The 57,068-nt window shown below is 71.9% G+C and carries 52 protein-coding genes and 1 tRNA gene (2 of these 53 running past the window's edge); 30 read left to right on the top strand and 23 right to left on the bottom strand.

All coding sequences use genetic code 11. From position 1 onward, the window contains the following. On the bottom strand, positions 1–43 hold the 5' end (the start) of the coding sequence (locus ACFY2L_RS01435) for an acyl-CoA dehydrogenase family protein (RefSeq protein WP_390821228.1). It extends 1,097 nt beyond the left edge of the window; 43 of the gene's 1,140 nt are visible here — the first part of the coding sequence; the start codon lies at positions 41–43; its stop codon lies off the left edge, out of view. 61 nt (positions 44–104) lie between these two features. Between ACFY2L_RS01435 and ACFY2L_RS01430 the strand changes: the two genes are divergently transcribed. From ACFY2L_RS01430 to ACFY2L_RS01420, 3 genes are read left to right on the top strand one after another with little or no spacing between them, the layout of a single operon-like run. Beyond that, positions 105–893, top strand: a complete 789-nt coding sequence (locus tag ACFY2L_RS01430; protein WP_390655907.1) for an SDR family oxidoreductase — start codon at positions 105–107, stop codon at positions 891–893. A gap of 15 nt (positions 894–908) precedes the next feature. Then, positions 909–1,544: a TetR/AcrR family transcriptional regulator gene (locus ACFY2L_RS01425; RefSeq protein WP_390655908.1), complete on the top strand. Its 636-nt coding sequence runs from the start codon at positions 909–911 to the stop codon at positions 1,542–1,544. 22 nt (positions 1,545–1,566) lie between these two features. Beyond that, the gene (locus ACFY2L_RS01420; protein WP_390821227.1) at positions 1,567–2,724 is read left to right on the top strand and encodes an acetyl-CoA C-acetyltransferase; all 1,158 of its coding nucleotides are present in this window, start codon (positions 1,567–1,569) and stop codon (positions 2,722–2,724) included. A gap of 39 nt (positions 2,725–2,763) precedes the next feature. Here the strand turns inward: ACFY2L_RS01420 and ACFY2L_RS01415 are convergent, their stop codons facing one another. The 4 genes from ACFY2L_RS01415 to ACFY2L_RS01400 are packed head-to-tail and all read right to left on the bottom strand — an operon-like array spanning position 2,764 to position 6,118. Further along, positions 2,764–3,825: an NAD(P)H-dependent flavin oxidoreductase gene (locus ACFY2L_RS01415; protein ID WP_390655910.1), complete on the bottom strand. Its 1,062-nt coding sequence runs from the start codon at positions 3,823–3,825 to the stop codon at positions 2,764–2,766. Further along, positions 3,822–4,541, bottom strand: coding sequence for a CoA-transferase subunit beta (locus ACFY2L_RS01410; RefSeq protein ID WP_390821226.1), 720 nt, complete (start codon positions 4,539–4,541; stop codon positions 3,822–3,824). The genes ACFY2L_RS01415 and ACFY2L_RS01410 overlap by 4 nt, the downstream gene beginning before the upstream one ends. Continuing rightward, positions 4,538–5,374, bottom strand: a complete 837-nt coding sequence (locus tag ACFY2L_RS01405; RefSeq protein ID WP_390655912.1) for a CoA transferase subunit A — start codon at positions 5,372–5,374, stop codon at positions 4,538–4,540. Before ACFY2L_RS01405 ends, ACFY2L_RS01410 begins: the two co-directional genes overlap by 4 nt. Then, a complete protein-coding gene (locus ACFY2L_RS01400) occupies positions 5,375–6,118 on the bottom strand; it encodes an enoyl-CoA hydratase family protein (protein WP_390821225.1) in 744 nt (247 codons plus the stop codon). Between the two features lie 101 nt (positions 6,119–6,219). On the opposite strand from ACFY2L_RS01400, the gene ACFY2L_RS01395 reads away from it, so the two are divergent. Next, positions 6,220–6,966: an SDR family oxidoreductase gene (locus ACFY2L_RS01395; protein ID WP_390821224.1), complete on the top strand. Its 747-nt coding sequence runs from the start codon at positions 6,220–6,222 to the stop codon at positions 6,964–6,966. Between the two features lies 1 nt (position 6,967). Further along, positions 6,968–7,873, top strand: coding sequence for an SDR family oxidoreductase (locus ACFY2L_RS01390; RefSeq protein ID WP_390821223.1), 906 nt, complete (start codon positions 6,968–6,970; stop codon positions 7,871–7,873). 453 nt (positions 7,874–8,326) lie between these two features. On the opposite strand, the gene ACFY2L_RS01385 is transcribed toward ACFY2L_RS01390, so the two are convergent. Further along, positions 8,327–8,818 carry a MarR family winged helix-turn-helix transcriptional regulator gene (locus ACFY2L_RS01385; protein ID WP_390655916.1) on the bottom strand — a complete coding sequence of 164 codons (492 nt, stop codon included), beginning with the start codon at positions 8,816–8,818 and terminating at the stop codon, positions 8,327–8,329. 116 nt (positions 8,819–8,934) lie between these two features. Here ACFY2L_RS01385 and ACFY2L_RS01380 point away from each other — a divergent pair, with 116 nt between their 5' ends. Beyond that, positions 8,935–10,368, top strand: a complete 1,434-nt coding sequence (locus ACFY2L_RS01380; RefSeq protein WP_390821222.1) for an MFS transporter — start codon at positions 8,935–8,937, stop codon at positions 10,366–10,368. A gap of 79 nt (positions 10,369–10,447) precedes the next feature. Here the strand turns inward: ACFY2L_RS01380 and ACFY2L_RS01375 are convergent, their stop codons facing one another. After that, positions 10,448–11,341, bottom strand: a complete 894-nt coding sequence (locus tag ACFY2L_RS01375) for a hypothetical protein (protein ID WP_390655918.1) — start codon at positions 11,339–11,341, stop codon at positions 10,448–10,450. Positions 11,342–11,427: 86 nt separating this feature from the next. On the opposite strand from ACFY2L_RS01375, the gene ACFY2L_RS01370 reads away from it, so the two are divergent. From ACFY2L_RS01370 to ACFY2L_RS01355, 4 genes are all read left to right on the top strand, one after another. Continuing rightward, entirely contained in the window at positions 11,428–11,787 is a 360-nt protein-coding gene (locus ACFY2L_RS01370; protein WP_390655919.1) for a chorismate mutase, read from the top strand. 137 nt (positions 11,788–11,924) lie between these two features. Further along, positions 11,925–14,420, top strand: a complete 2,496-nt coding sequence (gene pepN, locus ACFY2L_RS01365; RefSeq protein WP_390821221.1) for an aminopeptidase N — start codon at positions 11,925–11,927, stop codon at positions 14,418–14,420. A 127-nt stretch (positions 14,421–14,547) separates the two neighbouring features. Continuing rightward, positions 14,548–15,915 (top strand): pyridoxal phosphate-dependent decarboxylase family protein, encoded by a 1,368-nt coding sequence (locus ACFY2L_RS01360; RefSeq protein WP_390655921.1) that lies wholly within the window; start codon positions 14,548–14,550, stop codon positions 15,913–15,915. Continuing rightward, the gene (locus ACFY2L_RS01355; protein ID WP_390655922.1) at positions 15,912–17,336 is read left to right on the top strand and encodes a lysine N(6)-hydroxylase/L-ornithine N(5)-oxygenase family protein; all 1,425 of its coding nucleotides are present in this window, start codon (positions 15,912–15,914) and stop codon (positions 17,334–17,336) included. The genes ACFY2L_RS01360 and ACFY2L_RS01355 overlap by 4 nt, the downstream gene beginning before the upstream one ends. A gap of 35 nt (positions 17,337–17,371) precedes the next feature. Here the strand turns inward: ACFY2L_RS01355 and ACFY2L_RS01350 are convergent, their stop codons facing one another. Beyond that, positions 17,372–19,177: a bifunctional metallophosphatase/5'-nucleotidase gene (locus ACFY2L_RS01350; RefSeq protein ID WP_390655923.1), complete on the bottom strand. Its 1,806-nt coding sequence runs from the start codon at positions 19,175–19,177 to the stop codon at positions 17,372–17,374. Positions 19,178–19,340: 163 nt separating this feature from the next. On the opposite strand from ACFY2L_RS01350, the gene ACFY2L_RS01345 reads away from it, so the two are divergent. Together ACFY2L_RS01345 and pyk are read left to right on the top strand one after the other, a co-directional pair. Continuing rightward, entirely contained in the window at positions 19,341–20,045 is a 705-nt protein-coding gene (locus ACFY2L_RS01345; RefSeq protein WP_390821220.1) for an SIMPL domain-containing protein, read from the top strand. 184 nt (positions 20,046–20,229) lie between these two features. Beyond that, the gene (gene pyk / locus ACFY2L_RS01340; RefSeq protein WP_390655925.1) at positions 20,230–21,666 is read left to right on the top strand and encodes a pyruvate kinase; all 1,437 of its coding nucleotides are present in this window, start codon (positions 20,230–20,232) and stop codon (positions 21,664–21,666) included. Between the two features lie 97 nt (positions 21,667–21,763). Here pyk and ACFY2L_RS01335 read toward each other — a convergent pair. Beyond that, positions 21,764–21,836: transfer RNA gene (locus ACFY2L_RS01335), tRNA-Leu, on the bottom strand. A 102-nt stretch (positions 21,837–21,938) separates the two neighbouring features. On the opposite strand from ACFY2L_RS01335, the gene ACFY2L_RS01330 reads away from it, so the two are divergent. Beyond that, complete coding sequence (locus tag ACFY2L_RS01330; RefSeq protein WP_390655926.1) at positions 21,939–22,595, top strand: ANTAR domain-containing response regulator; 657 nt, start codon at positions 21,939–21,941, stop codon at positions 22,593–22,595. Between the two features lie 75 nt (positions 22,596–22,670). Here the strand turns inward: ACFY2L_RS01330 and ACFY2L_RS01325 are convergent, their stop codons facing one another. The 9 genes from ACFY2L_RS01325 to ACFY2L_RS01285 all read right to left on the bottom strand — a co-directional run bounded on the left by ACFY2L_RS01325 (position 22,671) and on the right by ACFY2L_RS01285 (position 32,632). After that, positions 22,671–23,387, bottom strand: a complete 717-nt coding sequence (locus ACFY2L_RS01325) for an ABC transporter ATP-binding protein (RefSeq protein WP_390655927.1) — start codon at positions 23,385–23,387, stop codon at positions 22,671–22,673. Continuing rightward, the gene (locus ACFY2L_RS01320) at positions 23,384–24,298 is read right to left on the bottom strand and encodes an ABC transporter ATP-binding protein (protein ID WP_390655928.1); all 915 of its coding nucleotides are present in this window, start codon (positions 24,296–24,298) and stop codon (positions 23,384–23,386) included. The genes ACFY2L_RS01325 and ACFY2L_RS01320 overlap by 4 nt, the downstream gene beginning before the upstream one ends. 5 nt (positions 24,299–24,303) lie before the next feature. Further along, positions 24,304–26,127 carry a branched-chain amino acid ABC transporter permease gene (locus ACFY2L_RS01315; RefSeq protein ID WP_390655929.1) on the bottom strand — a complete coding sequence of 608 codons (1,824 nt, stop codon included), beginning with the start codon at positions 26,125–26,127 and terminating at the stop codon, positions 24,304–24,306. Between the two features lie 5 nt (positions 26,128–26,132). After that, the gene (locus tag ACFY2L_RS01310; protein ID WP_390655930.1) at positions 26,133–27,065 is read right to left on the bottom strand and encodes a branched-chain amino acid ABC transporter permease; all 933 of its coding nucleotides are present in this window, start codon (positions 27,063–27,065) and stop codon (positions 26,133–26,135) included. Positions 27,066–27,178: 113 nt separating this feature from the next. Beyond that, positions 27,179–28,405: a branched-chain amino acid ABC transporter substrate-binding protein gene (locus tag ACFY2L_RS01305; RefSeq protein WP_390655931.1), complete on the bottom strand. Its 1,227-nt coding sequence runs from the start codon at positions 28,403–28,405 to the stop codon at positions 27,179–27,181. 288 nt (positions 28,406–28,693) lie between these two features. Continuing rightward, complete coding sequence (locus tag ACFY2L_RS01300) at positions 28,694–29,362, bottom strand: Tat pathway signal sequence domain protein (protein WP_390821219.1); 669 nt, start codon at positions 29,360–29,362, stop codon at positions 28,694–28,696. Then, positions 29,359–29,760, bottom strand: coding sequence for a hypothetical protein (locus tag ACFY2L_RS01295; RefSeq protein WP_390821218.1), 402 nt, complete (start codon positions 29,758–29,760; stop codon positions 29,359–29,361). Before ACFY2L_RS01295 ends, ACFY2L_RS01300 begins: the two co-directional genes overlap by 4 nt. 76 nt (positions 29,761–29,836) lie before the next feature. After that, positions 29,837–30,301, bottom strand: a complete 465-nt coding sequence (locus tag ACFY2L_RS01290; RefSeq protein ID WP_390655934.1) for a hotdog fold thioesterase — start codon at positions 30,299–30,301, stop codon at positions 29,837–29,839. Between the two features lie 51 nt (positions 30,302–30,352). Continuing rightward, positions 30,353–32,632, bottom strand: a complete 2,280-nt coding sequence (locus ACFY2L_RS01285; protein ID WP_390821217.1) for an FdhF/YdeP family oxidoreductase — start codon at positions 32,630–32,632, stop codon at positions 30,353–30,355. Positions 32,633–32,833: 201 nt separating this feature from the next. On the opposite strand from ACFY2L_RS01285, the gene polA reads away from it, so the two are divergent. Both polA and ACFY2L_RS01275 read left to right on the top strand, forming a co-directional pair. Continuing rightward, complete coding sequence (gene polA, locus ACFY2L_RS01280; RefSeq protein ID WP_390655936.1) at positions 32,834–35,560, top strand: DNA polymerase I; 2,727 nt, start codon at positions 32,834–32,836, stop codon at positions 35,558–35,560. A 210-nt stretch (positions 35,561–35,770) separates the two neighbouring features. Then, positions 35,771–36,214 (top strand): hypothetical protein, encoded by a 444-nt coding sequence (locus tag ACFY2L_RS01275; protein ID WP_390821216.1) that lies wholly within the window; start codon positions 35,771–35,773, stop codon positions 36,212–36,214. Here ACFY2L_RS01275 and ACFY2L_RS01270 read toward each other — a convergent pair. Continuing rightward, positions 36,159–37,025, bottom strand: coding sequence for a DUF4184 family protein (locus ACFY2L_RS01270; RefSeq protein WP_390821215.1), 867 nt, complete (start codon positions 37,023–37,025; stop codon positions 36,159–36,161). The genes ACFY2L_RS01275 and ACFY2L_RS01270 overlap by 56 nt on opposite strands. A gap of 334 nt (positions 37,026–37,359) precedes the next feature. On the opposite strand from ACFY2L_RS01270, the gene ACFY2L_RS01265 reads away from it, so the two are divergent. From ACFY2L_RS01265 to ACFY2L_RS01255, 3 genes are all read left to right on the top strand, one after another. After that, positions 37,360–39,108 (top strand): lytic transglycosylase domain-containing protein, encoded by a 1,749-nt coding sequence (locus ACFY2L_RS01265; protein WP_390821214.1) that lies wholly within the window; start codon positions 37,360–37,362, stop codon positions 39,106–39,108. A gap of 164 nt (positions 39,109–39,272) precedes the next feature. After that, complete coding sequence (locus ACFY2L_RS01260; protein ID WP_390656200.1) at positions 39,273–39,407, top strand: SPW_0924 family protein; 135 nt, start codon at positions 39,273–39,275, stop codon at positions 39,405–39,407. A gap of 20 nt (positions 39,408–39,427) precedes the next feature. After that, entirely contained in the window at positions 39,428–40,420 is a 993-nt protein-coding gene (locus ACFY2L_RS01255; protein WP_390655940.1) for a DUF3068 domain-containing protein, read from the top strand. Here the strand turns inward: ACFY2L_RS01255 and hrpB are convergent. Together hrpB and ACFY2L_RS01245 are read right to left on the bottom strand one after the other, a co-directional pair. Continuing rightward, the gene (gene hrpB, locus ACFY2L_RS01250) at positions 40,410–42,980 is read right to left on the bottom strand and encodes an ATP-dependent helicase HrpB (protein ID WP_390821687.1); all 2,571 of its coding nucleotides are present in this window, start codon (positions 42,978–42,980) and stop codon (positions 40,410–40,412) included. The two genes, ACFY2L_RS01255 and hrpB, sit on opposite strands and share 11 nt — an antisense overlap. Before the next feature lie 93 nt (positions 42,981–43,073). Continuing rightward, positions 43,074–43,931, bottom strand: coding sequence for a class I SAM-dependent methyltransferase (locus ACFY2L_RS01245; protein WP_390656202.1), 858 nt, complete (start codon positions 43,929–43,931; stop codon positions 43,074–43,076). 376 nt (positions 43,932–44,307) lie between these two features. On the opposite strand from ACFY2L_RS01245, the gene rpsA reads away from it, so the two are divergent. From rpsA to ACFY2L_RS01225, 4 genes are all read left to right on the top strand, one after another. Continuing rightward, the gene (rpsA, locus tag ACFY2L_RS01240) at positions 44,308–45,801 is read left to right on the top strand and encodes a 30S ribosomal protein S1 (RefSeq protein ID WP_067015219.1); all 1,494 of its coding nucleotides are present in this window, start codon (positions 44,308–44,310) and stop codon (positions 45,799–45,801) included. A 183-nt stretch (positions 45,802–45,984) separates the two neighbouring features. Then, complete coding sequence (locus tag ACFY2L_RS01235) at positions 45,985–46,923, top strand: PAC2 family protein (RefSeq protein WP_390655941.1); 939 nt, start codon at positions 45,985–45,987, stop codon at positions 46,921–46,923. A gap of 61 nt (positions 46,924–46,984) precedes the next feature. After that, the gene (gene coaE / locus ACFY2L_RS01230; protein ID WP_390821213.1) at positions 46,985–47,602 is read left to right on the top strand and encodes a dephospho-CoA kinase; all 618 of its coding nucleotides are present in this window, start codon (positions 46,985–46,987) and stop codon (positions 47,600–47,602) included. A gap of 106 nt (positions 47,603–47,708) precedes the next feature. Further along, on the top strand, positions 47,709–48,089 hold the full coding sequence (locus tag ACFY2L_RS01225; protein WP_390655943.1) for a tetratricopeptide repeat protein: 381 nt from the start codon (positions 47,709–47,711) through the stop codon (positions 48,087–48,089). Positions 48,090–48,128: 39 nt separating this feature from the next. Here ACFY2L_RS01225 and ACFY2L_RS01220 read toward each other — a convergent pair whose 3' ends face one another. Further along, positions 48,129–48,401, bottom strand: coding sequence for a DUF6343 family protein (locus ACFY2L_RS01220; protein ID WP_390821212.1), 273 nt, complete (start codon positions 48,399–48,401; stop codon positions 48,129–48,131). Positions 48,402–48,468: 67 nt separating this feature from the next. Between ACFY2L_RS01220 and ACFY2L_RS01215 the strand changes: the two genes are divergently transcribed. From ACFY2L_RS01215 to ACFY2L_RS01180, 8 genes are all read left to right on the top strand, one after another. Then, complete coding sequence (locus ACFY2L_RS01215; RefSeq protein WP_390821686.1) at positions 48,469–49,365, top strand: acyltransferase domain-containing protein; 897 nt, start codon at positions 48,469–48,471, stop codon at positions 49,363–49,365. Between the two features lie 74 nt (positions 49,366–49,439). Further along, positions 49,440–50,126, top strand: a complete 687-nt coding sequence (locus ACFY2L_RS01210; protein ID WP_390655945.1) for a class I SAM-dependent methyltransferase — start codon at positions 49,440–49,442, stop codon at positions 50,124–50,126. 34 nt (positions 50,127–50,160) lie between these two features. Beyond that, the gene (locus ACFY2L_RS01205) at positions 50,161–51,000 is read left to right on the top strand and encodes a uracil-DNA glycosylase (protein ID WP_390821211.1); all 840 of its coding nucleotides are present in this window, start codon (positions 50,161–50,163) and stop codon (positions 50,998–51,000) included. Positions 51,001–51,041: 41 nt separating this feature from the next. Further along, complete coding sequence (gene pip, locus ACFY2L_RS01200) at positions 51,042–52,007, top strand: prolyl aminopeptidase (RefSeq protein ID WP_390821210.1); 966 nt, start codon at positions 51,042–51,044, stop codon at positions 52,005–52,007. Positions 52,008–52,255: 248 nt separating this feature from the next. After that, the gene (locus ACFY2L_RS01195) at positions 52,256–53,056 is read left to right on the top strand and encodes a nucleotidyltransferase domain-containing protein (RefSeq protein ID WP_390821209.1); all 801 of its coding nucleotides are present in this window, start codon (positions 52,256–52,258) and stop codon (positions 53,054–53,056) included. A gap of 41 nt (positions 53,057–53,097) precedes the next feature. Beyond that, entirely contained in the window at positions 53,098–53,829 is a 732-nt protein-coding gene (locus ACFY2L_RS01190; RefSeq protein WP_390821208.1) for a hypothetical protein, read from the top strand. 586 nt (positions 53,830–54,415) lie between these two features. Further along, on the top strand, positions 54,416–56,290 hold the full coding sequence (locus tag ACFY2L_RS01185; RefSeq protein WP_390821207.1) for an FUSC family protein: 1,875 nt from the start codon (positions 54,416–54,418) through the stop codon (positions 56,288–56,290). Between the two features lie 191 nt (positions 56,291–56,481). Further along, on the top strand, positions 56,482–56,658 hold the full coding sequence (locus tag ACFY2L_RS01180; RefSeq protein WP_390655951.1) for a hypothetical protein: 177 nt from the start codon (positions 56,482–56,484) through the stop codon (positions 56,656–56,658). A gap of 4 nt (positions 56,659–56,662) precedes the next feature. Here ACFY2L_RS01180 and ACFY2L_RS01175 read toward each other — a convergent pair whose 3' ends face one another. Continuing rightward, positions 56,663–57,068, bottom strand: partial view of an ABC transporter ATP-binding protein gene (locus ACFY2L_RS01175; RefSeq protein ID WP_390821685.1) — the final stretch only. It continues 1,484 nt past the right edge of the window; 406 of the gene's 1,890 nt are visible here — the last part of the coding sequence; the start codon falls outside the window, past its right edge; the stop codon is at positions 56,663–56,665.

Below are 57,068 nucleotides of genomic sequence, written 5' to 3'. Positions count from 1 at the left end.
CGGCGCGGAACGCCTCGTCGGCGGGGGAGTGGTCGAGGTCCACGGGCGCCCTCCTTCGGTGCGCGTGCTTCCCTAACAAGTGTTTGGTAGGTTAGCGTGCTGTCATGACGAACGTCGAGGGTCCGCCGTACGTTCCCGGGCACGCGCTCCTCGCCGGCCGCAGCGCCGTCATCACCGCCGCGGCCGGCACGGGCATCGGCGGGGCGACCGCGCGCCGCTTCCTGGAGGAGGGCGCGCGCGTGCTGATCAGCGACGCGCACGCGCGGCGCCTGAAGGCGTACGAGACCGAACTGGCCGAGGAGTTCGGCGCCCCGTCGGTGGCCGCGCTGCCCTGCGACGTCACCGACGAGACCCAGGTGCGCGCGCTGTTCGACACCGCCGTGCGCGAGCACGGACGGCTGGACGTCGTCGTCAACAACGCCGGACTCGGCGGCACCTCGGACCTGGTGGACATGACCGACGAGCAGTGGGGCCGCGTGCTGGACGTGACGCTGAACGGCACCTTCCGCTGCACCCGCGCGGCCCTGCGGCTGATGCGGGAGTCCGGCGGGGGCGTCGTCGTCAACAACGCCTCCGTCGTCGGCTGGCGCGCCCAGGCCGGCCAGGCCCACTACGCCGCCGCGAAGGCGGGGGTTATGGCGCTGACCCGGTGCGCGGCGATCGAGGCCGCCGCGTACGGCGTGCGGGTCAACGCCGTCTCGCCGAGCCTGGCCCTGCACCCGCACCTCGCCAAGGTCACCACCCCCGGCCTGCTGGAGGAACTGACCGCGCGTGAGGCCTTCGGACGGCACGCCGAGCCCTGGGAGGTGGCCAACGTGATCGTGTTCCTCGCCTCCGGCTACTCCTCGTACATGACCGGAGAGGTCGTCTCCGTCAGCAGCCAGCACGCCTAGGACGACAATGGGCCCGTGCCGACCAAGAAGAAGCCCCAGGTGACCGCCACCGAGCCCCCCGCGGCCACCACCGCCCGCGACCGCCGCGGCGAACTCCTCAGCACCGCCGCCGAGGTCTTCGCCGAGCAGGGCTACAACGCCACCACCGTCCGCAAGATCGCCGACCACGCGGGCATGCTCGCGGGCAGCCTCTACTACCACTTCGACTCCAAGGAGTCGATGCTGGAGGAGATCCTGCGCACCTTCCTCGACGAGCTGTGGGACGGGTACGACACCGTCCTCGCCGCCGGCCTCGGACCCCGCGAGACCCTGGAAGCCCTGGTCACCGAGTCGTTCCGGGAGATCGACCGGCACCGCGCCGCCGTCGCGATCTACCAGAAGGAGAGCCGGCAACTCGTCGCGCAGGAACGGTTCGCGTTCCTCGCCGAGTCACAGCGCCGGTTCGAGAAGGCATGGCTGTCCACGCTGGAGCGCGGGGTCGCCGACCGGGTCTTCCGCGCCGACCTCGACGTCCGCCTCACCTACCGGTTCGTCCGCGACACCGTCTGGGTCGCCGCGTCCTGGTACCGGCCCGGCGGACAGCACAGCCCGGAGGAGATCGCCCGGCAGTACCTGTCGATGGTGCTGGACGGGATCGCCGTACGTGAATAACCGCTGATTACTGGGAGTCGCCATGGCCGAGGCCTACATCGTCGAAGCGGTCCGCACGCCCGTGGGGCGGCGCGGGGGAGGGCTCGCCGGGGTCCATCCCGCGGACCTCGGGGCGCACGTGCTGAAGGAACTCGTCGCGCGCACGGGCATCGACCCGGCGGCCGTGGAGGACGTGGTCTTCGGCTGCCTGGACGCGGTCGGGCCGCAGGCCGGCGACATCGCGCGCACGTGCTGGCTGGCCGCCGGACTGCCAGAGGAGGTCCCGGGCGTGACCGTGGACCGCCAGTGCGGCTCCTCGCAGCAGGCCGTGCACTTCGCCGCGCAGGCCGTGCTGTCCGGCACCCAGGACCTGGTCGTCGCCGGCGGGGTGCAGAACATGTCGCAGATCCCCATCGCCTTCGCCACCCGGCAGGCCGCCGAACCGCTCGGCTTCACCCAGGGACCCTTCGCGGGCAGCGAGGGCTGGCGCGCCCGCTACGGCGACCGGCCCGTCAACCAGTTCGCCGGCGCCGAGATGATCGCCGCCAAGTGGGGCATCAGCCGCCGGGACCAGGAGGAGTTCGCGCTGCGCTCCCACCGGCGGGCGCTGCGCGCCATCGACGAGGGGCGCTTCGAGCGGGAGACCGTAGCCCACGGCGGGGTCACGGTGGACGAGGGGCCGCGCCGGGACACGTCCCCGGAGAAGATGGCCGCCCTCAAGCCCGTCATGCCCGGCGGGACCGTCACCGCCGCCTGCTCCTCACAGGTCTCCGACGGAGCGGCCGCCCTGCTGCTCGCCTCCGAGCGGGCCGTGCGGGAGCACGGGCTGACGCCCCGCGCCCGGGTGCACCACCTCTCCGTCCGCGGCGAGGACCCCGTCCGCATGCTGACGGCACCGATCCCCGCCACCGCCCACGCGCTGAAGAAGACCGGCCTGACCATCGACGACATGGACCTCGTCGAGATCAACGAGGCCTTCGCACCCGTCGTCCTCGCCTGGCTGAAGGAGACGGGCGCCGACCCGGAGAAGGTCAACGTCAACGGCGGCGCGATCGCCCTCGGCCACCCGCTCGGCGCGACGGGCGCCAAGCTGATGACGACGCTGCTGCACGAACTGGAGCGCACCCGCGGCCGCTTCGGACTCCAGACGATGTGCGAGGGCGGCGGCCAGGCGAACGTGACGATCATCGAGCGGCTGTGACGGAGAGCGGCGCGGCGGCGACGGGCCGACGGGCGGAGGTCAGGAGGCCGCTCTGAGCGCCCCCAGCGAGTCGAGCACCTCCTCGGCCTCCTTCATCATCCGCTCCAGCAGCTCCGCGCACGACGGCAGGTCGTCGATCACCCCGGCGACCTGCCCGGACGCCATCACCCCCAGATCCGTACGGCCGTCCACCATCGCCGACTTCAGCAGCATCGGCGTGTTGGCGGCCAGCAGGACCTGGCTCCAGGACAGCTGCTTGCCGTGCCTCAGGGCGAGCCCGTCGCGGACCAGCTGCCGCCAGGTCAGCCCGGACAGCCCGCGAAAGCCCGCCGCCCGGCGCACCGCGTGCGCCAGCGCCCTGACGCGACCGGAGCCCTCCAGCGCGGTCACCAGTTCCGAGCGCAGCATGCGGTGCGGCAGCCCGTCCACCGCCCGGGTCACGGTCACGTCCTGGACCGTCGCCGCCAGGTAGCGCGCCTTCACCGCGTCCGGCACCGTCGAGTCCGACGTCAGCAGGAACCGCGTGCCCATCGCGACGCCCGCCGCGCCGTACGCCAGCGCCGCGACCAGGCCCCGCCCGTCGAAGAAGCCCCCGGCCGCCACCACCGGGATGTCCACGGCGTCCACCACCTGCGGCAGCAGCACCGTCGACGCCACCTCACCGGTGTGCCCGCCGCCCTCCCCGCCCTGGACCACCACCGCGTCCGCACCCCAGGCCGCGACCTTCTCGGCGTGCCGGCGGGCGCCGACGGACGGGATCACCACGACCCCGGCCTCCTTCAGCTCGGCGATCAGCTCCCGGGACGGCGCGAGCGCGAAGGACGCCACCCGCACCCCTTCCTCGACGAGGATCCGCACCCGGTCACCGGCGTCCCCCGCGTCCGCCCGGAGATTGACCCCGAACGGCGCGTCCGTACGGGACTTGACCTCGCGTATCGCCTCGCGCAGCCCGTCGGCGGTCATCGTCGCCGAGCCCAGGACGCCCAGCGCCCCCGCGTTCGCCGCCGCCGACACCAGCCGCGGCCCCGCCACCCACCCCATCCCGGTCTGCACCACCGGATACCGGACCCCGGTCAGCCGGGTGAGCGCGGTCTCCCTCACCCCGCGACCTCCTTCGCACGGGCGTTCCCCGGATCGAGCACCTCGCGAATCAACCGCAGCTCCCGCGCGGACGGCTCACGCGTGTACGGCACCTCCTCCGGCACCTCCAGCGCGAAACCCGTCGCCTCCCGGACCTGCTCCACCGTCACCCCGGGATGCAGCGACGCCAGCCGCATGGACCGGTCGGGCGTGGCGAAGTCGAAGACGCCGAGGTCGGAGACGACCCTCGGGATGCGGTGATGGCGAGCCCCGGCCGCGCGGTCGTACCCCACGCCGCACACCATGTCGACCTTCTCCACGAAGACCCGCCGGGAGTGTCGCGGCACCCAGTAACTCGTCGGGTTGTTCAGGGTGTTGACCGGAGCGCCCCGCACCCCGAGCAGCTGCCGCCGGGGTCTGGCCCAGTCGCCGATGCACGAGATGTTCTGGTTGCCGAACCGGTCGATCTGGCTCGCGCCCATCATCACGTGCCGCCGCCCCCCGGTGACCAGCGTCAGGTGCCGGCGGTACGGCAGCCAGCCCTCCACCGCGCCGTCGGGCGAGACGACCATCGCCTCGCCGTCGGTCAGCAGCAGGTCCGGCGAGAAGGTGTGCCGGGCCAGACGGGCGCCGAGGGAGGGGATCAGGCCCATGGGGCTCGCCAGGATCTCACCCCCGCCACGCCACGCCTCGGCACAGGCCACGACGCAGTACTCGGCACGGCCGGCCCCGGTCATGACTCCTCCCCGACCGCTGACTGGTACGCCTGTTCGTCTCCGGTGAGATAGCGGGCCGCGAACTCCGGCCAGGGCATGGTCGCGTACCGCTTCTGGAACGCCTCGTCCCGGCCGTAGTCGGGGGCGCAGGACGTGAAGTGCGCGCCGTTCGGCGCCTCCACGACCCCCGTCACCGTGTGCCGTCCGATCAGCAGCGACTGCGGCGGGCCCGCCTTCGTCAACTCGGCCGTGTCGACGATCCGCTCACAGGAGACGTACGCGGCGTCCGCCGCCTCGCAGAAGAGGTCGTCGAAGTACGGATCCGGGCCCAGGTACTGTCCGTTGCCCAGCCGGTCGGCCCGGTTGACGTGCACCAGCGCCGCGTCCAGCCGCAGGGCGGGCATGGCCACGAACGTCTCCCCGTCCTCGTACGGAGAGGTCACGGTCCGCAGGCCGGGGTTGACCCGCATCACGTCCGAACCGATCCCCGCCCGCACGGGCAGGAAGGGCAGCCGGTTGGCGGCCGCGTGCAGGCCCCACATGAACATCGCCTCGTCGACCTCCGTCAGTTCGAACGCCCCGCGCTCGCGCGCCGCCCGGTAGTGCGGTTCGAGCGGGATCGAGTCGAGGGTGGCGAAGGCGGCGACCAGCCTGCGGACGCGGCCGGCCGCGGCGAGCATGCCGACGTCCGGTCCGCCGTACGAGACGACGGTCAGGTCGGTGACCTCCGACCGCAGCAGGGCCCGCACCAGCGCCATCGGCTTGCGCCGCGAGCCCCAGCCGCCGATGCCCACGGTCATGCCGCTCTCCAGCCGGGAGACGACCTCGTCGGCGCTCATCGTCTTGTCGCTCACCTACGCCCCCTCCTTCCCGAACCTGTCCCGGACCCGGTCGGCGACCCCGCTGAGGCTCGCCTCGAAGGTGAAGCCCTGCTCGAAGCGGTAGCTGCGGCGCACGTCGACCGGATCGATGCCGTTGAGCGCCGCCTTGGCCAGCCGCAGCAGCTCCCCGTCCTTGGCGGCGATCTCCCGCGCCAGCTCCACGGCCGCCGCCCGCAGGCCGTCCCGGGGCACCACCCGCCACACCGAGCCGTGCGTGCGCAGCTCGGCCGCGGTGACCGTGCGCGCGGTGAAGTACAGGGCGCGCATCAGGTGCGGGGGGACCAGCCGGGCCAGATGGGTGGCCGCGCCCAGGGCGCCGCGGTCCAGCTCGGGCAGCCCGAAGGTGGCGTCCTCGCTCGCCACGACCACGTCCGCGTTCCCCGCCAGGCCGACGCCGCCGCCCAGGCAGAAGCCGTGCACCGCCGCCACCACCGGGACCTCGCACTCGTACACCGCCGCGAAGGCCTGGAAACAGCCGCGGTTGGCGCCGACCAGCGCGCTGTGACCCCGCGTCTGTATCTCCTTGATGTCCACGCCCGCGTTGAACCCCCGCCCCTCGGCGGTGAGGACGACGCACCGGGTCTCCGGGTCGCGGCCCGCCGCGCGCACGGCGTCGGCCAGCGCGAACCAGCCCGCCACCGGCAGGGCGTTCACCGGTGGGAAGTCGACCGTGACGAGCGAAATCCCCTTTTCCGGGGACGAGGTGGAGACACCCATGGACGCATCAGCTACCTTCGCACTCAGCTGCCTTTCCACCAAACATTTGTTAGGTGTGAGGCTTCGAAGCTAGCAGCCGTCGAAGACGAGCGGGAGAGCCTGTGGACAACTCGCTGCGCGGCAGGACCGTCCTCGTCACCGGCGGCACCCGGGGCGTCGGTGCCGGTGTCGCACGGGCCTTCGCCGAGGCCGGCGCGGAGGTGCTGGTGTGTGCCCGCCGGCCGCCGGAAGTCCCTCTTCCCGAGGCCCGGTTCGTGCCGCTGGACGTGCGGGACGCCGACGCCGTACGGCGGTTCTTCGCCGGGCTGGACCGCCTCGACGTCCTCGTCAACAACGCGGGCGGCGCCCCCTACCGCCTGCTCGCGGACGCCGACGCCGAGCGCCACGCGCGGGTCGTCGAGCTCAACCTCCTCGCACCCCTGACCGTGTCCCTCGCCGCCCACGACCACCTCAGGCGCGCCAAGGGCTCGATCGTGATGATCGGCAGCGTCAGCGGCAGCCGCCCCTCGCCCGGCACGGCGGCCTACGGCGCGGCCAAGGCGGGCCTGGAGAACCTCGCCCGCTCGATGGCCGTGGAGTGGGCGCCGGAGGTGCGGGTGAACACCCTGGTTGCCGGCATGGTCCACACCGAACTCGCCCACCTCCACTACGGCGGCGCGGACGGCGTCCGGGCCGTGGCCCGCACGGTCCCGCTGGGCCGGCTGGCCCTCCCCGCCGACGTGGGCGCGGCCGCCGTCTTCCTCGCCTCCGACGCGGCCGCGTACATCAGCGGGGCGAGTCTGTCCGTGCACGGGGGAGGGGAGCGGCCCGCCTTCCTCGACGCCGCAACTGTCGACAAGGAGACGTGAGATGAGCGGAATCTGCGACGGGCGGGTCGTCGTCGTCACCGGCGCCGGCCGCGGGCTCGGACGGGCGCACGCGCTCGCCTTCGCGGCGGAGGGGGCACGGGTCGTGGTCAACGACCTCGGCGTGGGCCTGGACGGCAGGCCCGGTGCCGGCGGCCCGGCGCGGCTGGTCGCCGAAGAGATCCGGGCGGCGGGCGGCGAGGCGGTCGCCCACGACGGCGACATCGCCACGCCCGAGGGCGCCGGCTCCCTGATCGCCACCGCCCTGGAGACGTACGGCCGGCTCGACACCCTCGTCAACAACGCCGGGTTCCTGCGCGACCGGATGCTGGTCAACCTGGACGAGGACGACTGGGACGCTGTCGTACGCGTCCACCTCAAGGGCCACTTCCTGCCGCTCAGGCACGCCGCCGCGCACTGGCGGTCCGAGGCCAAGGCGGGCCGGACGCCGGCCGCCCGGATCGTCAACACCAGCAGCGGGGCGGGGCTGCTGGGCTCGGTGGGGCAGGGCAACTACAGCGCCGCGAAGGCCGGGATCGTCGCCCTGACGCTGGTGGCGGCCGCCGAACTCGCCCGCTACGGCGTCCAGGTCAACGCGGTCGCGCCCGCCGCCCGCACCCGGATGACGGAGCGGACGTTCGCCGAGACCATGGCGGTCCCCGCGTCCGGCTTCGACGCCATGGCCCCGGAGAACGTCTCCCCCCTCGTCGTCTGGCTGGGCTCCGCCGCCAGCACGGGCGTCACCGGCCGCGTCTTCGAGGCGGAGGCCGGCCGCATCACCGTCATGGAGGGCTGGCGCCCCGGCCCCACCGCCGACAAGGGCGCGCGCTGGAGCCCGGCCGAAGCGGGGGAGACCGCACAGAAACTGCTCGCCGAGGCGGAGACGCCGGGGCCGGTGTACGGGGCCTAGGGGGTGTTTCGAAAGTCCCGCACAGTACCCGCGGCGCCCGGCACGCACCCTCGCCGTACCGGACGAAGACCCAAGTAGCTCCGCTACGAGGGCCTTCGTCCGGCACGCCGAGGGCACGCACCGAACACCGCGGGCACCGCACAGGACTTTCGAAACACCCCCTAGCCCCGTCGACCGACCACACTCACCGGCCGCCGCCCTCGGCCGCCACCGACCGACGACCGGCCCTCTGCCCGCCCGGCGCGGGCCCCGTCCCACCTCCGTCCGTGAGCGTGCGCGCGGCGTGCGTCAGCGAGGCGGCGCGCGGTCTTCGTCCTTCGGCGGGCCGACCGGGCCTCTGCCGCCCGGCAGGCCCTCGCCCCGCCCCCCCGTCCGGCAGGCCCTCGCCCAGCCCCCGTCCGTCAGGCGCGTGCCCAGCCCCCGTCCGTCAGGCGCGTGTCCCGTCGCCGTCCGTCAGGCGCGTGTCCCGTCGCCGTCCGTGAGGCGGGCCGTGGCCTTGCGCTGGGCCTCGGTCATGGCTTCGAGGAAGCGGTTCACGGTCTCCAGCTCCTCCGTGCCGAACTCCTCGCACACCTCGACGATGTCGCGGGCCCAGTCCTCGAAGAACCCCGCGAGCTCGGCCAGCTTGTCCTCGTCCAGTTCGACGAGGACCCGCCGCTTGTCCGTGGGGTGCTTGACCCTGCGGACGAACCCCTTGGCCTCCAGCCGGTCGACCAGACCGGTCACCGAGGCCGGGGCGAGGCCGGTCAGCCCGGCCAGGTCCTTCGCCGTGAGCGGGCCCTGGCGCTGGAGGAAGTCGAGGGTCTTCTCCTCGGTGGCGTTGAGCCCCTGCCGGGCGGCGACCGCCGAATGGAACATCACGGTGACGGCGCTGTTCTGCCGGCCCACGGTCATGAGGCGGTCGAGGGCCGCGGCCCGCCGTGCGTCGTTTCCGGTCTCTGCCATGCCTCCAGGGTAGACGAATATTTCGTTCGCTCGAACTAAAGACTTGCGGACGGGCCGCTGCCGGTGCAAGTCTTTCGTTAGGTCGAACGAAATAAATTCACCGGCAGGAGAGAGCCATGTCCACCACCGTCACGCCGTCCCCGCCCCCCGTCACCGCTCCCCATCCGCGCCGCTGGGCCGCCGCCGTCGTCATGATGGTCGCCGCGCTCATGGACCTCCTCGACACCACGGTCGTCAACGTCGCGATCCCCTCCATCGGCACGGACCTGCACGCCTCGCCGAGCGAGCTGCAGTGGACGGTCTCCGCCTATCTGCTCGGCTTCGCGGCCGCCCTCATCGTCTCCGGCCACCTCGGCGACCGCCTCGGCCGCCGCGCCCTCTTCCTCACCGGCACCGCCGGCTTCGGACTGGCGAGCCTCGCCTGCGGAATCGCCCAGACCCCCGGACAGCTGATCGCCGCGCGCGCCGTCCAGGGCGTCCTGGCCGCCGTCCTCGTCCCCCAGGTCATCGGCTCCTTCCGCACCCTCTTCCAGGGCCGCGAACGCGGCGCCGCCTTCGGCATGTACGGCGCCGTCGCCGGGTTCGCCTCGGCGGTCGGACTGCTGCTCGGCGGGGTACTCACCGACGCCGACCTGTTCGGCTGGGGCTGGCGCTCGGTGTTCCTGGTGAACGTGCCGGTCGCCCTGGCCACCCTCGTCGCCGGAGCACTCCTGGTGCCCGCCACCCGGGAACGCTCCGCGGGGCGCCCCGACGCGCTCGGCAGCCTCGTCCTCGCGGGCGGGCTGGTGGCCGTCGTGCTGCCCCTGGTGCAGGGACGCGAGAACGGCTGGCCCCTGTGGGGCTGGATCTGTCTGGCGGCGGGCCTGCTCGCCGTCACCGGCCTCGGTGTGGTCGAGGCGCGGCGGCACGGCACCACCACGGTCCCCCTGCTCCCGGCCCGCGCCTTCCGGCTCCCCGCGTTCTCCGTCGGCGTCCTGGTCCAGCTGCTCTTCTCCCTCGCGATGCAGGGCTTCTTCCTCGCCTTCGCCGTCTGGCTGCAGGCCGGCGAGGGCTACACACCGCTGCAGGCCGGCCTGCTGACCGTCGCCTTCTCCGTCGGCGGCTTCCTCACCGCCCCTGCCGCCGACAGCCTCGCCGTGCGATACGGGCGGCTCGTCCTCGGCGCCGGAGCGCTGCTCATGGCCGCCGGACACGCCTGGGTGTGGTCCGCGATCGACGGCGCCGCCGACACCCACACCGGCGCCTGGCCGCTGGTCCCCGGCCTGGTCGTGGCCGGCGCCGGCCTCGGCTTCCTGGTGGTGCCCCTGGTGAACGTCGTCCTGTCCGCCGTACCCGCCGACCTCGCCGGCGGCGCCTCCGGGATCTTCTCCACCGCGCAGCAGTTCGGCGGCGCGCTCGGCGCGGCGGTCGTCGGCACGGTGTTCTTCGGCCACGCCGACGACGGCCTCAGCCAGGCGCTGGGGGCGGCGATGCCCTGGGTGACCGGCGGGTTCGTGGCGTGCGCGGGCCTGTGCGCGCTGCTCCCGCGAACGGCCGTCCCCCACGACTGACCCCGGGCCGCTCCCGCGAACGGCCACCCCGACTGTCCCGGGCCGACTGACCCGGGCCGGTCGCCCTCGGTGCCCTGACCTACGTGTCGCACTCCAGAACCGTCCGGCACAACCCGCACCTCGCCCGCACCCGCCCCTTCACGGGCACCCTGATCCGCTGATGACAGGTGGGACAGGGGAACATCACCCGCAACGGCCCCTGAGGGTCGGGCGCGAACGTGTACGGCACGTCCGGTGCCCCCGCGGGGCGGCGGTCCTGGGCGTGCCGCCGGTCCCGGGCGTACCGGCGCCGCCCCGCCCAGCCCGCCGCCGTCAGCGGCGGCTGCCGCTCGTCACGCAGCGCCCGCTCCCGGCCCCGCACATAGGCCGTGTACGCCTGCGCACTGGTGAACCACGTCGACGGATCCTCCCCGAACACCTGCGACCGCTTCGCCAGCACGTACCCGAACTCCTCCGGCGTCAGATACCCCAGCTTCTGCGAGGAGGCCGCGTCCTCCCGGTAGGCGTCCAGCAGCAGCCAGCCCGCGCCCAGATACGTCGTCGCGGTGTCCGTGAGGATCTCGTTGTCCCGCGTCCCCGGGAACGACAGGTCCAGACGGTGCAGATAGACGTGCATGATCTCGTGCGCCAGCGCCGCGCCGATGTCCCGCCGGTGCCTGCGGAACCGGTCGTTCAGCTCGACGAAGTACTCCGGGCCCGCCGTCAGCTCCACGTTCGCCGCGTGCTCCATCTCCCGGAACGCGACGATCATCCGCGCGTCCGGCAGCCGGAAGTGCCGCACCAGCTCCCGCGCCACCCGCTGCGCCCCCAGATGCAGGTCGTCGGTGTCGCAGAACGCCACGTCCGCGGGGGCCACACTGGCGCCGAACTGGTGGATGGTGTCGTACGACAACCGCCGGTACAACGCCGTGACGGCCGCCCGCACCGTCTCCAGATGCGGATAGCCGTGCTGCACCGGTCCGCCGTCGGCCACGCCCGCACCCCCAAGACGCCGAGCACCCGATTCCACTGTACGGGCAGCGCGGACGCCCGCAGGGGCATGCCCTAGGGTGATCGCCCATGACCACCCGCAACACCCCCGGCACCGGCACCGGCGACGTCGACCCGGCCGTCCGCGCCGAGCTCGCCCGGCTGCGCGACAGCATCGACAACATCGACGCGGCCGTCGTCCACATGCTCGCCGAACGCTTCAAGGCGACCCAGCAGGTCGGCCACCTCAAGGCCCGCCACCAGCTGCCGCCCGCCGACCCGGCCCGCGAGGCCCGCCAGATCGAGCGGCTGCGCACCCTCGCCGAGAACGCCAAGCTCGACCCCGCGTTCGCCGAGAAGTTCCTCAACTTCATCATCGCCGAGGTGATCCGCCACCACGAGCGCATCGCCGAGGACGCCGTCCACGAAACGGCCCCCACCGCCGGCTGACGGACCCCTCGTCCGGCCCGGGATCCACCCCGGCGCCGGCCCGGCTCCGGCCCGGCGCCTCCGGCGCGAGAAGGGACATAGGGCGCGTACCGATCCGCCCCTGTGCCCGGCCTGCGGTATCAGGCAGCATGTCGTTCATGTCCGTACTGACGCGCGACGAAGCGCAGAACCGTGCCCAGCTCCTCGACGTCCACCGCTACACCGTCGAGCTCGACCTGACCACCGGCGACGAGACCTTCGGCTCCCGCACCGTCATCGAGTTCACCGCGCGCGCCGATGGGGACACCTTCGTCGAGATCAAGCCCGCCGAGCTGCGCTCCGTCACCCTCGACGGACAACCGATCGACCCCGAGAGCCTGGACGAGAACCGGCTCGCCCTGAAGAACCTCGGCGCCGGCGAACACGAACTGCGCGTCGACGCGACCATGCGCTACTCCCGCACGGGCGAGGGCATGCACCGTTTCACCGACCCCAGCGACGGCGAGACGTACCTCTACACGCAGTTGTTCATGGACGACGTCCAACGCGTCTTCGCCGCCTTCGACCAGCCCGACCTCAAGGCCGTCTTCGAACTGACCGTCGACGCCCCCGAAGGATGGACCGTCCTCGCCAACGGCATCGCGCGGCACCTCGGCGACGGCCGCTGGCAGGCCGCCCCCACCCCCCTCATCTCCACCTACCTCGTCGCCGTCGCCGCCGGACCCTGGCACTCCGTGCGCACCGAACACCGCGGCCTGCCCTTCGGCATCCACTGCCGCCGCTCCCTGGCCCCCTACCTCGACGCGGACGCCGACGAGATCCTCGACATCACGCGCGCGTGCTTCGACCGCTACCACGAGAAGTTCGAGGAGCCCTACCCCTTCGACTCCTACGACCAGGCGTTCGTCCCCGAGTTCAACGCCGGCGCCATGGAGAACCCCGGACTCGTCACCTTCCGCGACGAGTTCGTCTACCGCTCCGCCGTCACCGACACCGAACGCCAGACCCGTGCCATGGTCATCGCCCACGAGATGGCCCACATGTGGTTCGGCGACCTCGTCACCCTGCGCTGGTGGGACGACATCTGGCTCAACGAGTCCTTCGCCGAGTACATGGGCTACCAGACCCTCACCGAAGCCACCCGCTTCACCGACACCTGGACCGACTTCGGCGTCGTGCGCAAGGCCTGGGGCTACGACGCCGACCAGCGGCCCTCCACCCACCCCGTCGCACCCGAAGCCGTCCCCGACACCGCCTCCGCCCTCCTCAACTTCGACGGCATCTCCTACGCCAAGGGCGCCTCCGCCCTGCGCCAACTGGTCGCCTGGCTCGGCGAGAAGGACTTCCTCGCCGGCATCAACACCCATGTCGGCCGGCACAGGTTCGGCAACGCCGCGCTCGCCGACTTCATCGACTCCCTCGCCGCCGCCACCGAACGCGACGTGCACGCCTGGGCCGACGCCTGGCTGCGCACCACCGGCGTCGACACCCTCACCCCCGTCGTCACCGGCGACAACGGCGACCACCACCTGACCGTCGAGCACACCGGCAGCCGCCCCCACCGCATCGCGGTGGGTCTCTACGACCAGGATCCCGCCGACGACGGCGGCCGCCTCGTCCTGCGCGAACGCCTCCACCTCGACATCCCGCAGAGCGAGCCGCTGCCGCTCGGCAAGCGCCCCACCCTGCTCCTCCTCAACGACCGCGACCTCACCTACGCCAAGATCCGCTTCGACCCGCGGTCCTCCCGGAGCATCACCACCAGCCTCAGCGGCCTGCCCGGCCCGCTCACCCGCGCCGTCGTCTGGAACGCCCTGCGCGACGCCGTCCGCGACGGCGAACTCGCCCCCGCCGCCTACCTGGCGACCGCCCGCGCCCACCTCCCGCACGAGACCGACCTCGCCCTCGTCCAGGGCGTCCTCGCCTTCGCCTCCGCCCACGTGGCCAACCGCTACACCGCCCCCGAGGAGCGCCCCGCCGCCCTCGCCACCCTCTCCTCCCTGTGCCGCGACCTCATCCGCCGCACCGAGGACGGCGACCACCCCGGCCTGCGCCTGATCGCCGTACGCCACTTCATCAACGTCGCCGCCCACCCCGACACCATCGACGCCTGGCTCGCCGACGGCACCGTCCCCGGCGGACCCGAACTCGACCCCGACCTGCGCTGGCGCGTCCTCGCCCGGCTCGCCGTCCTCGGCGCCACCGACGAGGCCGCCATCGCCGCCGAGTTGGAGCGCGACCCCTCCGCCACCGGACGGGAGGGCGCCGCCCGCTGTCGCGCCGCCCTCCCCGACACCGAGGCCAAGGCGAGGGCGTGGGCGTCGATGTTCGCCTCCGACGACCTCTCCAACTACCTCTTCACGGCCACCGCCCAGGGCTTCTGGCAGCCCGAACAGGCGGATCTCGTACGCGAGTACGTCCCGCGTTTCTACGAGGACGCCGTCGCCGTCGCCGCCCGCCGCGGGCCCGCCATCGCCGACGCCGCGGGCCACTGGGCCTTCCCCGCCCACGCCATCGACCCCGAGGCACTCCGCCTCGGCGAGGCCTGCCTGCGCGACGCCGACCCGATCCCGGCGCTGCGGCGCAAGCTGGCCGACCAACTCGACGACCTGGCCCGGGCCTTGAAGGTGCGCTCCGCCCACGGCGCCGCCTGACCGGCACGTTCCCCCCGGTGATCGGTACCCCCTTTCGGGTACCGATCGCCGGTGTTTTCGGGCGTGTCTCCGCAACGGCGTACAAGCTGGAAACCCCCTCGGCCCCGCGCCCGCCCGGAGAACTTCCATGAGCACCCCGCCGCTCGCCTCAGGCCCCGAAGGCACCGGCGCCCTGCGGCCGTTGCTCACCACCGTCCTCGACGCGCTGGACGCGGGCGCACGGGCACGCGGGGGACCCCTCCCGGCCGGCGGCCCCGAAGCGGTCGCGGCCCGGCTCCGGGCCGCCGTGGGCGACGTACTCCCCGACCGGGGCGACCCGGACGCCCTGGCCACCGTCGTCCGCGCCCTCGCCGAAGGCGCCGCCGACCCCGCCCACCCCCGGTGCGCCGCCCACCTGCACTGCCCGCCCCTCGCCGTCGCCACCGCCGCCGACCTCGCCGCCTCCGCCCTCAACCCCTCCCTCGACTCCTGGGACCAGGCCCCGGCCGCCTCCGAACTGGAGACACTGGTCACCAAGGCGCTCGCCGCGCAGGTCCACGGGACGGCGAGCGGCGACGCCCTCGTCACCACCGGCGGCACCGAATCCAACCAACTCGCGCTGCTCCTGGCCCGCGAGACCCTCGGCCCCGCCGTCCGCCTCGTCTGCGCGGCCAACGCCCACCACTCCCTGACCCGCGCCGCCTGGCTCCTCGGCCTGCCCGCCCCCGTCGTCCTCCCCGCCCCCGGCGGCACGCTCGACCCCGCCGCCCTCGACGAGGCCCTCGCCACCCACCCCGGCCCCCACCTGGTGGCCGCCACCGCCGGCACCACCGACGCCGGACTCATCGACCCCCTCCCCGATGTCGCCGCCCGCTGCCGGGCCCACGGCGCCCGCCTGCACATCGACGCCGCCTACGCCGGCGGACTCCTCTTCAGCGACCGCCGCCGCGCCGCACTCGCCGGTCTGGACGCCGCCCACACCGTCACCCTCGACCTGCACAAACTCGGCTGGCAACCCGTCGCCGCCGGCCTCCTGGCCGTCCGCGACCCCGCCGACCTCACCCCCCTCCACCAGCACGCCGACTACCTCAACGCCGACGACGACACCGAGGCTGGTCTCCCCGACCTCCTGGGCCGCTCCCTGCGCACCAGCCGCCGGCCCGACGTCCTGAAGATCGCCGTCACCCTCAAGACCCTCGGCCGCCAGGGCCTCGGCGCCCTCGTCGACCAGGTCTGCGACCGCGCCCGGGAACTCGCCGCCCTCGTCCAGGAGCACCCCCGCCTCGAACTCCACGCCCCGCCCACCATCAGCACCGTCCTCTTCCGCCCCACGGGCGCCCCCGACGCCGCCGTCGCCGCGATACGCCGCCGCCTGCTCACCGACGGCCACGCCGTCCTCGGCCGCGCCCGCGTCGACGGCCGGCTCTGGCTCAAGACCACCCTCCTCAACCCCCACACCCACCCCCACGACCTGGCCGCCCTCCTGCACCTGGTGGAAGGAACAACCCCCGCATGAACACGCCCCCGCCCGCCGACACACCCCCACCCCCCTACAGCACCCGCGACCTCGTCGGCATCGGCATCGGCCCCAGCAACCTCTCGCTCGCCGCCCTCGCCCACCCCCTCGCCGAGCTCGACACCGTCTTCTACGAACAACGCCCCCGCTTCGACTGGCACCCCGGCCTCCTCATCGACGGCGCCCGCGTCCAGGTCCCGTTCCTCGCCGACCTCGTCACCCTCGCCGACCCCGCCAGCCCCTGGACCTTCCTCAACTACCTCAAGACCCACCACCGCCTCTACCCCTTCTACTTCGCCGAGCGATTCCACATCCGCCGCACCGAATACGACACCTACTGCCGCTGGGTCGCCGACAACCTCCCCGCCCTCCACTTCCGCCACCAGGTGGACGCCGTCCGCTGGAACCCCGACCGGGACGTCTTCGAGGTCGACTTCACCCAGCTCGACAGCGACGGAGAAGCCGAAGCCCTCGGCCGCACCCACACACGCAACGTCGTCCTCGGCATCGGCACCGAGCCCTACGTCCCCGACCCCCTGCGCCCCCTCGTCGACGCCCCCGGTGTCCCCGTCCTCCACGCCACCGACTACCTCACCCACCGCGACACCCTCCTCGGCGCGGGCCACGTCACCGTCGTCGGCTCAGGCCAGTCCGGCGCCGAGGTCTTCCTCGACCTCCTGCGCCACCGGCCCCCGGGCCGCGAACAGCTCCTGTGGATCGGCCGCACCGCGGCCTTCGCCCCCATGGAGTACTCCAAGCTCGGCCTCGAACACTTCACCCCCGACTACACCCGCTACTTCCACGCCCTCCCCGAACCGGTCCGCGACCAGGTCGTCACCGCCCAATGGCAGCTCCACAAGGGCATCGACGCCGGCACCCTCGACGCCATCCACGACGAGCTCTACCGCCGCACCCTCCACGGCGGCTGGCCCGACGCCGTCCTCACCCCCGGCGTCCGCGTCCGCACCGCGGGCCGCATCGCGACCACCAGGATCGAACTCCATCTGGAACACACCCAGCAGAACACCCGCTCACGCCTCATCACCGACGCCGTCGTCCTCGCCACCGGCCACCGCGAACGGCCCCTCGACCGCATCCTCGCGGGCCTGGACCCCTACATGCGCCGCGACAACAGCGAACGCCCCCGCATCGACGAACAGTTCCGCCTCGTCCTCGACCCCGCCGTCACCGGCGCCGTGTACGTCCAGAACGCCGAACGCCACACCCACGGCGTGGGCGCCCCCGACCTCGGCCTCGCCGCCTGGCGCGGCGCCACCATCCTCAACACCGTCACCGGCAAGGAGAACTACCCGCTCCCCGCCCGCACCGCCTTCACCAGCTTCGGCCTGGAACAACGACAGCCCCAGATCCCGCCCGCACGCCAGCCGAGAACGCTGACACCCCTCAAGGACGGAATCTGAGGCCGCCGCCGCGGACCCTCAGGCCCGACGCCCGGCTAGAACACCGGCGTACCGTTCCGCGTGAGCTTCCAGTCCACCGACGCGAAGTCCTTCGGGTCCAGCACACCCTTCGCGGTCACCCACTCCGCGATCCGGGTCCGGATCTCCGTCGACTCCGACCACACCTCGGTGGCGGAGGCCACGTGCGGGAACGCGCCGCCGCCGTTCGCCCGGTAGTTGTTCACCGCGAACACGAACTGCTGGGCGTCGTCGAGCGCCGCACCGTTGTACGTCAGGTTCTTGATCCGTGAACCCGCCGCCTGCGCGATGTCGATCTCGTACGACAGCCCCGAGACGTAGTCGTAGTTGTAGTCCGGCCGGCTGTTCGCGTTCGTCAGCTTCTCCACGTCCACGACGGCGTCCGCCGCGGTCTGCACGAAGTACTCCGCCGAGTACTCCAGGTACGCCCTGATCTGCGCACCCGTCAGCAGCTTCGCCACCAGCGTGTTGTCGTACACGTACAGGCTCGACAGATCCCGGATCGTCACCTGGCCGGCCGGGATCTCCGACGTTCGGGAGAACGGCGACGCCTGGGAGATCACCGGCAGTGACGCGTACGACGTCCCCGCCAGGGCCGCCTTGACGACGTCCTCCTGGACCTTGGTGATCAGGTCGATGATCGGGGCGTCCTTGTACCGCGCCTCCACCGTCGTCAGCGTCTCGGTCGCCGTACCGACCACCTGGTTGACGTACTCCACGACCTTCGCGTGCTCGTCGCCGAGCAGCTTCGTGATCTTCGGGTCGTCGGCCACCGTGTTGGAGTTCAGCACCTTCGAGGACACGGACTCGACCGTCCACCGGCCCTTCTCGAACACCAGCTCGATGTCGAAGAGGGACAGCCGCTCCGCGTACGCCAGCGGCTCCGACAGCACCACCGTCCTGCCGGTCTTCGCGTTCGTCACCTTCAGCTCGGGGATCTCCACGTGCGCGTGCCCGACCAGGATCGCGTCGATGTCCGGCACCTGCTGCGCCACCAGCGCCGCCGAGTTCTCGACGTACGGCAGCTGGTCACCGTACGAGGACGTGCCGGAGGAGCCGGAGTGCGCCGAGACGATCACCACGTCCGCGCCCATCGACTTCAGCTTCGGCACCCACTTCGCGGCCTGCTCCTCCAGCCCGGGGAACGCCAGCTTGCCCTGCACATAGGCCTTGTCCCAGATGGCGATACCGGGGTTCGTCAGGCCCAGCACCGCGACCTTCACGGGCCGTGCGCCCCGCACACAGAAGGTCTTGATGACGTAGGGCGGAAACGCCGGCTTCAGCGTCTTCGCGTCCACCGCGTTCGCCCCCAGCAGCGGGAACCGCAACTGCGACTCGAACTTCCGCAGCGTCTCGATGCCGTAGTTGAACTCGTGGTTGCCCAGCGCCGCCGCGTCGTACCCGATCGCGTTCATCGCCTGCGCCATCGGGTGCACCGGACCACCCTTCGCGGTGATCGGGTCCACCTTCGCGTAGTAGTACGTCAGCGGCGTGCCCTGGATCGTGTCGCCCGCGTCCAGCAGCAGCGTGTTCTCCCGCCCCTTCTCGGCGCGGACCTGGTTGACGAGGGTCGAGATGCGCGCCAGCCCCTGGGCGTTGCCCGCCTTGTCCGCGTACTCGGCGTTCTTGAAGTAGTCCCAGTTGAAGACGTGACCGTGCAGGTCCGTCGTCCCCATCACCGTCAGCGAGTACCGCTTCGGCTGCTTCCCCGGCTTCTTCGCCTCCGCGGCCTGCGCCGACGGAGCCGCGGCCGCGCCCGCGATCGCCACCCCCGCCCCGGTCACGGCGGACTTCTTCAGGAACTTCCGGCGGTTCAACGGCATGTCTCGTGCTCCTCGGGGACTGGTCAGCGACGCGCGTAGACGAACGCGCGTAGATTCTGACCCGTCCATGACCGAAGACAACAGGTCCCGGAGGTTTCGATCTGGTGACCAGACCGGTCAACTCCGGCCTGCCAAAAGGGAAAGCCATGACAAGGTGGGGCGTATGACCTCACCGCAGCTTCCTCCGTACGGCACCCCCGACACCCCCCTCCTCGCGGTACGCGGCGAGGCCGAGATCGAGGCCGACCCCGACCTCGCCCGCATCGACGTCACCGTCACCGCCCGCGGCAAGGACCGCCGCGCCACCCTCGACGACCTCACCCGCCGCAACGCCACGGTCGTCGAGCTGATCAAGTCCTACGGCGACGCCGTCGAGGACGTCTCGACGGGTGCCGTGTCCCTCACCCCCGAACTCGGCCAGCGCGGCCGGGGCGAACGCGTCCGCGCCTACCACGGCCGGGTCCACCTCACCGCCGAGCTGACGGACTTCACCGCACTCGGGGAACTCACCACCCGCCTCGCCGATCTGGATCTGACCAGGGTGGACGGCCCCTGGTGGACCCTGCGCCCGGACTCGCCCGTCCACCGCCGCGCCCGCCAGGAGGCCGTACGGGACGCCGTACGGCGGGCCAAGGAGTACGCGGAGGCCCTGGGGACGACGGTCGGCGCGCTGATCGAACTCGCCGACACCGGCACCGGCTCGGTGCCCGGACGTCCCCAGGCCGGCTTCGGGCGCCGTATGCGCCGGATGGCGGCGGCCGCGGAGGAGGTCGAACCGGCGCCGGAGCCCCTGGACCTGGAGCCGCAGCGGATGCGGATCAGGGCGGAGGTCGGCGCGCAATTCACGATGGTTCCACCGGCCCTGTGAATTCACCCGGACCGCGCATTCGGGCGGACCGCGAAATCGAGCGGGCGTGTGAATCGGATATCGAATGCTCATAAGAGCGGTACCCCGCACAATGCAACAGTTGTCAACTCCCCTTCACTCAAAGGTTGTTGAGCAGTCATGTCCTCCCAATTCGCTACCGATCGGTAAGTCATAGGCTCGACTCATGCGCCGAGCAAAAATCGTTTGTACCCTGGGCCCCGCCACCGACTCCTACGACCAGCTCAAAGCCCTGGTCGACGCCGGAATGGACGTGGCCCGCTTCAACCTCAGCCACGGCAGCCACGCCGAACACGAGGAGCGCTACCACCGCGTCCGCAAGGCCTCCGACGAGACCGGCCGCAGCGTCGGCATCCTCGCCGACCTTCAAGGCCCGAAGATCCGCCTCGGCCACTTCGCGGAAGGACCCGTACTCCTTGAACGCGACGACACCTTCACCATCACCGTCGAGGAGGGCGTGGCAGGCGACGGCACCCGCTGCGGCACCACGTACGCGGGCCTCGCGGACGACGTGACGCCGGGGGAGCGCATCCTCGTCGACGACGGCAAGGTCTGCCTGGAGGTCACCGAGGTCGACGGCCCCCGCGTCCGCACCCGCGTGGTGGAGGGCGGCGTCATCTCCGACCACAAGGGCCTGAACCTGCCCGGCGTCGCGGTCTCCGTCCCCGCCCTCTCCAAGAAGGACGAGGACGACCTGCGCTGGGCCCTGCGCACGGGCTTCGACGTCGTGGCCCTGTCGTTCGTCAGGAGCGGACGGGACATCGTGGACGTCCACCGGATCATGGACGAGGAGGGGCGCAGGCTGCCGGTCATCGCCAAGGTGGAGAAGCCGCAGGCCGTCGAGAACATCGACGAGATCGTCGCCGCCTTCGACGGGATCATGGTGGCCCGCGGCGATCTGGGCGTGGAGATGCCCCTGGAGCAGGTCCCGGTCGTCCAGAAGCGGGCCGTCGCGCTGGCCAGGAGGAACGCCAAGCCGGTCATCGTCGCGACGCAGATGCTGGACTCGATGATCGAGAACTCCCGCCCGACCCGCGCCGAGGCCTCGGACGTGGCGAACGCCGTCATCGACGGCACGGACGCGGTGATGCTGTCCGGCGAGACGAGCGTCGGCAAGTACGCGGTGGAGACCGTCCGGACGATGGCGAAGATCGTGGAAGCCGCGGAACAGGACCTCCTCGCGAAGGGCCTGCCGCCGCTGACGGAGAGCAACAAGCCCCGCACCCAGGGCGGCGCCGTGGCCCGCGCGGCGGCGGAGATCGGCGACTTCCTCGGCGCGAAGCTCCTGGTCGCCTTCACCCAGAGCGGCGACACCGCCCGCCGTCTCTCCCGCTACCGCTCCCCGATCCCCCTGCTCGCGTTCACCCCGGAACCGGCGACCCGCTCACAGCTCAGCCTGACCTGGGGTGTGGAGACGTTCCTCAACCCGCCGGTGGACTCCACGGACGCGATGGTCGACCAGGTGGACGAACTCCTGCTGAAGTACGGCCGCTGCGAGAAGGGGGACGTCGTGGTCATCACCGCCGGCTCGCCCCCGGGCGTGTCGGGCTCGACCAACCTGGTCCGCGTACACCACGTGGGGGAGGACGACAGTCCCAAGTAGCGGGCTTTCGTCAGTTCTTGGAACCGCGAAAAAAGCGGATGTTCACGAGAACGAGAACATCCGCTTCTGAATGACATCCTTGAAAAACAAGGAAAAGTACCCCGGGTCGGATTCGAACCGACGCTGTATGGTGTTTGAGACCATTGCCTCTACCGCTGGGCTACCGGGGCTCCCTTTAAAAACAAGGTCGACAGCCACCCGCCGTGCCCCCACCTTACCGCAGCTGGGTAGGCTCTTGTCAGCAGTACCCCTGCCCTGAACGAGGAGCCCCCGTGACCGCCCCCGAGTCGCCCCAGCCCGTAGACGCGCCCGACGACGACAAGTCGCACGTGCCTCCGCTGACGACCCGTGTCGTCATTGCCGAGGACGAGGCCCTGATCCGACTCGATCTGAAAGAGATGCTGGAGGAGGAGGGCTACAGCGTCGTGGGCGAGGCGGGTGACGGCGAGCAGGCGATCGAGCTGGCCCGCGAGCACCAGCCGGACCTCGTGATCCTCGACGTGAAGATGCCGAAGCTGGACGGCATCTCCGCCGCCGAGAAGATCGCCGAGGAGCGGATCGCCCCGGTGCTGATGCTCACCGCCTTCTCGCAGCGCGACCTGGTCGAGCGGGCCCGCGACGCCGGTGCCATGGCGTACCTGGTCAAGCCGTTCAGCAAGAGTGACGTCGTGCCGGCGATCGAGATGGCCGTCTCCCGGTTCACCGAGCTGAAGGAGCTGGAGAAGGAGGTCGCCGACCTCACGCTCCGCCTGGAGACCCGCAAGCTGGTCGACCGGGCGAAGTCCATCCTCCAGACGGAGTACGGGCTGACCGAGCCGGCCGCGTTCCGGTGGATCCAGAAGACGTCCATGGACCGGCGCATGTCGATGCAGCAGGTCGCCGAGGCCGTCATCCAGGATGCCGAGGAGAAGAAGGCGAACAAGGGCTGATCCCCTGACGCCCGTGCACAAGCGACGAGGCCCGCGCCCGGAGAAGGGGCGCGGGCCTCGTCGTGCCGGGGAGGCTCAGTCCTCGCCGAGGTAGGCCTTGCGGACGGACTCGTCGTGCAGGAGGTCCTGGCCGGTGCCGGAGAGGACGATCTTGCCGATCTCCATCACATGGCCCTGGTCGGCGAGCGACAGGGCCGCCTGGGCGTTCTGCTCGATGAGCAGGATCGTCATGCCCTGGGACTTCAGCTCGGCGATGGTGGCCATGATCTTCTGCATCATGATCGGCGACAGGCCCATGGACGGCTCGTCGAGCATCAGCAGCTTCGGCTGGGACATCAGGGCGCGTCCCATGGCCAGCATCTGCTGCTCACCGCCGGACAGGGTGCCCGCGGCCTGCTTGCGGCGCTCTCCCAGGATGGGGAAGAGGTCGTAGGCGCGCTGGATGTCCTTCTCGATGCCCGCCTTGTCGCTGCGGAGGAAGGCGCCGAGGCGGAGGTTGTCCTCGATCGTCATGCGCGGGAAGATGTGCCGCCCCTCCGGGGAGTGGGCGAGCCCCAGCGAGACGATGTTGTGGGCGGGGACCTTCTTCAGCGACTTGCCGTCGAACTTGATCTGGCCGCCGACCGGCTTCAGCAGGCCGGACAGGGTGCGCAGAGTCGTCGTCTTGCCGGCGCCGTTGGTGCCGATGAGGGTGACGACCTCGCCGGCCTCGACCTTGAAGGAGATGCCCTTCACGGCTTCGATCTTGCCGTAGGCGACCCGGAGGTCCTCGACTTCGAGCAGTGCGGTCATCGGTCGTTCTCCTTGCCGGGCACGGCGTCCGTCGTGGTGTCGGCGTCCGTCGGGGTCGCGGCGTGCGCCTCGGCCGCTTCGACTTCGGCCACCTCTTCGTCGCCGGGGGCGTTCTCGAAGGGCTCGCCGAGGTAGGCGGCGACGACGCGCTCGTCGCCCTGGACGGTGGCGCTGTCGCCCTCGACGAGCTTCTCGCCCTGGACGAGGACGGCCACGCGGTCGCACAGGTTGAAGATGAAGCGCATGTCGTGCTCGATGACGAGAACGGCGATGCCCTTGTCGCGGATGGCGAAGACGAGTTCCTCCGTCGCCCGCGTCTCCTGCGGGTTCATGCCGGCGGTCGGCTCGTCCAGGAGCAGCAGGCCGGGCTCGCTGGCCAGGGCCCGCGCGATCTCCAGCTTGCGCTGCTCGCCGTACGGGAGGTTGCGGGCGAGGTGGTCGGCCTTCTTCTCCAGCCCGACGAACTCCAGGAGTTCCATGGCGCGTTCGCGGGAGGCGGCCTCGGCCTTGTGGAAGCCGGGTCCGCGCAGGACGGCGGACCAGAAGCCTTCCTTGGTCCGCGTGTGGCGGCCGACGAGGACGTTCTCGAGGACCGTCATGTTGGCGAACAGGCGGATGTTCTGGAAGGTGCGGGCGATGCCCGCGGCGGTGACCTTGAAGGACTTGGGCGGCAGGACGTCGCCCTTGTAGCGGACCTCGCCCTCGGTGGGGATGTACAGGCCCGTGAGGCAGTTGAAGAAGGTCGTCTTGCCGGCGCCGTTGGGACCGATGAGGCCGACGATCTCTCCGGCGTTGACGTGGAGGTCGACGTTGCGGACGGCGGTGAGGCCGCCGAAGCGCATGGTGACGCCGCGTGCGTCGAGGACCTTCTCGCCGGCGGGGGCGACCTGGGTGGTGGTGTCGGTGGTCATGGTGGTCAGGCCCCTGCCTTCGTCAGGACGGTGGGCGCTTCCGCTTCCTCGTGGAACTCGAGCTGACGGCGCCGGTTGGGGATCATTCCCTCCGGGCGGAAGCGCATCAGCAGGATGAGTGCGAGGCCGAAGGCGAAGAGCTGGTAGTCGCCCAGGAACTGGAGCTTGTTGGGGATGAGGAAGAGCAGCGAGGCACCGATGAGGGGGCCGCCGATGGTGCCCATGCCGCCGAGGACGACCGCGGCGAGCAGGAAGGCGGAGTTGGGCGGGATGGGCCCGGCGAAGAGGTACTGCTCGGGGGTCACGGTGTAGGTGACGTGGGCCTGGACGGTGCCGGCGAGGCCGGCGAGCGAGGCGCCGACGGCGAAGGCGATGAGCTTCACGCGGAAGCCGTTGATGCCCATGGCGAGCGCGGCGGTCTCGTCCTCGCGGATCGCGACCCAGGCGCGGCCGATGCGGGAGTCGCCGCTGCGCCGGAACACGGTCACGACGATGGCGGTGATGATCAGCATCAGGAAGAAGTAGTTGGCGAAGCGGCCGATGTCCACGCCGAGGATGTTGTGGACGGCTCCGAAGTCGAACCCGAGGATGTTCAGGTTCGGGATGGAGGAGATGCCGTTGGAGCCGTTGGTGATGTCGGGTCCGGAGGTGCCGTCCAGGTTGTTGGCGGTGATGCGGAAGATCTCTCCGAAGCCGAGGGTGACGATGGCCAGGTAGTCGCCGCGCAGTCGCAGGGTCGGGGCGCCGATGAGGACGCCGAAGACGAGGGATGCGGCGGCGCCGACCAGGGCGGCGGCCCAGAACGGGAAGTGCACGTCGAAGGGCGAGCTGGGCGAGCCGGAGACCATGGCCGCGGCGTAGGCGCCGACGCCGAGGAAGGCGACGTAGCCGAGGTCGAGGAGGCCGGCGAGGCCGACGACGATGTTCAGGCCGAGGGCGACGGTGGCGAAGATGAGGATGTAGACGCCGAGGGTCGCGTACTGGTCGTCGGTCTGGGTGAAGGGGAACAGCGCCGCCGCGACGAAGGCGCCGCAGATGGTGATGTTCTGGTGCCGGGCGGTGATCTGGCTGGCCTGGGCCACCAGGCCGGACTTGTTGAGGGCGGCGAAGCCGAAGCCGGCGGTGATGAGGAAGCCGATGAAGAGCTCGTCGTACTCGGTGCCGATGCCGTAGGTGAAGACCGTGAGGACCACGGCGAGGACGGCGACGATGACCAGGATCTCCGCGTAGGCGGGGAGCTTGCCGACGGGGCGCGCGGTGCCGGTGGCGAAGGCGGCCTTGACGGTCTGCCACTGGTGGGCGGCCTTGTGCTTGGTGTGCTCCCACGACGTGTCGTCGGGGTCGATCGGGTCGGGCTCGGGGTGCTCGAACGGCAGGGCCAGGGCGCCGAGGAAGGCGACGAGGCTGGCCAGGGCGACGACGTAGCCGCCCGGTTCGAGGTTGACGACGCCGCCGAGGTCGACACTGATCGCGATGACCGTGTACCAGCTGGTGGCGAAGGTGGCGAGGGCGGCGAACTTGATGGCCGAGTCGGCGCCCGCGGGGACGAGCCAGCCGAGGCCCTTGACGGAGTAGGAGGCCAGGCAGAACAGGGTGGTGAGGATGCCGCCGATGAGGACGAGGACCTGCAGTCCGCCCGGGTAGCCGTAGACGGTGAGGTCGCCGGGGAAGGCGGACGTCCAGGTCCAGGCGAGGAAGGTGGAGATGATGGTGAGGACGGAGCCGCCGGCGGTGAGGGCGCGGGCCGCGGTCTCGGGGATGCCGATGAGGCCGGCCGGGGCGGAGGCGGTCTTGCCGAACGCCTCGGGGGTGGTGGTCTGTGTCGTCATCGGTGTCACGCCCTGTCCGCGACGCGCTCGCCGAGCAGGCCCTGGGGCCGGAACAGCAGAACGAGGATGAGGAGTACGAAGGCCCAGACGTCTGCCCAGGAGTTGCTGCCGAACTGGTCCATGCCCGGGATGTCGGCGATGTAGGCGGTGGCCAGCGTCTCGGCGATGCCGAGGACGACGCCGCCGATCATGGCTCCGTAGATGTTGCCGATGCCGCCGAGGACGGCCGCGGTGAAGGCCTTGAGGCCGAGCAGGAAGCCCATGGTGAAGGAGATCTGGCCGTACTTGAGGCCGTAGGCGACCGCTCCGACGGCGGCGAAGGTGGCGCCGAGGGCGAACGCGATCACGATGATGCGGTCGGTGTTGACGCCCATGAGCTTCGCGGTGTCCGGGTCCTGGGCCGTGGCCTGCATGCCGCGTCCGGTGCGGGTCTTCATCACGAAGTAGGCGAGGAAGGCCATGCTGAGGGGCGCCGCGACGAGCAGGAAGATGTCACCGGTCTGGATGGTGACGCTGCCGATCTCGAAGGGGCCGCCCTCGATCTGGGGGAACACACGGGCGGACTTCGCCTCGGGGTACCAGGCCCAGACGGCCTGCTGCAGGCCGAGGGAGAGGCCGATCGCGGTGATGAGGGGCGCGAGGCGTGGTGCGTTGCGGAGGGGACGGTAGGCGAACCGTTCCGCTCCCACGGCGACGGTCACGGAGACCAGGACGGCGCCGACCAGCATCAGAGGCAGGGCGACGGCCATGCCGGTGCCGTCGGGCAGTATGTACACGTAGACCGTGAGAGCGCCGAACGCTCCGGTCATGAAGATCTCGCCGTGGGCGAAGTTGATGAGCTGGACAATGCCATAGACCATTGTGTAGCCGATGGCGACCAGGCCGTACATGGATCCCAGTAGCAGGCCGTTGACCAGCTGCTGCGGCAGTTCGTTCACCGCATGTCCTCCGAGACGGTTCGGATGTTTCGACGGGTGGGGCCGGATGCGAGTCCGCGCGGGGCGCCAGTGGAACAGCGCCCCGCGCGGCTCAGGAGTGGTGCGGGCGGAGGTCAGCCGGTGTAGGTGCCGGTCTTGACGGGCTTCCAGGCACCGCTCTCGACGGAGTAGACGGTGAGCTGCTTGTTCGTGGCGTCACCGAACTCGTCGAAGGAGACCTTGCCGGTCACACCGTCGAACGAGACGTTCTGCATCGCGGCCGTGATCTTGGCGCGGGCGTCGTCCGGCAGCTTGCCGTCGTTGTCCTCGACGACCTTCTTGACGGCCTCGATGATGGCCCAGGCCGAGTCGTAGGCGTAACCGCCGTAGGCGGAGTACTCCTCCTTGTAGCCGGCGTCCTTGTAGTTGGCCACGAACTCCTTGGCGGAGTCCAGCTCCTCGACCGGGGCGCCGACGGAGGTGGAGAGGTCACCCGTCGCGCTGGAGCCGGCCAGCGGGATGTAGTCCGCGGAGTTGATGCCGTCGCCGCCGACCAGCGGGATCTTGGCACCGGCGGCCTTGATCTGCTTGCTCAGCGGACCGGCCTGCGGGTACTCACCGCCGTAGTAGACGACGTCGGCGCCGGAGTTCTTGACCTTGGTGGCGACCGCGGAGAAGTCCTTGGAGTCCGGGTTGATGTGCTCGGTGCCGACGACCGTGCCGCCGAGCTTCTTGAACTCCTCGGTGAAGGTGGCGGCCAGACCGGCGCCGTAGGTCTTCTTGTCGTCGATGACGAAGACCTTCTTCTTCTTGGCGTCGTTGAAGACGTACTGCGCGGCGAACGGGCCCTGGATGGCGTCCGTGGTCGCGGTGCGGAAGTACGACTTGTAGGTCCGCTTCTTGGACTTCGCCCAGTCGGTGCCCTGGGTGAGCGCCGGGTTGGTGTTGGCCGGGGAGACCTCGACCAGCTTGGCGTCGTCGAAGACCTTCTGCATCGACTCGGCGACGGAGGAGTTCAGCGGGCCGACGACGCCGAGGACGCTCTTGTCGGCGACGAGGGCCGTGGCGTTCTGCTGACCCGCGGAGGGCTGCGCCTGGTCGTCCTTGGCGACGATCTTGAAGGTGACGCCGTCGACGTACTTCTGCTTGTTGGCCGTCTTGGCTGCGAGGTCGGCGGAGTTCTTGATGCCGAGGCCCATCGCGGACAGGTCGCCGGTGAGCGGGGCGTCGACGCCGATGGTGACGGTGGTGCCGCCGCTGTCGGAGCCCTTGTCGTCGCTGTCGCGCGAGCCGCAGGCAGTGAGGGTGAGTGCTCCCGCAGACAGCGCAGCGGTGATGGCGATGAGCGAACGTTGACGCACGTTCCAGTCCTTTCCCTGGGCGGCCCTCCCCCCTGGAAGAGGCCGAGTCGAGCGCCGGGCCGAAGGGGTTTTCCAGGCGGCGCGGTGACTGGGCGTGACTCTAAGCGGGTGGAGGGAACGTGGAGGAGGGTCTGACCAAGGCTGTGACGCTCTTGTTATGACACGAGGTAATGCAGAGCGGTACTTGGCGGGTGGAACAGCGAAATTCAGGCCGATTCGCCCTGTCCACATGTTGAGAACGCGCAGGATGAACCCTGATGGGTTCAGGCGTCTCGGGCGTTTTGGTGATTACAGTGAATCGTTGCTACAGGCGACCTGTAGGGCCTGGGAGAGGTCTCGCGCATAGCGGGGACCCAGGATGAAACTCCGCACTTGTATTGCACGCGCATTACGTAGAGTTACGTCGATGAAAGGCAGCCCGGCGTTCTCCGGTACTTTCCCGCATTCCGTCACGTGCAGAGCGATGACGATCTTGCGCGCGGAACCCGCCTTTGTGCGGAACGGAGCCCGCGGATCCGAGGTCAGGGAAACGCCGGCGTACGGCTGGGACACCCGCGTCACGGTGACCGGTGGGCCCGACTCCACGTTCAGCAGCACCTCGAAGGCGAGGGTGTGGGGCGGGGCGCCCGGCGGGACGGTGTGCCCGCCCAGGTAGCTGACGTCGACGACCTGGGCGGGGAACGGCGGTCGGGGGGTGGCCTGTTCGCGTCCATGGGGGCGGGTCGCGTACAGGAGGCCGCCGCCCGCGAGGAGGCCGACGGCGGTGACGGTGGCGAGCACGGCCCTGCGGTGGGCGGCGTAAAGGAGGGTCAGGCGGGCGAGGCGGGGGTGCGGCTGCGGCTGCGGGGAGGGCGTGGGGGCGCCGGTGGGGGCGTTCCACGCGTGCGTGCCCCCATCGGCGCTGGGGTCCCACGCGTGGGTGCCCTCGCCGGGCTCGACCGGGCCGATGCCGCTCACTGCCAGGGACCTTCGCCCGGGCCGCCGGAGCGGTACCACTCGGTGCAGCCCGCGCGTGTCTCACGGTCGATCAACTCGTCGGCGGCGTCCGCTCCGTGGCGTTCCTTCTCCGTCCGCGCGGCGTCCACGACGCTCCGCAGGATCTCGTACTGGCCGTTGGACAGTCCCATCGACTGGTAGTCGCCGTAGGTGCCGCCGTCCAGGACCTCCCGCGACCAGTGGGCGACGAGGCGGGTGCACAGTTCCTCGGGCGCGGTGGGGGCGGGGGAGGGGGAGGTGCTTCGGGCGGTGTCGTGCCCGGCCGGGTCGCCGCAGGCGGTCGCCGACACCCCCGCGAGCAAAGCCAGTCCGAGCAGCCGGGCCGCGGCCCGCGCCTTGTGCGCCCCTCCCCTTGTCATGCCCCGACGCTAGGCCGCCGGGGCGCGGTAGGGCAACGGGCGCCCGGCGCATGCCGGCTCGGGCGCCCGTGCACCGTCAGCCCGCGGTGGGGGCGTCCCGCAGCAGACAGGTCAGCCGCGCGGTGCACACCCGCCGCCCCTCCTCGTCGCTGATCACGATCTCGTACGTCGCCGTGGAGCGCCCCTGGTGCACGGGTGTGGCCACGCCGGTCACCAGGCCGGAGCGGACGCCCCGGTGGTGGGTGCAGTTGAGGTCGACGCCGACGGCGATCTTGGAGCTGCCGCCGTGCAGCATCGCACCGACCGAGCCGAGGGTCTCGGCCAGCACCGCGGAGGCACCGCCGTGCAGCAGCCCGTAGGGCTGGGTGTTGCCCTCCACCGGCATGGTGCCGACCACGCGGTCCGCCGATGCCTCGATGATCTGCACGCCCATGCGGGTGCCGAGATGCCCCGCGGAGAACAGGGCCACGAGGTCGACGCCGAGCGCGGCGTACTCGTCGATGACCTCTTGAGGGAACTTCACTTGCTGCTGCTCGCCCATGGGGCCCGGCTCCGTTCGTCGATCCACGTCACGCGACGACTGAGCAAACGCTCAGTCGGTCGTCGATTGTTCCAGACGGACCACGACGGACTTACTGGCCGGGGTGTTGCTGGTGTCGGCGGTGGCGTCCAGCGGGACCAGCACGTTGGTCTCCGGGTAGTAGGCGGCCGCACAGCCCCGCGTGGTCGGGTACACCACGACACGGAAACCGGGCGCCCGCCGCTCCACGCCGTCCTCCCACTCGCTCACCAGGTCCACGTAGGAGCCGTCGGCGAGCCCGGACGCGCGCGCGTCCTCGGCGTTGACCAGGACGACCCGGCGGCCGTTCCTGATGCCCCGGTAGCGGTCGTCGAGGCCGTAGATCGTGGTGTTGTACTGATCGTGCGAGCGCAGCGTCTGCAGCAGCAGCCGGCCCTCGGGCAGCTTCGGGTACTCCACCGGCGCGGCGGTGAAGTTGGCCTTGCCGGTGGCCGTCGGGAAGCGGCGCTCGTCGCGCGGGGCGTGCGGGAGCGTGAAGCCGCCGGGGCGCGCCACGCGCGTGTTGAAGTCCTGGAAGCCGGGGATCACGCGCGCGATGCGGTCGCGGATCGCCGCGTAGTCCCTCTCGAACTCCTCCCACGGCACCTTGCTGTTCTCGCCGAGCACACGCCGGGCGAGCCGGCAGACGATGGCCGGCTCCGACAGCAGGTGGTCGCTCGCGGGCGCCAGGCGCCCGCGCGAGGCGTGCACCATGCCCATGGAGTCCTCGACGGTCACGAACTGCTCGCCGCCGTCCTGGAGGTCGCGCTCGGTGCGGCCGAGCGTCGGCAGGATCAGGGCACGCGCGCCCGTGACGACGTGCGAGCGGTTGAGCTTCGTCGACACGTGCACCGTCAGCCGCGCGCGCCGCATGGCCGCCTCGGTCACCTCGGTGTCGGGGGAGGCGGCGACGAAGTTGCCGCCCATGGCGAAGAACAGCTTCGCCTCGCCGTCGCGCAGGGCGCGGATGGCCCGTACGACGTCGTAGCCGTGCTCGCGCGGGGGCGCGAAGCCGAACTCCTTCTCCAGGGCGTCCAGGAAGGCCGGGGCGGGGCGCTCGAAGATGCCCATGGTGCGGTCGCCCTGCACGTTCGAGTGGCCGCGCACCGGGCACACGCCCGCGCCCGGGCGGCCGATGTTGCCGCGCAGGAGGAGGAAGTTGACCACCTCGCGGATGGTCGGCACGGAGTGCTTGTGCTGGGTGAGTCCCATGGCCCAGCAGACGATGGTGCGCTCGGAGGCGAGCACCATGCGCAGGGTCTCCTCGATCTCCGCGCGCGTGAGGCCCGTCGCGGTGAGCGTCTCGTCCCAGTCGGCGGCGCGGGCGGCCTCGGCGAACTCCTCGAAGCCATGGGTGTGTTCGGCGATGAACGCGTCGTCCAGGGCGCCCTCGGTCTCGAGGAGCAGCTTGTTGAGCAGGCGGAAGAGGGCCTGGTCGCCGCCGATGCGGATCTGCAGGAAGAGGTCGGTGAGCGCCGTGCCCGCGGTGAGGCCCTTGGGGGTCTGCGGGTTCTTGAAGCGCTCCAGGCCCGCCTCGGGCAGTGGGTTGACGCTGATGATCCTCGCGCCGCCCGCCTTCGCCTTCTCCAGTGCGGAGAGCATCCGCGGGTGGTTCGTCCCCGGGTTCTGGCCGGCGACGATGATCAGGTCGGCCCGGTAGAGGTCCTCCAGCAGGACGCTGCCCTTGCCGATGCCGATGGTCTCCGACAGGGCCGAACCGGAGGACTCGTGGCACATGTTGGAGCAGTCCGGCAGGTTGTTCGTGCCGAGCTCACGCGCGAAGAGCTGGTAGAGGAAGGCGGCCTCGTTGCTGGTGCGGCCCGAGGTGTAGAAGACGGCCTCGTCGGGGGAGGAGAGCGCGGCCGTCTCCTCGGCGATGATGCCGAAGGCGCGCTCCCAGGTGACGGGCTCGTAGTGCGTGCCGCCCTCGGGGAGGTACATGGGGTGGGTGAGCCGCCCCTGCTGGCCGAGCCAGTAGCCGCTGCGGCCGGCGAGGTCGGCGACGGGGTGGGCGGCGAAGAACTCCGGGGTGACCCGGCGCAGGGTCGCCTCCTCGGCCACCGCCTTCGCGCCGTTCTCGCAGAACTCCGCCGCGTGCCGGTGGTCCGGCTCCGGCCAGGCGCAGCCCGGGCAGTCGAAGCCGTCCTTCTGGTTGACCCGCAGCAGGGTCAGCGCGGTGCGCTTCACGCCCATCTGCTGCTGCGCCATGCGCAGGGTGTGACCGATGGCCGGCAGGCCCGCCGCCGCATGCTGGGGCTCGGCGACCTGCGGCGCGTCCTGGACCGGGTCGGCCTTGGGCGGCTTCGTTGCCATCGCTGCGCTCTCCTTCGCCGGCACGTGCACTGCTCTGTCCTCGATCCTCGCACGCACCGCCGACAGCCTGGCCGGCCGGTGCGTGCGGAGGACGGACCCATGGTTGCGCAATGAGCAATGGTTGCGGAAGAGGCAACCCGTCTGGGTCGACGGGACGGCGGCCGGGGCCGAGTGTCAGTGGGGCGTGGCAGGATCGGGGGCGTGGCAGAGACAGCATCGAAGAAGACCGACACCCCCTCCGGCGGCAGTCGCCCGCGCCTGATGCTCATGGACGGGCACTCGCTGGCCTACCGAGCGTTCTTCGCGCTGCCCGCGGAGAATTTCACCACCGCGACGGGCCAGCCGACGAACGCGATCTACGGCTTCGCGTCGATGCTGGCCAACACCCTGCGTGACGAGGCGCCCACGCATTTCGCGGTGGCCTTCGACGTCTCCCGCAAGACCTGGCGCTCCGAGGAGTTCACCGAGTACAAGGCGAACCGCTCGAAGACCCCGGACGAGTTCAAGGGCCAGGTCGAACTGATCGGCGAGCTGCTCGACGCGATGCACGTCTCGCGGTTCGCCGTCGACGGCTTCGAGGCCGACGACGTCATCGCCACCCTCGCCACCCAGGCCGAGGCCGAGGGATTCGAGGTGCTGATCGTCACCGGCGACCGCGACTCCTTCCAGCTGGTCAGCGAGCACACCACGGTGCTGTACCCGACGAAGGGCGTCTCGGAGCTGACCCGGTTCACCCCGGAGAAGGTCTTCGAGAAGTACGGGTTGACGCCCGCCCAGTACCCCGACTTCGCGGCGCTGCGCGGCGACCCGTCCGACAACCTCCCGGGCATCCCCGGTGTCGGCGAGAAGACGGCCGCGAAGTGGATCAACCAGTTCGGTTCGTTCGCGGAGCTGGTCGAGCGCGTCGAAGAGGTCAAGGGCAAGGCCGGGCAGAACCTCCGCGACCACCTGGAGGCGGTCAAGCTCAACCGCCGCCTCACCGAGATGGTCCGTACGGTCGAGCTGCCCAAGGCGGTCGCCGATCTGGAGCGCGCCCCGTACGACCGCACGGCCGTCGCGATGGTCCTGGACACTTTGGAGATCCGCAACCCGTCCCTGCGCGAGCGGCTCCTCGCCGTCGACCCGGGCGGCGCCGAGGCCGAGACGACTCCGGTGATCACCGGCGGTGTGCAGCTGGACGGCACCGTGCTGGGCACGGGCGAGCTGGCCGGCTGGCTCACCGAGCACGGCGGCGAGCCGCTCGGCGTCGCCACCGTCGACACCTGGGCGCTGGGCACCGGCTCGGTCGCCGAAGTCGCGCTGGCCACCGCCGCCGGACCGGCCGCCTGGTTCGACCCGTCCCAGCTGGACGAGGCCGACGAGAACGCGTGGGTGGCCTGGCTGGCCGCCGAGGACCGCCCCAAGGTCCTGCACAACGTCAAGGGCGCCATGCGCGTGTTCGCCGAGCACGGCTGGACGGTCACCGGCGTCCGGATGGACACCGCCCTCGCCGCCTACCTGGTCAAGCCGGGCCGGCGCTCCTTCGACCTGGACGCGCTGTCCCTGGAGTACCTGGGCCGTGAGCTGGCCCCCGCCGCCACCGCCGACGGCCAGCTCGCCTTCGGCGCGGACGACGGCGCCGAGGCCGAGGCCCTCATGGTGCAGGCCCGCGCGATCCTCGACCTCGGCGAGGCCTTCACGGGCAAGCTCGAGGAGGTCGGCGCGGCGGACCTCCTCCAGGACGTGGAACTGCCCACCTCCGCCCTCCTCGCCCGCATGGAGCGGCACGGCATCGCGGCCGACCGCGCCCATCTGGAGGCCATGGAGCAGATGTTCGCGGGCGCCGTCCAGCAGGCCGTGAAGGAGGCGCACGCGGCCGCCGGACACGAGTTCAACCTGGGCTCGCCCAAGCAGCTCCAGGAGGTCCTCTTCGGCGAGCTGGGCCTGCCCAGGACCAAGAAGACCAAGACCGGCTACACCACCGACGCCGACGCCCTGGCCTGGCTCGCCACCCAGACGGACAACGAGCTGCCGGTGATCATGCTGCGCCACCGCGAGCAGGCGAAGCTCCGCGTCACCGTGGAGGGCCTGATCAAGACCATCGCCGCCGACGGCCGCATCCACACCACGTTCAACCAGACGGTCGCCGCGACCGGCCGCCTGTCGTCCACCGACCCGAACCTGCAGAACATCCCGGTCCGCACGGACGAGGGCCGGGCGATCCGCCGCGGCTTCGTCGTCGGCGAGGGCTTCGAGTCCCTGATGACCGCCGACTACAGCCAGATCGAACTGCGGGTGATGGCCCACCTCTCCGAGGACGAGGGCCTCATCGAGGCGTTCACCTCCGGCGAGGACCTGCACACCACGGCCGCCTCCCAGGTGTTCGGCGTCGAGCCCACCGCGGTGGACGCCGAGATGCGCCGCAAGATCAAGGCCATGTCGTACGGCCTGGCCTACGGTCTGTCGGCGTTCGGGCTGTCGCAGCAGCTGAACATCGAGGCGGCGGAGGCACGCGCCCTGATGGACGCGTACTTCGAGCGCTTCGGCGGCGTCCGCGACTATCTGCGCCGGGCCGTCGACGAGGCCCGGGCGACGGGCTACACGGCGACCCTCTTCGGCCGCCGCCGCTACCTCCCCGACCTCAACAGCGACAACCGCCAGCGCCGTGAGGCGGCCGAGCGCATGGCCCTCAACGCACCCATCCAGGGCACCGCGGCCGACATCGTCAAGATCGCCATGCTGAAGGTGGACGGCGCGCTGCGCGCGGCGGACCTCACCTCCCGCATGCTGCTCCAGGTCCACGACGAAATCGTGCTGGAGATCGCCCCCGGCGAGCGCGCGGCCGTCGAGGAACTGGTCCGTCGCGAGATGACCGGCGCCGTCCACCTCAGGGCCCCGCTGGACGTCTCGGTCGGCGCGGGTCCGGACTGGGAGTCGGCGGCGCACTAGCCTCCGGCGAAGGAGCGGGAGCCGTACGCGAGGGCCGCCGGGCAGCCCTCGTCGGCTAAGGCATGTCGACGAGGGGCCCTGTCGGAAGGCAGGGCCCTGGCCGCCGGTCCTCCGCCCGTCCGTCACTCCCGGTGCTTCGCCCGAAGGGCCCTCACCCGCGTGGCCCCCGAGAACACGCCCCCGAAGCCCTCCGGCCGCCAGGATGCGGCCATGGGTATACGCATGCACCACCGCCGGACGGCCACCGCACGCGTTCACGCCACGGCGACCGCGGATCCGCGGGCCGACCCCGACGCGGTCACCGCCCCGCGACCGCTCCCCGCCCGCGCGCCCGGCGCCGCCACACCCCGCGTCCCCGGCACCCCGGCCACCGCCCTGCGCGTGGCCGCCGCCCGCCTGATCCGCCCCCGGCCGACCCGGCGCCCGGCCCGGCTCGTGACCCGGTTCCTGGTCCGGCTCGTCCCCCGGGACGGCGGTCCGCGTCCGTGGGCCGAGCGGGCCCGTGGCCGTCTGTGCCTCGCGCTCGGCGCCCTGAGCCGGCTGCGCGGCCCCCGCCGGCCCCGCCGTATCAAGGTCTTCGTCGCGACGACGGCACCCCTCAGCGCACGCCCTGACGGCTCCGCCGCGCCCCGACCTCCGAGGGGCGCCCGGTGACGGCACCCCGGGCGGCCGGACGCCACACGCGCACGCCGACGGCGTACAGCAGCAGCCCCAGCACCAGGCCCGCGCCCGCGCCGAAGCAGACCGTCGGGACCACCTCCCACGGCTTGGCGTCCCGCGGCTCCCGGTAAGCCCACCACAGCGTCACCCTCTGCGCGGCCCCCGCCAGCGCGCAGCCGCCGATCACCGCCCCGGCCCACCACCGGTCCCGTGCGGACAGCGACGGCACCCCGACCGGGTCGCCGGCGGGCGCCCGGCGCAGCGCGCACCCGACGAACACGGCGAGCACGACGGCGGCCACGGCCGAACCGCCGTACTGCAGATACCAGTAGAGCGGAGAGCCCGCGACCTTCTCGCCCAGGACCGGGAACAGCCGCATGCCCCAGCGGTCGAGGTGCGTGAACGCGTCCCACACCACGTGGGTCAGCGCGCCGAGCACCGCGGAGACGTACCACCACGCCACGGCGGCGGGCCGTACGCGCGCGCGTGGTGTTCCACAGCGGGTCAGCGCGGCCGTCCCGGCCTGCCGGGACGACGGCAGCAGGGCCACCAGCGGTTCACGCAGCAGCAGCCAGAGCCCCACCAGCGCCCAGGCGATGAGCACGTCGACGGTGAGGACGCCGGGGAAGGAGTGCGTGACGTCGCCGAACTCCATGGCCCCGGACAGGACGCTCGCCGCGTAGTAGGTCATGTCGGGGGCGAACGAACCCGCCACGAGGACGGCCGGCACCAGCCGTCCGCGGCCGGTTCCGTCGGTGCGCACGGCGGGCAGCACCGCCGCCGCGTGGCTCAGAGTGAACGGCAACGCGGCTCCCTGTGGCGCATGGTGCGGTTTTCGACGGGCACGGTGACCGAAGACGTCCAGTATGCGGGAGTGGTTCCCGTGCGAACGCGCCCCGGCCAACCGGTGAAATGGAGGGTCCAACGGGTGCCGGTGCAAAAGAAGTTGTCGTAGGGTCGCTGGGGTTACCGCGCCGTACGGCGCAGTCGAACAAAAGAACAGACCAGCGCGGTCCGCTCCGGGTGCAACCCTCGGGGCGGGTCGATCGTCACAACAGCCACAGGCATCTCACGGTGGCCACGGACGTGGTGCAGACAAGGACACGGGCGCTCGGGCGTCCACGGGAGGGGTTCACTTCATGTCGTCGGCGCATTTCGGCAGCAGGCTGCGCAAGGGAGCGGTCAACACCACCGTGGCCGCACTGGCGGTCGCGGCCCTGGCCGCGTCCCAGGCCCCGGACGTGACGGCCGGCGGTGTGGGCGGACGGGCCGCCGCCGACACCCCCGCCACGGACGCGAGCACCGACGACAGCGCCACCGGCAACTCGCCGTACTACACGGACCTGCCGCCGCTGAACAGCCCGAACCCCGCGCCGAGCGAGGGCGCCACCACCCCGGTCGGCACGGGCGGTTCCGAGGCCGGCATCCCCGCGACCGTCCTGGACGCCTACAAGAAGGCCGAGGCGGAGCTGGCCGAGTCCAAGCCCGGCTGCAACCTGCCCTGGCAGCTCCTCGCCGCGATCGGCAAGGTCGAGTCGGGCCAGGCCCGCGGCGGCAACGTCACCGCCGACGGCACCACGATCACCCCCATCCTCGGCCCCGTCCTCGACGGCAACGGCTTCGCGAACATCAGCGACACCGACGACGGCGCCTACGACGGCGACTCCACCCACGACCGCGCCGTCGGCCCCATGCAGTTCATCCCCTCCACCTGGGCGTGGGCGGGCCGCGACGGCAACGGCGACGGCAAGAAGGACCCCAACAACATCTACGACGCCGCGCTCGCCGCCGGCCACTACCTGTGCCGCAACAGCTGGGACATGTCGACCACGTCGGGCATGCGCAGCGCGATCCTCAGCTACAACAACTCGACGGACTACTACAACACCGTCATGTCGTGGCTGGAGTACTACCGCAAGGGCACCCACGAGATCCCCGACGGCACCGGCTCCGTACCGTCCAACCGCAGCGACGGCGACGACACCGGGTCCACCCCGTCGACGCCGTCGACGCCGTCCACGCCGCCCACCCCGTCGACGCCCCCCAGCACGCCGCCGACCCCCGACACCCCCAGCACGCCGCCCACACCGAGCACCCCGACCGACACGGTCGACCACCTGGAGGACGCGGGCACGGCGAAGCTCACCGCGATGGCGGGCGACGCGTTCACCTCGAAGATCAGCACCCGTACGGAGACGGCGGCCGGCAAGGCCGTCGCCAAGGTCAGGGTCCGCTTCACGATCGTCGGCGACACCGACGCCACCTTCACCGGCGGCGAGAGCGTCGCCGCGGTCGTCACCAACAGCAAGGGCGTCGCCGTCGCGCCCGCGCTCCAGGCGGGCGAGAAGACGGGCACGTTCACCGTCCGTGCCACCATCGTGGGCCGCACGATCACCGCCCTCGACTACAAGGCCACCGTCACCGCGCGCGCCGCCGACACCCTCGCCCGTACCGGCACCACCGCGCCGACCTGTGTCGCGGGCGGCGAGTTCGCCGACCAGATCGAGGTGAAGGCCACCTACAAGGGGGCCGTCGCCGACAAGGTCGCCGCGACCGCCACCCTGGTGAAGTCGGCCGACGACCCGACCGCCAACGACAAGGGCCCCTACTTCAAGGACGCCTCCGGCAACCCCGTCCGCACCCTGACGGGTCTTCAGACCGACGCCAACGGCCTCCTGAAGCTGCCGAAGCTGTACGCGGACGACACCACCGGGACGTTCCTGCTGCGCCTCACCACCACGGGCGGAGCGACCCTCACGGTCGAACTGACCGTCACCGCCCCCGCGTCCGAGTCGCCCGACCCGACGCCCAGCGAGCCGTCGAGCGACCCGACGACCGACCCGAGCGCGAGCGCCTCCCCGAGCGGGTCCTCCACCACCGGCTCGTAACCGCCGGCGCGGACGACCACCCGACGACCACTGCGGCGCCCCTCCCGGCGGAGGGGCGCCGCAGTGGTGTCCGACGTGTTCTCATCTCGACCGCCCGTTGCTACGGTGCCGCATCTGACGTCATGTCAGCTCGTGAGGTCGGCCGTTTCTCCCGGGAGGCCCGTATGCGCGCCCTGATCGCCGCCACCACCGGACTCGCCGTCGCGCTCGCCCTGGTCCTCACCCTCACCGCGCTCGGCACACCGACCGGGAAGACCTCACCGAAGCCCCTGCTCACGACGGTGCCCGCACACCCCTAACCGCCCGGAGGGAGGCCGAGATGCGCCGCAAGGCAAGCCTGGTCCTGCTCGCCCTCGCCGTGTTCTTCGCGGCGCTGTCCCCGCTGCTGCGCTGGTACGCCTTCCCGCGCCTGGCCAAGATCCCCGCGAACGAGTACCAGACGATGGTCCTGGAGGCGAAGAACGCGACCCTCCTCGACTACGGCACGATGACCGCCCGCACGGTCCCCGAGGTCACCGTCGTGCAGACCCTCAAGGGGGACGTGGAGGCATCCGAGAAGATCGAGAAGACCGCGGGGCGGGACGTCGTCGTCTGGGACGGCCTGTCCTACGTGCAGGGCCCCGACGGCAAGATGGTCTCCAAGGTCCCCGAGCGCTACATCTTCGACGCCCACACCCAGGAACCCGTCCACGCCACCGGAGAGACCGTCGACGGCGACCCGGTCCGCCGCGAGGGCATCGAGTTCAAGTGGCCCTTCATGACGGAGAAACGGGACTACGAGTACTTCGACGCCCAGGCCCGCACCACCGCCCCCATCCACTACCGGGGCACCCGGGACTTCCGCGGGGTGAAGGTCTACTACTTCGAGCAGACGATCCCCTGGACCAAGGTCCCCATGCCGAAGACCATGCCCGTCGCCGGCATCACCCCCGAAACCGTCGCCAGGACCGGCACCACCCGCTGGTACACCACGGTCCGCAGATTCTGGGTGGAGCCCCTGACCGGCGCGCCCGTCTACGGCGAGGAGATCCACAAGGAGGAGCTGCGCGGCGGTTCCCTCCTGGGCGGCCGCGCCAAGGTCACGGCCTTCGCGGGCCACGTGAAGATGCGCGAGGACTACACCGAGCACACCGTGGCCCTGGTCAAGCACAACCGCACCCTGGTCCTGCTGATGACCTCCCACCTGCCCCGGGGCTTCCTCACCCTGGGTGCCCTGCTGCTCGCCCTGTCGCTGTACCTGGAGGCCCGCGGCCGCCGCCCGGCGGACCCGCCACCGGTCAGGACGGCCGAACGGGAACCGGTCACCGCCTGAGCCGCGCGTTGGTGTGCCGCGTCGGCTCGGCGGACGCCGGGTCCTCCGGCCACGGATGCTTCGGATACCGCCCCCGCAGTTCCGCCCGCACCCCCTTGTACCCGTCCCTCCAGAACGACGCGAGATCGGCGGTGACGGCGGCCGGCCGCCCGGCGGGCGACAGCAGATGCACCAGCAGTGGCACCCCCGCGACCCGCGGCGACTCCTGCAGCCCGAACATCTCCTGCAGCTTCACCGCCAGGACCGGCCGCTCGGGATCGGTGTAGTCGATCCGGATCCTGGACCCACTCGGTACGGTCATCCGCTCCGGCGCCAGTTCGTCGAGCCGGGCCGCCTCCCCGGATGCCCAGGGCAGCAGCCGCCTGAGCGCCTCCCCGGCGTCGATCCGCGCGAGATCGGCCCGCCGCCGGGCCCGCCCCAGCTCCGGCTCGAGCCACTCGTCCACGCGCGCGTGGAGCGCCGCGTCCGACACGTCGGGCCAGGGCTCGCCCAGACGCAGCCGCAGAAACGCCAGCCGCTGCCGCAGCGCCTCCGCCTCGGCGGACCACCGCAGCAACCGGAATCCTTCCTGCCGCAGCCCGTCGAGCAGTGCGCCGCGCACGAGACCGTCGCCGGCGTCCGTGAGAGGACGCACCGCCAGCTCCACGGCCCCGAGCCGCTCGACCCGCCGCGCGACGACGTCCCCGCCCGCCCAGCGCACCTCGTCCCGCTCGTCGCGCAGCGCACCCGCCGCCCGTCGCGCCACCTCCTCGTCGACGACCGCCGCGAGCTGCACCCGCGCGTGACCCTTCGCCACGGGCCGGTCGGCGACCGCGACGGCGAGCCAGGGGGAGGAGCGCAGGGAGGAGCCTTCGCGGAGTTCGGCGCGCGTTCCGGAGACCATGAGGTAGGACCCGCCGTCGAACGTGGCGATCCGCTCCGGAAACGCGAGCGCGGCGACGAGTCCGGCGACCTGATCGTCCCCGGCGCCAGGCCCGGCCGGGACGCCGGCCTGGGGCCGGGAGCCACCGGAGGGCGGCAGGGAGGCGTCGGCGGGCGGCAGGGAGGCGTCGACGTCCGTGGCGACGACGGACCGCAGCCGCCGGACCTCTGAACGCCACCTCCCGGAATAGGCGTCACCCCCGCGCCGGGCACTGCGCAGAGCGGCGCCCAGATCGTCGCCGTACTCCCGCGGAGCCTCCTCGCTCAGCAGCGCGACGACCTCCGCGGCCCGCTCCACCCCCACCAGCGAGGCCCCGTCCAGCAACGCCCGCCCCAGCCGGGGGTGCAGCCCCAGCCGGGCCAGCCGCACCCCCCTGCGCGTGGCCCGGCCGGCGGCGTCGACCGCTCCGACGGCCGTCAGCAGAGCCCGCGCCGCCGCCATCGCGCCGTCCGGCGGCGGATCCAGCAACGCCAGCCCCGTCGCCTCGGGGTCGCCCCAGCAGGCCGCCTGAAGGGCGAACGCGGCGAGGTCGGCCACCTTGATCTCCGGTGCGGGAAAACGCGGCAGCCGGGCGTCCTCCGCCTCCGTCCAGCAGCGGTAGACCGCGCCCGGCGCCTCACGCCCGGCACGTCCGGCCCGCTGCCGCGCCGCCGCCCGCGAGGCCCGTACGGTCGTCAGCGCGCTCAGCCCGCGCGCGTGGTCCACCCGCGGCTCCCGCGCCAGCCCCGAGTCGACGACCACCCGCACCCCGGGGACCGTCAGCGAGGACTCCGCCACGGACGTCGCCAGCACCACCCGGCGCCGCCCACCCGGCGAGAGCACCGCGTCCTGCACGGCCGCCGGAGCCCGCCCGTGCACCTGGAGCACGTCCACGCCGTCCGGCGCGCCGAGCAGCCCCGCCACCCGGGCGATCTCGCCGACGCCCGGCAGGAAGCACAGCACGTCCCCGGACCGCTCGGCCAGCGCCCGCCGCACCACCGAGGCCACGTGCGCCAGCAGCGCCGGATCGACCCGCATCTCGTGCGGCGGCCGTACCGGACGGGCCGGGGGAGCCCAGACCACCTCCACGTCGTAGGAGGAGCCGTGCGCCTCCACCACCGGCGCCCCGCCCAGCAGCCCCGCCCACCCCGCCGTGTCCGTCGTCGCGGAGGCGGCCACCAGCCGCAGCCCGGGCCGCAGCGTCTCGCGCACGTCCCACAGGAAGGCGGCCGACGTGTCCGCGTCCAGATGCCGCTCGTGGCACTCGTCGAGCATCACGACGTCGACACCCGTCAGCTCCTGGTCGCGCTGGAGCCGTTGCAGCAGCACGCCGGTCGTGACGACCTCCACGCGCGTGTGCCGCCCGACGGACCGCTCCCCGCGCACGGTGAAGCCGACGCTCTCGCCGGTTCTCTCTCCCAGCAGCCACGCCATCCGCCGGGCCGCCGCCCGAGCCGCGATCCGCCTCGGCTCGGCCACGACCACCCGCCGCGCGGGCCCCTCACCCAGCAGCCCGGCCAGCGCCAGCGGCACCAGCGTGGTCTTGCCGGTGCCCGGCGGCGCGGCCAGCACGGCGGTGCCGGGCCCGTCCAGGGCCTCGTTCAGGGCGGGCAGGGCGGTGCGCACGGGCAGCGCGTCCAGGGCGTCGGTACGGAGGATCACGCCCCCAGTGTCGTACGACCGCGACATCGCGCCCCACGCGCGCGTACGTCACCCGCGCGTGCGTCACCCGCGCCCACGCGCGCGCGTTGTCTAACGAGAGCGGTCGCGCTCCCGGCCGCGCTCACAGACGAAGATCGCGGTGCCCGGGATCAGGTTCCCGCGCAGCGGCGACCAGCCGCCCCACTCGGACGTGTTCCAGGCCGGCCACTCCGGCTCGACCAGGTCCACCAGACGGAAACCGGCGGCCACCAGATCGCGGACCCGGTCGCCGATCGTGCGGTGGTGCTCGACGTAGACCGCCTGGCCCCGCTCGTCCACCTCCACGTACGGCGTACGGTCGAAATAGGAGGCGGAGACCGACAGACCCTCCGGGCCCGGCTCGTCCGGGAACGCCCAGCGGATCGGATGGGTCACCGAGAACACGAACCGGCCGCCGGGGCGCAGGACTCGGTGGACCTCCTTCAGCACCAGCACCGGATCGGCCACGAAGGGCAGCGCCCCGTACGCCGAGCAGGCCAGGTCGAAGGAGCCGTCCGCGAAGGGCAGCGCACCCGCGTCGGCGCACACCAGCGGGAAGCCCCCACCGATGCGCAGCGCGTGCTGGAGCTGCCGGTGCGAGAGGTCCAGGGCGACCGGGCGCGCGCCCTGGGCGGCCAGCCAGCGCGAACACTGGGCGGCGCCGGCGCCGATCTCCAGGACGTCCTGGCCCTTGAGGTCCTCGGGCGGCCCGAGCAGCTCGGCCTCCACCTCGTCGAGACCCTCGGGACCCCACACGAAGCGGTCGTCGCCGAGGAAGGTGCCGTGCTCGGTCTGGTACTCGTCCGCGTTGCGGTCCCACCAGCCCCGGTTGGCCCGGGAGCTCTCCGTGACGTCGGCGTCGCGCCGGGTGGCCTCGGGCTCGAAGTCCGGCTCGGGGACCTGTGCGGGCGATACGGGCTCTTGGATGATCGGCTCCCTCGTCGTACTCTTCCGTGCAACCCGCCCGACGGTGCCACCGGAGTGTCACCGGAGGGGCTTCCTGCGGCCTGCGTGGCCTCAGGAGAAAGGTTGTGTGCCGGGTATGCGGCGTTCTGCCCCGGGTGTGCGCCTTCGCGCATTGACCCTGCCCGGCTGCCCCCGTATGCTACAAGTTGCGCTGCGGGCCTGCGCACCTCAGACGGAGCAGGCTGCGCTCGCATCTGTTGTATGTCCCCTCGGTTGTCGAGGCGCATCGCCAGTTCGCTGGTGGGGCGCTTCTTGAGCTGTCCGGCTTCTTCAGAGCGATACGGGCTCCCGGCGTAGCAGTACCTACGACTTCAATGTCCGTACCGGAGCCCTTTCCCACATGACGAGCAGCACCGAGACCACCGCCACCACCCCGCAGGTTGCGGTCAACGACATCGGTAACGAGGAAGCCTTCCTCGCCGCGATCGACGAGACGATCAAGTACTTCAACGACGGCGACATCGTCGACGGCGTCATCGTGAAGGTCGACCGGGACGAGGTCCTGCTCGACATCGGTTACAAGACCGAAGGTGTCATCCCGAGCCGAGAGCTCTCGATCAAGCACGACGTCGACCCGAACGAGGTCGTCGCCGTCGGTGACGAGATCGAGGCCCTGGTCCTCCAGAAGGAGGACAAGGAAGGCCGCCTGATCCTCTCGAAGAAGCGCGCCCAGTACGAGCGTGCCTGGGGCACCATCGAGAAGATCAAGGAAGAGGACGGCATCGTCACCGGTACCGTCATCGAGGTCGTCAAGGGTGGCCTCATCCTCGACATCGGCCTCCGTGGCTTCCTCCCGGCCTCCCTGGTCGAGATGCGCCGCGTCCGCGACCTCCAGCCCTACGTGGGCAAGGAGCTCGAGGCGAAGATCATCGAGCTGGACAAGAACCGCAACAACGTGGTCCTGTCCCGCCGTGCCTGGCTGGAGCAGACCCAGTCCGAGGTCCGCCAGACGTTCCTCACGACCCTCCAGAAGGGTCAGGTCCGTTCCGGTGTGGTCTCCTCGATCGTCAACTTCGGTGCCTTCGTGGACCTGGGTGGCGTCGACGGTCTGGTCCACGTCTCCGAGCTGTCCTGGAAGCACATCGACCACCCCTCCGAGGTCGTCGAGGTCGGCCAGGAGGTCACGGTCGAGGTCCTCGACGTCGACATGGACCGCGAGCGCGTCTCCCTGTCGCTGAAGGCGACCCAGGAAGACCCGTGGCAGCAGTTCGCCCGCACCCACCAGATCGGCCAGGTCGTGCCCGGCAAGGTCACGAAGCTGGTTCCGTTCGGTGCGTTCGTCCGCGTGGACGAGGGCATCGAGGGTCTGGTCCACATCTCCGAGCTGGCCGAGCGCCACGTGGAGATCCCGGAGCAGGTCGTCCAGGTCAACGACGAGATCTTCGTCAAGGTCATCGACATCGACCTCGAGCGCCGTCGCATCAGCCTCTCGCTGAAGCAGGCCAACGAGTCCTTCGGTGCCGACCCGGCCTCGGTCGAGTTCGACCCGACCCTGTACGGCATGGCCGCGTCGTACGACGACCAGGGCAACTACATCTACCCCGAGGGCTTCGACCCCGAGACCAACGACTGGCTCGAGGGCTACGAGAAGCAGCGCGAGGAGTGGGAGCGCCAGTACGCCGAGGCGCAGACCCGCTTCGAGCAGCACCAGCAGCAGGTCATCAAGTCCCGCGAGGCCGACGCGGCTGCTGCCGCCGAGGGCGGCGAGGCTGCGGCTCCGGCCGCGTCCGGTGGCGGCTCGTACTCCTCCGAGGGTGCGGACACCTCCGGTGCGCTGGCCTCGGACGAGGCGCTCGCCGCGCTTCGCGAGAAGCTGGCCGGCGGCCAGAGCTGAACGCCGCTCACTGAGCTGTAGCTCCTGACCGAGGGGCCGTACCTTTCGAGGTGCGGCCCCTCGGTGTCGTTCTGCCCTCCCGTCAGGAGACGGCGGTGAGAGCCGGCTGATCATGGGCCGGGGTGGGAATGACCCTGCCTCCACGCGCGTTGAGATGTACGAACACGAGGAGGAGCGGTCCAAGTGCTTGATCCGCAGGGTTTGTACGCATGGGAGCCGAAGGGGCTGGCCGTCGTCGACATGGCGCTGGCCCAGGAGTCGGCCGGACTTGTCATGCTCTACCACTTCGACGGATACATCGACGCGGGCGAGACCGGCGACCAGATCGTCGACCGGCTCCTCGACTCGCTGCCCCACCAACTCGTCGCCCGCTTCGACCACGACCGACTGGTGGACTACCGCGCGCGCCGGCCGCTGCTGACCTTCCAGCGCGACCGCTGGACGGAGTACGAGGAGCCCGCCATCGAGGTGCGGCTTCTCCAGGACACCACCGGAGCGCCCTTCCTGCTGCTGTCCGGGCCCGAGCCGGACGTCGAGTGGGAGCGCTTCGCCCTGGCCGTGAAGCAGATCGTGGAGCGGCTGGGCGTACGCCTGTCGGTGAACTTCCACGGCATCCCCATGGGCGTCCCGCACACACGCCCGGTGGGCCTGACCCCGCACGGCAACCGCACGGACCTGGTGCCGGGCCACCGCAGCCCCTTCGACGAGGCCCAGGTGCCCGGCAGCGCGGCGGCGCTCGTCGAGTACCGCCTCGTGGAGGCCGGCCACGACGTCCTGGGCGTCGCCGCGCACGTCCCGCACTACATCGCCCGCTCCGCGTACCCGGACGCGGCGCTGACCGTCCTGGAGGCGATCACCGCGGCGACCGGCCTGGTCCTGCCGGGCATCGCGCACAGCCTGCGTACGGACGCCCACCGGACCCAGACCGAGATCGACCGGCAGATCCAGGAGGGCGACGAGGAGCTCACCGCGCTGGTCCAGGGTCTTGAACACCAGTACGACGCGGCGGCGGGCGCCGAGACCCGGGGCAACATGCTCGCCGAGCCGGTGGACATCCCGTCGGCCGACGAGATCGGCCAGGAGTTCGAGCGTTTCCTGGCGGAGCGCGAGGGCGACAACTGACCACCGCCTCGCCCGGGGCCTGCCGGAGGCGCCGCCGGCGGCAGGCCCTAAGCTTCCGCTCATGCTGAAGGTGGGCCTGACCGGCGGGATCGGCGCCGGCAAGAGCGAGGTGTCGCGGCTGCTCGTCGAGTGCGGGGCCGTGCTGATCGACGCGGACCGCATCGCGCGCGACGTCGTCGCGCCGGGCACGCCGGGACTCGCGGCGGTCGTCGACGCCTTCGGGGAGGACGTCCTCGCCCCGGACGGCGGCCTCGACCGCCCCAGACTGGGTTCGATCGTCTTCGCCGACCCGGAGAAGCTGGCCGTCCTCAACGCGATCGTGCACCCCCTGGTCGGCGCCCGCTCCCGCGAACTGGAGACGGCCGCCCCCGAGGACGCCGTGGTCGTCCACGACGTCCCCCTCCTCACCGAGAACGGCCTCGCCCCGCTGTACGACCTCGTGGTCGTGGTCGACGCCGCTCCCGAGACGCAGCTCGACCGGCTGGTCCGGCTGCGCGGCATGAGCGAGCAGGACGCCCGCGCCAGGATGGCCGCCCAGGCGACCCGGGAGCAGCGCCGGGAGATCGCCGACGTCGTGATCGACAACGACGTGCCGCTGCCGGAGCTGCGGCGGCGGGTGGAGGACGTGTGGGCCGAGCTGGTGCGCAGGGCGCACGAGGAGCACCGGACCACGCGGTAGCCCTCGCGGAGACAGGGGCCCACGGAACGCTCACGGCGACAGGGCGCGCGGAATAGGAGGCCTCGCTCCGCGCGTTGAACCCTCCCAGCAAGGGAAGGATTTTTCCGTGCCCGATATCAGCGGTTCGACCGGACGTACTCCGGAGACGCACGTCATCGACTTCCGTGCCGCGGAGCAACTGCTCGCCGCACGGGACCCGCGGGGCGCGGTGAAACTGCTCGACCGTGTCATCGCCGCACATCCCGAGAACACCGCCGCACGCCTGCTGCGCGCCCGCGCCTTCTTCGCCGCCGCGCAACTCAGGCCCGCCGAGCTGGAGTTCACCGTCGTCCTGGAGCGGGAGCCGGACAACGCGTTCGCGCACTTCGCGCTCGCCCGCACCTACGAGCGGCAGGGACGCGGTGACCAGGCCAAACGCCACTTCCGCCTGGCGGCCGCGCTGGACCCCAACCCGCAGTACCTCAAGGCGGCACGCTTCGAGACCTGAGCGGCACCCCCCCGGGTACCGGCCCCGGTCGGCCGGACCTCACGGGTGGTGCTCCGGCGGCCGGTACGGTGGGATGTCACGGCCCGGCTGGTAGTGCGGGCCCTGCCGGATGTGCCGGAGGACCATCACCAGATCCACGGTGACCACCAGCCAGAGCACCCCGCAGGCGGCCGCCCACCCGGGACGGCCCGCGAGAGCGAACGCCGCCGTCCCGAAGACGGCCCAGAGCAGTCCCCACACGCTCAGCCAGAAACGCACCCGCAGGGCACTGCGCGCTGTCGTCGGTTCACTGCCCGTACGCATCGGAACCATCACTCCTCCCTGGCAACGTACTCTTCCGTGCGGACGTTCTCCAAGGGAGACAGAGAGGGTGGGGGCCGTGCTGCCGGACGCCGACGAACTGGCCGAGACGCTCCTCGACCTCGCCGTACCGCACGAGGACATCGACGAGGCCGTGCGCCTGAGCCGGCGGATCGCGGGGGACGCGGAGGCGCTGCGGATCCTGGAGGAGACCGTCGCGGAACTCGTGCGGGGGATGGGCCGGATCCGCGGGGGAGTGGACCTGCCCGCGCTGGACGCACCGGATCCGTCGGCGCGCTACTTCCCCCTGTACGTGTTCGCGGCGGCGCTGCCGCGGGTGCGGGCCCACCACCGCGAGCGGGGCGTTCCGGAGGAGGTCGGCCGGCGGACCCTCGCGGACGTCGGGCGGTGCGTCGCCCTGCACCGGCGCCGGCACGGCACGGGCGGGGTGCTGGCACCCGGCTGGCTCACGCTGCACTTCCACGGCGAGCTCTACCAGTTGGGGCGGCTGCAGTTCCAGCGGGACCGGATCGGCAGCCGGACGAGCGACTCGGCCGTCGCGGCCGGCCTCCCCCTGGGACCCGGAGACCCGGGGCTGAACCTGCACGTGCCGGACTTCATGGGGCCGTTGTCCCCCGAGGCCGTCGACCGCTCCCTCGCCCTGGCCCGGGACTTCTTCGCCCGCCACTATCCCGACGAGCCCTACACGGTGGCGACCTGCGGTTCCTGGCTGCTCGACCCGCAGCTGAAGCGGTATCTGCCCGAGGACTCCAACATCGTGCGCTTCCAGGAACGGTTCCGTCTCAGCCGGCTGCCGGCCGAACCGGAGGACACCGTGCCGCTCCGCTTCGTCTTCGGCACCACCGGCATCCCTCTCGACCGGCTGCCGCGCGACACACCTCTCCAGCGGGCGGTCGTGGACCATCTGCGGGAGGGCGGGAACTGGTTCGTCCGACACGGCTGGCTGCCCCTGTAGCTCGAACGGGTGAACCGGTGCGGGGCGGGAACGGCTGTCCGAGACCGGGCCGTTGGACGGGCATGAGGCTGGACATGCGAGAGGGATACGAAGGCACGGGGCCCGGTGCGATCACCCCGGACGGCTGCGCGGTCGAGCTCTACTCCCGGCTGCCCGTCAGGGACGAGCCGGATGTCGTCTCCGCGGCGGTGCCCGCGGGCGCCCACATCCTGGAACTGGGGAGCGGGGTCGGCCGGGTGACCCACGCCCTCCTGGAGCGCGGGTTCACGGTCACGGCGGTCGACGAGTCCGCCGAGATGCTGGAGCGCGTCCGCGGAGCGCGCACGATATGCGCCTCGATCGAGACCCTCGACCTGGGCGAGACCTTCGACGTGGTGATGCTCGCGTCGTTCCTCGTGCACAGCGGGGACGCCGATGTCCGGCGGGGTCTGCTGCGCGCCTGCGCCCGGCACGTGGCCGACGGCGGGTGCGTGCTGATCCAGCGCGAGGGGGCGGACTACCACACCGACCTGCCCCGCGAGCGCGTCGACCCGAGCGGCTTCACCGTGCGGATGGTCTCCTCGGAACCGGTCGGCGACGGAGTCCACTCGGTCCGCGCGGAGTACGTGTTCCCGGACGCGGTGTGGACCCAGACCTTCCGCTCCAGACCCCTGACCGAGGAACAGTTCGAGGAGGCGCTGGCGGAAGCGGGCCTGGGAGTGGACCGGCATCTGACGGAGGACGGGATCTGGGTGAGGGCGGTACGTCGCCGAGCCGCCTGAGGGGAGGGGCGGGAACCGGCCGTACGGTGGAGGCATGGACGCCCCGCACCGCTCCGGGCCCCTGGGGCCCACCGGTCTCGCCGGTCTCGACCGGCGGGTCGTGGGGTGCCGGGCCTGCCCCCGGCTGGTGGCCTGGCGTGAGGAGGTGGCCCGTACCAAGCGGGCGTCCTTCGCCGACTGGACGTACTGGGGCCGTCCGGTCCCCGGCTTCGGCCCGCCGGACGCCCGGCTGCTGATCGTCGGGCTCGCCCCGGCAGCGCACGGCGGCAACCGCACCGGCCGCATGTTCACCGGCGACCGCTCCGGTGACGTGCTGTACCGGGCGCTGTACGACGTGGGGCTCGCCTCGCAGCCCACGTCCGTCTCCGCCGACGACGGACTGGAGCTGTACGGCGTGCGGGTGACCGCGCCGGTGCACTGCGCACCGCCCGCCAACAAGCCCACCCCCGCGGAGCGGGACACCTGCCGGCCCTGGCTCGTCCAGGAGCTGCGCCTGCTGCGGCCGACACTGCGCGCGGTCGTCGTTCTCGGCGCGTTCGGCTGGCAGGCAGCGCTCCCCGCCTTCGCCGAGGCGGGCTGGACGGTACCCCGGCCACGGCCGGTCTTCACCCACGGGACGCGGGTGACGCTGGAAAGAACGGAAGGGGACGACGGACTGGAGCATCCGGAAGGGCAGGGGAGACCCGGAGGTGCGGGAGATCCGGGAGGGCTGGAGCTGTTCGGCTGTTTCCACGTCAGTCAGCGCAACACCTTCACCGGCCGTCTCACCCCCGAGATGCTGAGGGATGTGCTGCGCAGGGCGGCGGAGGCGGCGGGGCCGGCCGGACAGGGCACCGCTGAGGAGGGGGAGGACGCCCGGGCCCGACGGCGGTAAAGGGCGTGCTCCCGGCGGCGTACGGCCTCTAGGGTGCCCGGATGAGTCCGTATCCGGAGATCGAACCGTACGACCACGGCATGCTCGATGTCGGGGACGGCAACCGGGTCTACTGGGAGACCTGCGGGAACCCGCGCGGCAAGCCCGCGCTGGTGCTGCACGGGGGCCCGGGCTCCGGGGCCGGCCCCTGGGCGCGGCGGCTGTTCGACCCGGAGGCGTACCGGATCGTGCTGCTCGACCAGCGGGGCTGCGGGCGGTCCACGCCGAGCGCCGGCGCGTACGACACCGACATGAGCGTCAACACGACGGCGCACCTCCTGGCCGACCTGGAGCTGCTGCGTGAGCGGCTGGGGATCGGGCGGTGGCTGGTGTGGGGCGTGTCGTGGGGGTCGGTGCTGGCGCTGCGGTACGCGCAGACGCACCCCGGCGTGGTGAGCGAGCTGGTGCTGACCGGGGTCGCGACCGGTTCCGACGCCGAGGTGGAGCTGCTGACCAGAGGGCTCGGGAAGATCTTCCCGGAGGCCTTCGAACGGTTCCTGGCGGGGCTGCCGGAGGGCACCGCGCGGGAGGGGAACCTCGCGGCCGCGTACAACCGGCTCCTGGAGTCGCCCGACCCACGGGTGCGGGAGCGGGCGGCGCGGGCGTGGACCGACTGGGAGACGGCGACCATCCCGGCGCCCCCGCGGTCGGTGGAGCGTTTCGAGGATCCGGCGTTCCGTATGGGGTTCGCCCGAACCGTCACGCACTACTGGGGCAACGGCCACTTCCTGGGCGAGGGGGGTGCGGAGGGCGTGGTCCTGCGCGACGCGCCTCTCCTCGGGGGAGTGCCCGGCACCCTGGTCCAGGGCAGCCTCGACTTCGGCAACCTCCTCGGTGTCGTCTGGCGGCTCCACCATGCCTGGCCGGGCAGCGAGTTGGTGGTCGTGGACCAGGCCGGGCACAACGCGACGGCGCCGGGCGTGGCGGAGGCGCTGGTCGCGGCCACCGACGCGTACGCCCGGCGCTGACGCAGGCTCACACGACGCGGGCCGCCGACACCGGCGCTCCGTCCCGCCCGGTCCCGTCCGTGTGCCGTCATCACGACCTCCCCCGTCGTCACGCCGAGTGACTCCTCCCTTGACAGCGCGTCGCACTGACAATCGCCCGGACCGGCCGCCGCCGATATCCGGTCGACAACCGAGGCGCTGCCCAGCCACCCTTGCCTGCGCGTCTGCGGCGCGCACAGGGCGTGCGCCGCCACGAACCGAGGAGGCGGATGCCCGTGCCCGTCCGTAGCGACACCGAGTTCCTCGACACCACCGCCGGCCGTCTCGCCGCCCTCCCCGGCGTCCGGGCCGTGGCGCTCGGCGGTTCCCGGGCCCAGGGCACGCACCGCGGCGACAGCGACTGGGACCTGGCCGTGTACTACCGGGGTGCCTTCGACCCCGACGACCTGCGGGCCGTCGGCTGGGAGGGGGAGGTGTCGGAGATCGGCGGATGGGGCGGTGGGGTGTTCAACGGGGGCGCCTGGCTGACGGTCGACGGGCGGCGCGTCGACGTGCACTACCGGGACCTCGACGTCGTCGAACACGAGTGGGCGGAGGCGGAGGAGGGGCGGTTCCGGGTGGAGCCGCTGATGTTCCATCTCGCCGGGATCCCGAGCTATCTGGTCGTCGCCGAGCTCGCCGTCAACGGGGTGCTGCGCGGTGAGCTGCGGCAGCCCGTGGCGTACCCCGCGGAGCTTCGCCGTACCGCTCCCGAACGCTGGTGCGGAACCGCCCGCGCCACCCTCGGCTACGCCAAGGCCGCTCATGCGCCCGCCGGGCGGCGTACCGAGACGGCCGGGGCGCTCGCCGTGGCGGCGGCGCAGGTGGGGCACGCGGTGCTGGCGGCGCGCGGGGAGTGGGTGACGAACGAGAAGAGGTTGCTGGAAAGGGCGGGGCTGCGCGGCGTCGACGAACTCGTCGGCCTTCTCGGGAGCGCCGAATCCGGTGAGCTCGTGAACGTCGTCGAAAGGGCGGAGTCGCTCTTCGCGGAATGCGTACGGGCGGCCTCGGAAAAGCACGGCGTCGAATAATCGTTGGAGACGGACGAGTTGGCGTTGCTACGGTCCTTCTCGTGGCGAAACTCAATCAGATCATCGCAGTCGAGAAGGGCATCAAGTCCAAGGCTCACCAGGACCTGACCGCGGCTCACCACGGGCTCCAGAAGCCCGCGTTGCTGGCCGGCATCTCGCGGACCTACCAGCCCAAGGACGAGGAGGGCGAGCAGCTGCCGCCCGAGTCGACGCGCGTGCAGGTGCAGGCCGAGGACGTGCTGCGGGAGACCGCGGCCACGCTGACCCGGCTGTTCGACGTGACCGCCACCAAGGACTGGGCCAACTGCACGGCCCGCGCGGACGTGAAGGTGGACGGGCGGGTCCTCGTCGCCGACGTGCCCGTGTCCTACCTGCTCTTCCTCGAGAAGCAGCTCGTCGACCTCCATGCGTTCGTGCGCAAGCTGCCCGTCCTCGACGCCTCCGAGGCCTGGGTGCGGGACCCCTCCACCGACGCGTGGAAGACCGAGCCGGTGCGGACCCTGCGCACCAAGAAGGTCCCGCGCAACCATGTGAAGGCGGAGGCGACCGACAAGCACCCGGCGCAGGTCGAGGTGTACTACGAGGACGTGCCGGTCGGATACTGGACGACCGTGAAGTTCTCCGGAGCCCTTCCGGCCCGCCGGATCAATGAAATCCTGGCCCGGGTCGAGAAGGTGCAGCAGGCCGTGAAATTCGCGCGGGAAGAGGCGAATGGCGTCGAGGTCGTCGACCAGCGGGTCGGTGACGCGGTGTTCGGTTACCTCTTCGAGTAACCATGTGAGACCCCCGGCCCACTGCGGCCGGGGTGCGCGAGGAGCGCAAGCTGAAGCTGAAGCTTGTCGTGACGAAACGGTCCGTACCCCACAGCGTGTCGGGGCGGGACCGCGATGAATCTCAGACTCTCGCTCCAGACTCAGCATTCGCCGCCGATCGCCGGATCGACCGGGCCCAGGCCCCCGGACGTCGAAGTGCCGGTTCAAGTCCGGCCCGCGCAGCTCGATGCGCGGTGGTCCAAAGGCAGGACACGACGACATGAGATTGACCTGGGTCCTCAAGCGTGCCGGCGTGCCACCTGGGCGGCATCGACAGGGGCCGGGGGCAGGCTACGCCTCCGGCCCCGCTCCCGCTTTCCCGTCCTTCCGGCACCGGAAGTGCCGTCCCGGGACGGGTTCATCCATGCCCTTCCGGGAGTTGCGTTCATAAAGAAAGCGGGATTCGTCCAAGCCGTCACCTCCCCGAAACGCAACTGCCCTGTTTCCTCCGAGGCCACCCCGTACCGTGGACACCACAGCTCACCGCTGACCGCCCCGGCCACCGTCGCCCGAGAGCACACCCCGCCCTCGCCACGACAGGAGCTTCGTGTCACCGCGTTCCACCGTTGCCCTTCGCACAGTTCTGCCGCCCTGGCTCGCCCACGCCCTGCGCGCCCAGCGCGGACCCGTCCCATGGAGTGCCGTGACGCGGGGTGCGCTGGCCGCCGGTCCGCTGCTGCTCGTCGCGGTCCTCGCCGGGCGGGTGTCCCTCGGGGTCGTCGCCGCCATCGCCGCCATGCTGGCCGGGATCAACGACCGGCCCGGCAGCAGGCGGGCCGCCGTCAAGCGGCTCGGGGCGCCCGCGCTGGCCGGAGCGGGCGGCATGCTCGCCGGGACGTACGTCGGGGACCACGTGGGCGCCCTCGCGCTGACGGCCGTCCTCACCGGACTGGGGCTTCTCGCCGGCGGGCTGAGCGCCATCGGGCCCGTCGCCTCCGGCGCCGGGACACAGCTGCTCGTCGCGGCGGCCGTCGGCGCCGGGATGCCGGTGCCGGAGGCCGGGTGGACGCGCGCCCTCGCCTTCGTCGCGGGCGCCGGCTGGCTGCTCGCGCTGCGGCTCGCCCTGCCCACGCCCGGCGCGATGACCGGCGACTTCCGCTTCGACGGCGAGCGCGACGCGGTGGCCGGGGTGTACGACGCCGTCGCCGAACTCCTCGACGCCACCGGCACCGGGCACGCCACCGCCCGCCGCGCCGCCCTCACCGCCGCTCTCGACCACGCCCAGGACGCCCTCGCCGGCCCCCGTCTGCGCCGCTGCGCCGGCTCGGCCGCCGAACGGCGGCTGCACGCCCAGTACGCCGCCGCCCTGCCTCTCGCCGAGGCCGCGACCGCCCTGGCCTGGGCCGGGGAACCCCTCACCGGACGTGCCGCGGAAGGCCCCCGGCGGCTCGCCGCCGCCGTACGCGAGAACAGCCGCACCGGTCCGCTGCCCGCGCCCACCCGGTCCGCGCCCGCCCTGCGCGCCCTCGACGACGCGCTGCTGCACGCCGCGGAGGCCTTCGACCGGGGCGGCGGAGGCGATCTGCACACCCGCCGGCGCAGCGCCCGCGACCTGCTGCGGACCGCGTTCGGCGCCGGCGGCCGCGAGTACGGGCTGCGGGTCGCCCTCTGCTTCGGGGCCAGCGCGGCCATCGCCCAGGCCCTGCACCACTCCCACTGGTACGGCCGGCACACCCACTGGTACTGGCTGCCCGCCACCGCCGTCTTCCTCGTCAAGCCCGACCTCGGCCCCCTGGTGTCCCGGGTGCTGTGCCGGGCCGCGGGGACCGTGCTCGGGGCGCTGCTGTTCGCCGGGTTCGCCGCCGTCCTGCCCCGTCCGGAGGGGCTCGTCGCGCTGGTCGCCGTCTGCGGGGCGCTCGTCCCCGTCTCCACCCGGCACTTCGCCGCGCAGACCGCCGTCGTCACCGTGCTCGTGCTGTCCCTCGTGATGGTCGGCGGCGAGCCGCAGGCCTCCGTCAGCCGGATCGTGGAAACCTTGCTGGCCTGCGCGATCGTGCTGATCGTCGGGCATCTGCCGATGCCGGGGGAGCGCGGCGGCCAGGTGCGCGCCCGGCTCGCCGCGGCCGGTGACGCCGCGCAGGCCTACCTCGTCCACGTCCTCGAGGGCTCCGACGACCGTGCCGCCCGCTGGACCCTGCGGCGGGAGGCCTACCGCACCCTCGCCGAGGCCCGTACCGCCATCGCCCTCGCCGCCCACGAACTGCCCGCCCTCGCCCGTCACACGGAGGGCACGGACGAGGTCGCCGCCGTCCTCGAACGCCTCGTCGACACGACCACCGCCTGCGCCGTCCACCTCGACGACACCGGCCGGCTCGCCCCGGGGCACCGGGCCGAGCTCGCCGAACTCCTCGGCGAACTCGCCGTGCGCCGGGACCGAGCGGGACTGACGGCGCCGGTGCCCGCGCTGCCGCTCGCGGTCTAGCGGCTACGCCGGGTGTCACGACGCGTACGGCTTCCGGCACACCCGGTGCGCGCGATGTTCGGAATGTGACCGAATGCTCACGGTCCGCCCCGAATCCGTGTCGACTACGTCTCAGTAGCGCAACTGGCCGAGCCGCTCGGCCTCCGGACGGCGTTAACTCCTACAAGTACGACGCTTTCTGGAGGTGCGAGATGGTGAACGGGCGAACCGTGCTCGAGCGCTTTCCCGCAGGCGGGCCGCGCGGATCGTGGCCCGCGGAGGAGTTCGCGCACGCACGACGTATGGAGGGGCTGGCCGCCGAGGTCGTCATGGACCTCGCGACCGACACGTTCCTGGTGATCGTGCGGGGCGGCGAGGCCGCCGACTGAGCCGTCAGCCGACCTGCGACGTGGGCAGCTTCTCCGGGACGGCGCGCGCCGGCACCTGCACCGTGAACTGCTCCGCCTGCAGCGCGTACAGCTCCGCGTAGACGCCCCCGCGGGCCAGCAGCTCGTCCGGGGTCCCCGACTCCACCAGCCGGCCCTGGTCCAGGACGTGCACCAGGTCCGCGTGCCGTACCGACGCCAGCCGGTGGGTGATCAGGACGACCGTCTGGCCGGTGCCCGCCAGCGCCCGGATCTTCTCGAACACCTCCAGCTCGGCCCGGGCGTCCAGGGCCGCCGTCGGCTCGTCCACGATCAGGATGTGACCGCGCCGGTACGCGGCCCGCGCGATGCCGAGGCGCTGCCACTGGCCGCCGGACAGCTCGTGGCCGCCGCTGAAGTGCCGGGCCAGCAGG

Source organism: Streptomyces sp. NPDC001381, assembly GCF_042895685.1.
In the GTDB taxonomy this organism is placed as follows: Bacteria; Actinomycetota; Actinomycetes; order Streptomycetales; family Streptomycetaceae; genus Streptomyces.
The sequence above is the reverse complement of the archived record's forward strand: the minus strand, read 5'-3'. Positions and strand labels throughout refer to the sequence as shown.

Bases quoted from the DNA above. Each gene is read 5' to 3' on its own strand.
- ACFY2L_RS01360 (WP_390655921.1), top strand. From the start codon at position 14,548: ATGAGCACCCCGCCGCTCGCCTCAGGCCCCGAAGGCACCGGCGCCCTG.
- ACFY2L_RS01290 (WP_390655934.1), bottom strand. From the start codon at position 30,301: ATGGGCGAGCAGCAGCAAGTGAAGTTCCCTCAAGAGGTCATCGACGAG.
- pip (WP_390821210.1), top strand. From the start codon at position 51,042: ATGAGTCCGTATCCGGAGATCGAACCGTACGACCACGGCATGCTCGAT.
- ACFY2L_RS01410 (WP_390821226.1), bottom strand. From the start codon at position 4,541: ATGACCGGGGCCGGCCGTGCCGAGTACTGCGTCGTGGCCTGTGCCGAG.
- ACFY2L_RS01255 (WP_390655940.1), top strand. From the start codon at position 39,428: ATGCGCCGCAAGGCAAGCCTGGTCCTGCTCGCCCTCGCCGTGTTCTTC.
- ACFY2L_RS01355 (WP_390655922.1), top strand. From the start codon at position 15,912: ATGAACACGCCCCCGCCCGCCGACACACCCCCACCCCCCTACAGCACC.
- ACFY2L_RS01430 (WP_390655907.1), top strand. From the start codon at position 105: ATGACGAACGTCGAGGGTCCGCCGTACGTTCCCGGGCACGCGCTCCTC.
- ACFY2L_RS01370 (WP_390655919.1), top strand. From the start codon at position 11,428: ATGACCACCCGCAACACCCCCGGCACCGGCACCGGCGACGTCGACCCG.
- ACFY2L_RS01180 (WP_390655951.1), top strand. From the start codon at position 56,482: ATGGTGAACGGGCGAACCGTGCTCGAGCGCTTTCCCGCAGGCGGGCCG.
- ACFY2L_RS01345 (WP_390821220.1), top strand. From the start codon at position 19,341: ATGACCTCACCGCAGCTTCCTCCGTACGGCACCCCCGACACCCCCCTC.
- pepN (WP_390821221.1), top strand. From the start codon at position 11,925: ATGTCCGTACTGACGCGCGACGAAGCGCAGAACCGTGCCCAGCTCCTC.
- ACFY2L_RS01295 (WP_390821218.1), bottom strand. From the start codon at position 29,760: ATGACAAGGGGAGGGGCGCACAAGGCGCGGGCCGCGGCCCGGCTGCTC.
- ACFY2L_RS01320 (WP_390655928.1), bottom strand. From the start codon at position 24,298: ATGACCACCGACACCACCACCCAGGTCGCCCCCGCCGGCGAGAAGGTC.
- ACFY2L_RS01315 (WP_390655929.1), bottom strand. From the start codon at position 26,127: ATGACGACACAGACCACCACCCCCGAGGCGTTCGGCAAGACCGCCTCC.
- ACFY2L_RS01420 (WP_390821227.1), top strand. From the start codon at position 1,567: ATGGCCGAGGCCTACATCGTCGAAGCGGTCCGCACGCCCGTGGGGCGG.
- ACFY2L_RS01260 (WP_390656200.1), top strand. From the start codon at position 39,273: ATGCGCGCCCTGATCGCCGCCACCACCGGACTCGCCGTCGCGCTCGCC.
- ACFY2L_RS01380 (WP_390821222.1), top strand. From the start codon at position 8,935: ATGTCCACCACCGTCACGCCGTCCCCGCCCCCCGTCACCGCTCCCCAT.
- ACFY2L_RS01205 (WP_390821211.1), top strand. From the start codon at position 50,161: ATGGACGCCCCGCACCGCTCCGGGCCCCTGGGGCCCACCGGTCTCGCC.
- ACFY2L_RS01390 (WP_390821223.1), top strand. From the start codon at position 6,968: ATGAGCGGAATCTGCGACGGGCGGGTCGTCGTCGTCACCGGCGCCGGC.
- ACFY2L_RS01195 (WP_390821209.1), top strand. From the start codon at position 52,256: ATGCCCGTGCCCGTCCGTAGCGACACCGAGTTCCTCGACACCACCGCC.
- ACFY2L_RS01275 (WP_390821216.1), top strand. From the start codon at position 35,771: ATGGGTATACGCATGCACCACCGCCGGACGGCCACCGCACGCGTTCAC.
- ACFY2L_RS01285 (WP_390821217.1), bottom strand. From the start codon at position 32,632: ATGGCAACGAAGCCGCCCAAGGCCGACCCGGTCCAGGACGCGCCGCAG.
- ACFY2L_RS01220 (WP_390821212.1), bottom strand. From the start codon at position 48,401: ATGGTTCCGATGCGTACGGGCAGTGAACCGACGACAGCGCGCAGTGCC.
- rpsA (WP_067015219.1), top strand. From the start codon at position 44,308: ATGACGAGCAGCACCGAGACCACCGCCACCACCCCGCAGGTTGCGGTC.
- ACFY2L_RS01265 (WP_390821214.1), top strand. From the start codon at position 37,360: ATGTCGTCGGCGCATTTCGGCAGCAGGCTGCGCAAGGGAGCGGTCAAC.
- coaE (WP_390821213.1), top strand. From the start codon at position 46,985: ATGCTGAAGGTGGGCCTGACCGGCGGGATCGGCGCCGGCAAGAGCGAG.
- ACFY2L_RS01350 (WP_390655923.1), bottom strand. From the start codon at position 19,177: ATGCCGTTGAACCGCCGGAAGTTCCTGAAGAAGTCCGCCGTGACCGGG.
- ACFY2L_RS01325 (WP_390655927.1), bottom strand. From the start codon at position 23,387: ATGACCGCACTGCTCGAAGTCGAGGACCTCCGGGTCGCCTACGGCAAG.
- ACFY2L_RS01210 (WP_390655945.1), top strand. From the start codon at position 49,440: ATGCGAGAGGGATACGAAGGCACGGGGCCCGGTGCGATCACCCCGGAC.
- ACFY2L_RS01385 (WP_390655916.1), bottom strand. From the start codon at position 8,818: ATGGCAGAGACCGGAAACGACGCACGGCGGGCCGCGGCCCTCGACCGC.
- pyk (WP_390655925.1), top strand. From the start codon at position 20,230: ATGCGCCGAGCAAAAATCGTTTGTACCCTGGGCCCCGCCACCGACTCC.
- ACFY2L_RS01400 (WP_390821225.1), bottom strand. From the start codon at position 6,118: ATGGGTGTCTCCACCTCGTCCCCGGAAAAGGGGATTTCGCTCGTCACG.